This is a genomic window from Stenotrophomonas sp. STEN021, assembly GCF_056760175.1.
The window spans coordinates 1-50,789 of sequence record NZ_JBRREH010000018.1; the positions used below are offsets into that span (position 1 = coordinate 1).

The 50,789-nt window shown below is 62.5% G+C and carries 74 protein-coding genes and 1 pseudogene (1 of these 75 running past the window's edge); 32 read left to right on the forward strand and 43 right to left on the reverse strand.

What is annotated here, in order from left to right:
* Positions 1–148: 148 nt before the first annotated feature.
* Positions 149–1,270: an inorganic phosphate transporter gene (locus tag ACVOL0_RS05645; protein WP_481548256.1), complete on the reverse strand. Its 1,122-nt coding sequence runs from the start codon at positions 1,268–1,270 to the stop codon at positions 149–151.
* Positions 1,271–1,282: 12 nt separating this feature from the next.
* Positions 1,283–1,909 (reverse strand): DUF47 domain-containing protein, encoded by a 627-nt coding sequence (locus ACVOL0_RS05650; RefSeq protein ID WP_057628278.1) that lies wholly within the window; start codon positions 1,907–1,909, stop codon positions 1,283–1,285.
* A 276-nt stretch (positions 1,910–2,185) separates the two neighbouring features.
* Here ACVOL0_RS05650 and ACVOL0_RS05655 point away from each other — a divergent pair, with 276 nt between their 5' ends.
* Positions 2,186–3,529 carry a hemolysin family protein gene (locus ACVOL0_RS05655; protein ID WP_481548257.1) on the forward strand — a complete coding sequence of 448 codons (1,344 nt, stop codon included), beginning with the start codon at positions 2,186–2,188 and terminating at the stop codon, positions 3,527–3,529.
* The gene (locus ACVOL0_RS05660; protein WP_481548258.1) at positions 3,513–4,187 is read left to right on the forward strand and encodes an exopolysaccharide biosynthesis protein; all 675 of its coding nucleotides are present in this window, start codon (positions 3,513–3,515) and stop codon (positions 4,185–4,187) included. Before ACVOL0_RS05655 ends, ACVOL0_RS05660 begins: the two co-directional genes overlap by 17 nt.
* A 113-nt stretch (positions 4,188–4,300) precedes the next feature.
* Here the strand turns inward: ACVOL0_RS05660 and ACVOL0_RS05665 are convergent, their stop codons facing one another.
* The 3 genes from ACVOL0_RS05665 to ACVOL0_RS05675 all read right to left on the reverse strand — a co-directional run bounded on the left by ACVOL0_RS05665 (position 4,301) and on the right by ACVOL0_RS05675 (position 6,671).
* Positions 4,301–5,296, reverse strand: a complete 996-nt coding sequence (locus ACVOL0_RS05665) for an LLM class flavin-dependent oxidoreductase (protein WP_481548259.1) — start codon at positions 5,294–5,296, stop codon at positions 4,301–4,303.
* A 111-nt stretch (positions 5,297–5,407) separates the two neighbouring features.
* Complete coding sequence (locus ACVOL0_RS05670) at positions 5,408–6,163, reverse strand: sulfurtransferase (RefSeq protein WP_481548330.1); 756 nt, start codon at positions 6,161–6,163, stop codon at positions 5,408–5,410.
* Between the two features lie 142 nt (positions 6,164–6,305).
* Positions 6,306–6,671 carry a DUF6164 family protein gene (locus tag ACVOL0_RS05675; RefSeq protein WP_481548260.1) on the reverse strand — a complete coding sequence of 122 codons (366 nt, stop codon included), beginning with the start codon at positions 6,669–6,671 and terminating at the stop codon, positions 6,306–6,308.
* 61 nt (positions 6,672–6,732) lie between these two features.
* On the opposite strand from ACVOL0_RS05675, the gene ACVOL0_RS05680 reads away from it, so the two are divergent.
* Together ACVOL0_RS05680 and ACVOL0_RS05685 are read left to right on the forward strand one after the other, a co-directional pair.
* Complete coding sequence (locus ACVOL0_RS05680) at positions 6,733–7,164, forward strand: FKBP-type peptidyl-prolyl cis-trans isomerase (protein WP_481548261.1); 432 nt, start codon at positions 6,733–6,735, stop codon at positions 7,162–7,164.
* On the forward strand, positions 7,148–8,377 hold the full coding sequence (locus tag ACVOL0_RS05685) for a TIGR03862 family flavoprotein (protein WP_481548262.1): 1,230 nt from the start codon (positions 7,148–7,150) through the stop codon (positions 8,375–8,377). Before ACVOL0_RS05680 ends, ACVOL0_RS05685 begins: the two co-directional genes overlap by 17 nt.
* A gap of 163 nt (positions 8,378–8,540) precedes the next feature.
* Here the strand turns inward: ACVOL0_RS05685 and ACVOL0_RS05690 are convergent, their stop codons facing one another.
* From ACVOL0_RS05690 to ACVOL0_RS05725, 8 genes are all read right to left on the reverse strand, one after another.
* Complete coding sequence (locus ACVOL0_RS05690; RefSeq protein ID WP_481548263.1) at positions 8,541–10,163, reverse strand: FMN-binding glutamate synthase family protein; 1,623 nt, start codon at positions 10,161–10,163, stop codon at positions 8,541–8,543.
* Positions 10,164–10,194: 31 nt separating this feature from the next.
* A complete protein-coding gene (locus ACVOL0_RS05695; RefSeq protein WP_481548264.1) occupies positions 10,195–11,484 on the reverse strand; it encodes a nucleotide sugar dehydrogenase in 1,290 nt (429 codons plus the stop codon).
* 207 nt (positions 11,485–11,691) lie between these two features.
* Complete coding sequence (locus ACVOL0_RS05700; RefSeq protein ID WP_481548265.1) at positions 11,692–12,003, reverse strand: hypothetical protein; 312 nt, start codon at positions 12,001–12,003, stop codon at positions 11,692–11,694.
* 49 nt (positions 12,004–12,052) lie between these two features.
* Positions 12,053–12,805: a LamG-like jellyroll fold domain-containing protein gene (locus tag ACVOL0_RS05705; RefSeq protein WP_481548266.1), complete on the reverse strand. Its 753-nt coding sequence runs from the start codon at positions 12,803–12,805 to the stop codon at positions 12,053–12,055.
* The gene (locus ACVOL0_RS05710) at positions 12,805–13,305 is read right to left on the reverse strand and encodes a hyaluronate lyase N-terminal domain-containing protein (protein ID WP_481548267.1); all 501 of its coding nucleotides are present in this window, start codon (positions 13,303–13,305) and stop codon (positions 12,805–12,807) included. The genes ACVOL0_RS05705 and ACVOL0_RS05710 overlap by 1 nt, the downstream gene beginning before the upstream one ends.
* Positions 13,305–13,808, reverse strand: coding sequence for a hypothetical protein (locus ACVOL0_RS05715; RefSeq protein ID WP_481548268.1), 504 nt, complete (start codon positions 13,806–13,808; stop codon positions 13,305–13,307). The genes ACVOL0_RS05710 and ACVOL0_RS05715 overlap by 1 nt, the downstream gene beginning before the upstream one ends.
* Complete coding sequence (locus ACVOL0_RS05720) at positions 13,808–14,605, reverse strand: hypothetical protein (RefSeq protein WP_481548269.1); 798 nt, start codon at positions 14,603–14,605, stop codon at positions 13,808–13,810. Before ACVOL0_RS05720 ends, ACVOL0_RS05715 begins: the two co-directional genes overlap by 1 nt.
* Positions 14,606–14,669: 64 nt before the next feature.
* Entirely contained in the window at positions 14,670–15,170 is a 501-nt protein-coding gene (locus ACVOL0_RS05725) for a Rha family transcriptional regulator (protein ID WP_481512547.1), read from the reverse strand.
* 247 nt (positions 15,171–15,417) lie between these two features.
* Here ACVOL0_RS05725 and ACVOL0_RS05730 point away from each other — a divergent pair, with 247 nt between their 5' ends.
* Positions 15,418–15,939 (forward strand): hypothetical protein, encoded by a 522-nt coding sequence (locus tag ACVOL0_RS05730; RefSeq protein ID WP_481548270.1) that lies wholly within the window; start codon positions 15,418–15,420, stop codon positions 15,937–15,939.
* A gap of 648 nt (positions 15,940–16,587) precedes the next feature.
* On the opposite strand, the gene ACVOL0_RS05735 is transcribed toward ACVOL0_RS05730, so the two are convergent.
* The 28 genes from ACVOL0_RS05735 to ACVOL0_RS05870 all read right to left on the reverse strand — a co-directional run bounded on the left by ACVOL0_RS05735 (position 16,588) and on the right by ACVOL0_RS05870 (position 37,241).
* Entirely contained in the window at positions 16,588–18,090 is a 1,503-nt protein-coding gene (locus tag ACVOL0_RS05735) for a hypothetical protein (RefSeq protein ID WP_481548271.1), read from the reverse strand.
* A gap of 156 nt (positions 18,091–18,246) precedes the next feature.
* Positions 18,247–19,719 carry a hypothetical protein gene (locus tag ACVOL0_RS05740; RefSeq protein WP_481548272.1) on the reverse strand — a complete coding sequence of 491 codons (1,473 nt, stop codon included), beginning with the start codon at positions 19,717–19,719 and terminating at the stop codon, positions 18,247–18,249.
* Positions 19,716–20,321 (reverse strand): hypothetical protein, encoded by a 606-nt coding sequence (locus ACVOL0_RS05745; RefSeq protein WP_481548273.1) that lies wholly within the window; start codon positions 20,319–20,321, stop codon positions 19,716–19,718. Before ACVOL0_RS05745 ends, ACVOL0_RS05740 begins: the two co-directional genes overlap by 4 nt.
* The gene (locus ACVOL0_RS05750) at positions 20,309–20,767 is read right to left on the reverse strand and encodes a hypothetical protein (protein ID WP_481548274.1); all 459 of its coding nucleotides are present in this window, start codon (positions 20,765–20,767) and stop codon (positions 20,309–20,311) included. Before ACVOL0_RS05750 ends, ACVOL0_RS05745 begins: the two co-directional genes overlap by 13 nt.
* A gap of 17 nt (positions 20,768–20,784) precedes the next feature.
* A complete protein-coding gene (locus tag ACVOL0_RS05755; RefSeq protein WP_481548275.1) occupies positions 20,785–21,003 on the reverse strand; it encodes a hypothetical protein in 219 nt (72 codons plus the stop codon).
* Positions 20,996–22,942, reverse strand: coding sequence for a packaged DNA stabilization protein (locus tag ACVOL0_RS05760; RefSeq protein WP_481548276.1), 1,947 nt, complete (start codon positions 22,940–22,942; stop codon positions 20,996–20,998). Before ACVOL0_RS05760 ends, ACVOL0_RS05755 begins: the two co-directional genes overlap by 8 nt.
* Entirely contained in the window at positions 22,924–23,373 is a 450-nt protein-coding gene (locus ACVOL0_RS05765) for a packaged DNA stabilization gp4 family protein (RefSeq protein WP_481548277.1), read from the reverse strand. Before ACVOL0_RS05765 ends, ACVOL0_RS05760 begins: the two co-directional genes overlap by 19 nt.
* Positions 23,370–23,618 (reverse strand): hypothetical protein, encoded by a 249-nt coding sequence (locus ACVOL0_RS05770; RefSeq protein WP_481548278.1) that lies wholly within the window; start codon positions 23,616–23,618, stop codon positions 23,370–23,372. Before ACVOL0_RS05770 ends, ACVOL0_RS05765 begins: the two co-directional genes overlap by 4 nt.
* A gap of 49 nt (positions 23,619–23,667) precedes the next feature.
* A complete protein-coding gene (locus ACVOL0_RS05775; protein ID WP_481548279.1) occupies positions 23,668–24,858 on the reverse strand; it encodes a P22 phage major capsid protein family protein in 1,191 nt (396 codons plus the stop codon).
* 19 nt (positions 24,859–24,877) lie between these two features.
* A complete protein-coding gene (locus ACVOL0_RS05780) occupies positions 24,878–25,720 on the reverse strand; it encodes a hypothetical protein (protein ID WP_481548280.1) in 843 nt (280 codons plus the stop codon).
* Between the two features lie 31 nt (positions 25,721–25,751).
* On the reverse strand, positions 25,752–27,710 hold the full coding sequence (locus ACVOL0_RS05785) for a portal protein (RefSeq protein WP_481548281.1): 1,959 nt from the start codon (positions 27,708–27,710) through the stop codon (positions 25,752–25,754).
* On the reverse strand, positions 27,710–29,017 hold the full coding sequence (locus tag ACVOL0_RS05790) for a phage terminase large subunit (protein ID WP_481548282.1): 1,308 nt from the start codon (positions 29,015–29,017) through the stop codon (positions 27,710–27,712). The genes ACVOL0_RS05785 and ACVOL0_RS05790 overlap by 1 nt, the downstream gene beginning before the upstream one ends.
* Positions 28,989–29,459 (reverse strand): terminase small subunit-like protein, encoded by a 471-nt coding sequence (locus ACVOL0_RS05795; RefSeq protein WP_481548283.1) that lies wholly within the window; start codon positions 29,457–29,459, stop codon positions 28,989–28,991. Before ACVOL0_RS05795 ends, ACVOL0_RS05790 begins: the two co-directional genes overlap by 29 nt.
* Complete coding sequence (locus ACVOL0_RS05800) at positions 29,459–29,923, reverse strand: lysis system i-spanin subunit Rz (protein WP_481548284.1); 465 nt, start codon at positions 29,921–29,923, stop codon at positions 29,459–29,461. Before ACVOL0_RS05800 ends, ACVOL0_RS05795 begins: the two co-directional genes overlap by 1 nt.
* A complete protein-coding gene (locus ACVOL0_RS05805) occupies positions 29,920–30,207 on the reverse strand; it encodes a hypothetical protein (protein WP_481548285.1) in 288 nt (95 codons plus the stop codon). The genes ACVOL0_RS05800 and ACVOL0_RS05805 overlap by 4 nt, the downstream gene beginning before the upstream one ends.
* Positions 30,207–30,836, reverse strand: coding sequence for a glycoside hydrolase family 19 protein (locus ACVOL0_RS05810; RefSeq protein ID WP_481548286.1), 630 nt, complete (start codon positions 30,834–30,836; stop codon positions 30,207–30,209). The genes ACVOL0_RS05805 and ACVOL0_RS05810 overlap by 1 nt, the downstream gene beginning before the upstream one ends.
* 96 nt (positions 30,837–30,932) lie before the next feature.
* Positions 30,933–31,472: a hypothetical protein gene (locus ACVOL0_RS05815; protein WP_481548287.1), complete on the reverse strand. Its 540-nt coding sequence runs from the start codon at positions 31,470–31,472 to the stop codon at positions 30,933–30,935.
* Entirely contained in the window at positions 31,462–31,668 is a 207-nt protein-coding gene (locus tag ACVOL0_RS05820) for a hypothetical protein (RefSeq protein ID WP_481548288.1), read from the reverse strand. The genes ACVOL0_RS05815 and ACVOL0_RS05820 overlap by 11 nt, the downstream gene beginning before the upstream one ends.
* On the reverse strand, positions 31,665–32,126 hold the full coding sequence (locus ACVOL0_RS05825; RefSeq protein WP_481548289.1) for a RusA family crossover junction endodeoxyribonuclease: 462 nt from the start codon (positions 32,124–32,126) through the stop codon (positions 31,665–31,667). The genes ACVOL0_RS05820 and ACVOL0_RS05825 overlap by 4 nt, the downstream gene beginning before the upstream one ends.
* Positions 32,123–32,596: a hypothetical protein gene (locus ACVOL0_RS05830; RefSeq protein ID WP_481512526.1), complete on the reverse strand. Its 474-nt coding sequence runs from the start codon at positions 32,594–32,596 to the stop codon at positions 32,123–32,125. The genes ACVOL0_RS05825 and ACVOL0_RS05830 overlap by 4 nt, the downstream gene beginning before the upstream one ends.
* Positions 32,593–33,354, reverse strand: coding sequence for a hypothetical protein (locus ACVOL0_RS05835; RefSeq protein ID WP_481548290.1), 762 nt, complete (start codon positions 33,352–33,354; stop codon positions 32,593–32,595). The genes ACVOL0_RS05830 and ACVOL0_RS05835 overlap by 4 nt, the downstream gene beginning before the upstream one ends.
* Positions 33,351–33,650 carry a hypothetical protein gene (locus tag ACVOL0_RS05840; protein WP_481548291.1) on the reverse strand — a complete coding sequence of 100 codons (300 nt, stop codon included), beginning with the start codon at positions 33,648–33,650 and terminating at the stop codon, positions 33,351–33,353. The genes ACVOL0_RS05835 and ACVOL0_RS05840 overlap by 4 nt, the downstream gene beginning before the upstream one ends.
* A complete protein-coding gene (locus tag ACVOL0_RS05845; RefSeq protein ID WP_481548292.1) occupies positions 33,650–34,039 on the reverse strand; it encodes a DUF551 domain-containing protein in 390 nt (129 codons plus the stop codon). Before ACVOL0_RS05845 ends, ACVOL0_RS05840 begins: the two co-directional genes overlap by 1 nt.
* Positions 34,039–34,503 carry a recombination protein NinB gene (locus ACVOL0_RS05850; protein ID WP_481548293.1) on the reverse strand — a complete coding sequence of 155 codons (465 nt, stop codon included), beginning with the start codon at positions 34,501–34,503 and terminating at the stop codon, positions 34,039–34,041. The genes ACVOL0_RS05845 and ACVOL0_RS05850 overlap by 1 nt, the downstream gene beginning before the upstream one ends.
* Positions 34,500–35,924 carry a replicative DNA helicase gene (locus tag ACVOL0_RS05855; protein ID WP_481548294.1) on the reverse strand — a complete coding sequence of 475 codons (1,425 nt, stop codon included), beginning with the start codon at positions 35,922–35,924 and terminating at the stop codon, positions 34,500–34,502. Before ACVOL0_RS05855 ends, ACVOL0_RS05850 begins: the two co-directional genes overlap by 4 nt.
* The gene (locus ACVOL0_RS05860) at positions 35,924–36,634 is read right to left on the reverse strand and encodes a helix-turn-helix domain-containing protein (RefSeq protein WP_481548295.1); all 711 of its coding nucleotides are present in this window, start codon (positions 36,632–36,634) and stop codon (positions 35,924–35,926) included. The genes ACVOL0_RS05855 and ACVOL0_RS05860 overlap by 1 nt, the downstream gene beginning before the upstream one ends.
* On the reverse strand, positions 36,631–36,834 hold the full coding sequence (locus tag ACVOL0_RS05865) for a hypothetical protein (RefSeq protein ID WP_481548296.1): 204 nt from the start codon (positions 36,832–36,834) through the stop codon (positions 36,631–36,633). The genes ACVOL0_RS05860 and ACVOL0_RS05865 overlap by 4 nt, the downstream gene beginning before the upstream one ends.
* On the reverse strand, positions 36,831–37,241 hold the full coding sequence (locus ACVOL0_RS05870; protein WP_481548297.1) for a phage regulatory CII family protein: 411 nt from the start codon (positions 37,239–37,241) through the stop codon (positions 36,831–36,833). Before ACVOL0_RS05870 ends, ACVOL0_RS05865 begins: the two co-directional genes overlap by 4 nt.
* 289 nt (positions 37,242–37,530) lie before the next feature.
* On the opposite strand from ACVOL0_RS05870, the gene ACVOL0_RS05875 reads away from it, so the two are divergent.
* Positions 37,531–37,671 (forward strand): hypothetical protein, encoded by a 141-nt coding sequence (locus ACVOL0_RS05875; RefSeq protein ID WP_481548298.1) that lies wholly within the window; start codon positions 37,531–37,533, stop codon positions 37,669–37,671.
* Between the two features lie 6 nt (positions 37,672–37,677).
* Here ACVOL0_RS05875 and ACVOL0_RS05880 read toward each other — a convergent pair whose 3' ends face one another.
* Positions 37,678–37,932 (reverse strand): hypothetical protein, encoded by a 255-nt coding sequence (locus tag ACVOL0_RS05880; protein WP_481548299.1) that lies wholly within the window; start codon positions 37,930–37,932, stop codon positions 37,678–37,680.
* Between the two features lie 47 nt (positions 37,933–37,979).
* Here ACVOL0_RS05880 and ACVOL0_RS05885 point away from each other — a divergent pair, with 47 nt between their 5' ends.
* Positions 37,980–38,294 carry a hypothetical protein gene (locus tag ACVOL0_RS05885; protein ID WP_481548300.1) on the forward strand — a complete coding sequence of 105 codons (315 nt, stop codon included), beginning with the start codon at positions 37,980–37,982 and terminating at the stop codon, positions 38,292–38,294.
* Here ACVOL0_RS05885 and ACVOL0_RS05890 read toward each other — a convergent pair.
* On the reverse strand, positions 38,291–38,497 hold the full coding sequence (locus ACVOL0_RS05890; RefSeq protein ID WP_481548301.1) for a hypothetical protein: 207 nt from the start codon (positions 38,495–38,497) through the stop codon (positions 38,291–38,293). The two genes, ACVOL0_RS05885 and ACVOL0_RS05890, sit on opposite strands and share 4 nt — an antisense overlap.
* A 121-nt stretch (positions 38,498–38,618) precedes the next feature.
* Between ACVOL0_RS05890 and ACVOL0_RS05895 the strand changes: the two genes are divergently transcribed.
* From ACVOL0_RS05895 to ACVOL0_RS06015, 25 genes and pseudogenes are all read left to right on the forward strand, one after another.
* Positions 38,619–39,260 carry a S24 family peptidase gene (locus tag ACVOL0_RS05895; protein WP_481548302.1) on the forward strand — a complete coding sequence of 214 codons (642 nt, stop codon included), beginning with the start codon at positions 38,619–38,621 and terminating at the stop codon, positions 39,258–39,260.
* 21 nt (positions 39,261–39,281) lie between these two features.
* A complete protein-coding gene (locus tag ACVOL0_RS05900) occupies positions 39,282–40,328 on the forward strand; it encodes a hypothetical protein (RefSeq protein ID WP_481548303.1) in 1,047 nt (348 codons plus the stop codon).
* 335 nt (positions 40,329–40,663) lie between these two features.
* A complete protein-coding gene (locus tag ACVOL0_RS05905; protein ID WP_481548304.1) occupies positions 40,664–40,954 on the forward strand; it encodes a hypothetical protein in 291 nt (96 codons plus the stop codon).
* A 187-nt stretch (positions 40,955–41,141) separates the two neighbouring features.
* Positions 41,142–41,489 carry a hypothetical protein gene (locus ACVOL0_RS05910; RefSeq protein ID WP_481548305.1) on the forward strand — a complete coding sequence of 116 codons (348 nt, stop codon included), beginning with the start codon at positions 41,142–41,144 and terminating at the stop codon, positions 41,487–41,489.
* On the forward strand, positions 41,486–41,785 hold the full coding sequence (locus ACVOL0_RS05915; protein WP_481548306.1) for a hypothetical protein: 300 nt from the start codon (positions 41,486–41,488) through the stop codon (positions 41,783–41,785). The genes ACVOL0_RS05910 and ACVOL0_RS05915 overlap by 4 nt, the downstream gene beginning before the upstream one ends.
* Entirely contained in the window at positions 41,782–42,108 is a 327-nt protein-coding gene (locus ACVOL0_RS05920) for a hypothetical protein (protein ID WP_481548307.1), read from the forward strand. The genes ACVOL0_RS05915 and ACVOL0_RS05920 overlap by 4 nt, the downstream gene beginning before the upstream one ends.
* On the forward strand, positions 42,105–42,395 hold the full coding sequence (locus tag ACVOL0_RS05925; RefSeq protein WP_481548308.1) for a hypothetical protein: 291 nt from the start codon (positions 42,105–42,107) through the stop codon (positions 42,393–42,395). Before ACVOL0_RS05920 ends, ACVOL0_RS05925 begins: the two co-directional genes overlap by 4 nt.
* Positions 42,396–42,516: 121 nt before the next feature.
* The gene (locus tag ACVOL0_RS05930) at positions 42,517–42,804 is read left to right on the forward strand and encodes a hypothetical protein (RefSeq protein ID WP_481548309.1); all 288 of its coding nucleotides are present in this window, start codon (positions 42,517–42,519) and stop codon (positions 42,802–42,804) included.
* Positions 42,801–42,923, forward strand: coding sequence for a hypothetical protein (locus ACVOL0_RS05935; RefSeq protein ID WP_481548310.1), 123 nt, complete (start codon positions 42,801–42,803; stop codon positions 42,921–42,923). The genes ACVOL0_RS05930 and ACVOL0_RS05935 overlap by 4 nt, the downstream gene beginning before the upstream one ends.
* 139 nt (positions 42,924–43,062) lie before the next feature.
* Positions 43,063–43,299: a hypothetical protein gene (locus ACVOL0_RS05940; RefSeq protein ID WP_481548311.1), complete on the forward strand. Its 237-nt coding sequence runs from the start codon at positions 43,063–43,065 to the stop codon at positions 43,297–43,299.
* 34 nt (positions 43,300–43,333) lie between these two features.
* Positions 43,334–44,041, forward strand: a complete 708-nt coding sequence (locus ACVOL0_RS05945) for a pentapeptide repeat-containing protein (RefSeq protein WP_481548312.1) — start codon at positions 43,334–43,336, stop codon at positions 44,039–44,041.
* A gap of 39 nt (positions 44,042–44,080) precedes the next feature.
* Positions 44,081–44,602 carry a hypothetical protein gene (locus ACVOL0_RS05950; protein WP_481548313.1) on the forward strand — a complete coding sequence of 174 codons (522 nt, stop codon included), beginning with the start codon at positions 44,081–44,083 and terminating at the stop codon, positions 44,600–44,602.
* A gap of 115 nt (positions 44,603–44,717) precedes the next feature.
* Positions 44,718–45,455, forward strand: coding sequence for a Gabija anti-defense Gad2 family protein (locus tag ACVOL0_RS05955; protein ID WP_481548314.1), 738 nt, complete (start codon positions 44,718–44,720; stop codon positions 45,453–45,455).
* A gap of 104 nt (positions 45,456–45,559) precedes the next feature.
* Entirely contained in the window at positions 45,560–46,318 is a 759-nt protein-coding gene (locus ACVOL0_RS05960; RefSeq protein ID WP_481548315.1) for an ERF family protein, read from the forward strand.
* A gap of 2 nt (positions 46,319–46,320) precedes the next feature.
* On the forward strand, positions 46,321–46,932 hold the full coding sequence (locus ACVOL0_RS05965; protein WP_481548316.1) for a lambda exonuclease family protein: 612 nt from the start codon (positions 46,321–46,323) through the stop codon (positions 46,930–46,932).
* Positions 46,929–47,276, forward strand: coding sequence for a hypothetical protein (locus ACVOL0_RS05970; RefSeq protein WP_481548331.1), 348 nt, complete (start codon positions 46,929–46,931; stop codon positions 47,274–47,276). The genes ACVOL0_RS05965 and ACVOL0_RS05970 overlap by 4 nt, the downstream gene beginning before the upstream one ends.
* A complete protein-coding gene (locus ACVOL0_RS05975; RefSeq protein WP_481548317.1) occupies positions 47,276–47,536 on the forward strand; it encodes a hypothetical protein in 261 nt (86 codons plus the stop codon). Before ACVOL0_RS05970 ends, ACVOL0_RS05975 begins: the two co-directional genes overlap by 1 nt.
* Positions 47,533–48,420, forward strand: a complete 888-nt coding sequence (locus ACVOL0_RS05980; protein WP_481548318.1) for a hypothetical protein — start codon at positions 47,533–47,535, stop codon at positions 48,418–48,420. The genes ACVOL0_RS05975 and ACVOL0_RS05980 overlap by 4 nt, the downstream gene beginning before the upstream one ends.
* 35 nt (positions 48,421–48,455) lie before the next feature.
* Positions 48,456–48,665, forward strand: coding sequence for a hypothetical protein (locus tag ACVOL0_RS05985; protein ID WP_481548319.1), 210 nt, complete (start codon positions 48,456–48,458; stop codon positions 48,663–48,665).
* Entirely contained in the window at positions 48,655–49,371 is a 717-nt protein-coding gene (locus ACVOL0_RS05990; RefSeq protein ID WP_481548320.1) for a DNA-methyltransferase, read from the forward strand. Before ACVOL0_RS05985 ends, ACVOL0_RS05990 begins: the two co-directional genes overlap by 11 nt.
* Positions 49,368–49,829, forward strand: coding sequence for a hypothetical protein (locus tag ACVOL0_RS05995; protein ID WP_481548321.1), 462 nt, complete (start codon positions 49,368–49,370; stop codon positions 49,827–49,829). Before ACVOL0_RS05990 ends, ACVOL0_RS05995 begins: the two co-directional genes overlap by 4 nt.
* A 213-nt stretch (positions 49,830–50,042) precedes the next feature.
* Positions 50,043–50,240 carry a hypothetical protein gene (locus ACVOL0_RS06000; RefSeq protein ID WP_481548322.1) on the forward strand — a complete coding sequence of 66 codons (198 nt, stop codon included), beginning with the start codon at positions 50,043–50,045 and terminating at the stop codon, positions 50,238–50,240.
* Positions 50,237–50,425 carry a hypothetical protein gene (locus ACVOL0_RS06005; protein WP_481548323.1) on the forward strand — a complete coding sequence of 63 codons (189 nt, stop codon included), beginning with the start codon at positions 50,237–50,239 and terminating at the stop codon, positions 50,423–50,425. The genes ACVOL0_RS06000 and ACVOL0_RS06005 overlap by 4 nt, the downstream gene beginning before the upstream one ends.
* A pseudogene (locus ACVOL0_RS06010) lies at positions 50,412–50,576 on the forward strand (helix-turn-helix domain-containing protein); the annotation flags it as partial. The gene ACVOL0_RS06005 and the pseudogene ACVOL0_RS06010, both read left to right, overlap by 14 nt.
* A 23-nt stretch (positions 50,577–50,599) precedes the next feature.
* On the forward strand, positions 50,600–50,789 hold the beginning of the coding sequence (locus tag ACVOL0_RS06015) for a tyrosine-type recombinase/integrase (protein WP_481548324.1). Its footprint extends 740 nt past the window's final position; the window shows 190 of its 930 coding nt (coding positions 1–190); it begins with the start codon at positions 50,600–50,602; its stop codon lies beyond the right edge, outside the window.

Sequence of the window (50,789 nt, forward strand, 5' to 3'; positions counted from 1 at the left end):
AAGCCGGTGCTGCTGGCGGGTCAGGGATCTTTGCCATCTGAAGATGTGCTTGCTTCGCGGCTTACGCCGCTCCTACAAGCAGCCGCGCCCCAACAAGAAACCCGCCATCACTGGCGGGTTTTTGTTTGCAGACCGCAAACCGGCTACCTCAGTTCCAACCCGCCATTTCGAACAGACGCAGGATCAGATAAGCACAGCCGCCTGCCGCCGGGATCGTCAGGATCCAGGCCCACAGGATGCGCTCGATCACACCCAGGCGCAGCGAGCGCGGGTTCTTGGCAAAGCCAACACCCATGATCGCGGTGGAGATGCTGTGGGTGGTCGAGACCGGCATGCCGAAGTGCGCAGCCAGGGTCAGGATGGTGGCCGAACTGGTCTCCGCGGCGAAGCCATGGATCGGGTGCAGCTTGACCATCTTGTGACCCAGGGTCTTGATGATCTTCCAGCCGCCGGAAGCGGTACCGGCAGCCATCACCACCGCACAGGTCAGCACGATCCACATGGCAATGCCGTTACCGGCGTTGGCATTGGGATGCATGAAGGCCAGCCACGACGGCAGGTCGTTCAATGCACCGGTTGCCTCGGCGCCAACCAGGGTCATCGCGATGATGCCCATGGTCTTCTGCGCATCGTTGTGGCCGTGGGCAAAGCCCATGTAAGCAGCCGACACGATCTGCGCCTTGCCGAAGAAGGCATTGACCCAACGCGGACGCGCCATGCGGCCAAGCACGCCACCCACGCGGGCCATGCCGGCAATGATCGCCCACAACAGGCACATCACCACGACACCGAGCAGGAAGCCGGCGATCGGCGAGGTGATCATCGGCACGAACACCTTCCACAACAGGCCCTTGTTCTGTGCCCAGTTGCCAACGTTCTGCGACCAGATCAGCGCATCCCAGTTGTTATGCGCGGCGGCCAGACCAGCACCACACAGACCACCGATCAGTGCGTGCGAGGAGGAAGAAGGCAGGCCCTTCCACCAGGTGATCAGGTTCCAGACGATGCCGCCAAGCAGCGCGCATAGGATCACCTGCGGGGTCACATCGACCACATCGGTGTTGAGCAGGCCATTGGCGATGGTCAGCGCGACGGCGGTGCCGGTGAGCGCGCCGATCAAATTCATGAAAGCGGCAAGCATCACCGCCCAACCGGGCGACAGGACTTTGGTTGCCACCACGGTGGCAATTGAATTGGCGGTGTCGTGGAAGCCGTTGATGAACTCGAAGACGAGCGCGGCCAGAATCACCACCAGGACGAGGGTCAGCATCGAGCGTCCCCGTCAGCTGTTCTTGAGCACGATCTGGTAGGCCACCACGCCGGCTTCGCGGCAACGGTCGATGGCCTTTTCCAGGATCTCGAAGAATTCCTTGAGCAGGAACATCTGCAGATTGTCCAGGCGACCGGAGTAGATGTCGCGGTACAGCTCCAGCATCAGACGGTCGGCCTCGTTCTCCAACGAGCGCAGCTTCTCGTTGAGCGCGGTCATGCGATCCAGGTTCATGTGGCGCAGATCGTTGACCATCTCCACGACGACACCTGCGGCCTGCTCCAGCATCGCTGCGCGCGGGGCGAAGTCGATCTGGTCCAGATGCTGGACGGCCAGCGAGTAGCGGTCAGCAAACTTCTCGATCTGCTTGGGAATCTTGTACAGCGCCGAACCCAGCGCTTCGATGTCCTCGCGCTCGATCGGGGTCATGAAACTGTCAACCAGCGCCTGGCTGATCTTGTCCGAGGCGGCGCGTTCGCGCAGACGGGCGAGCTTGAATGCATCCAGCGCCGGCTGACGATCGGCCTCGCGCATCATGCTGTGCAGTGCCTTGGCACCGTCATAGGCGGCCTGCGCGGCCTCGTCGAGGTAGGTATAGAACTGCTTGCCGGAGCCAAAGATGGTCTGCAACGAAAACATGGGGAGCCTATTCGCCGTCGCGGGAGGGACGGCATCAGGGGCGAATTATGACGGCTAGATGGCATTCAGGGTATTCCCGGCGAGTTTTTTAAGCCTGAAATGTGAACGGGCGGCCATGCCTGAGCCCCGGCGGTTTGCTAATATCGCCCAGCGCCCTCGCGGTGCACCCTATGGAAGACGACCCCTATCCCCCGCCACAGCGCCGGATCCCGCTCCTGAGCGCCCGCCGCAGCCGCAAGCACCCGCCCTCCCTGTCACCAACCCGGGGAGAGACCCGTGTTTGAATTTTTTATCGTCCTGGCCCTGATTCTGCTGAACGGGTTCTTTGCCATGTCCGAAATGTCGGTCATGACTTCGCGCAAGAGCCGCCTCAAGCAGCTGGCTGGCTCCAGCAAGCGCGCCGCGCGCGCCCTGGCCCTGTCCGAGAAACCCGAGAACTTCCTGTCCACGGTGCAGATCGGCATCACCCTGATCGGCATCCTGACCGGTGTTTATGGCGGCGATGCCATTGGTGGCGCAATCGCCCAGCACCTGCAGGCCATGTTCCCGGCACTGTCGGCGAATTTCTCGCTGTTTGGCGCCACCCAGCCCTGGTCGGAGTTCATCGGCAAGACGCTGGCGGTTGCACTGATCACCTATCTGACGCTGATCTTCGGCGAACTGGTACCCAAGCGCGTCGCATTGACCCGTTCTGAAGACATCGCCGGCATTGTCGCAGTGCCGATGAGCTGGCTGGCACGCATTGCCGCGCCCGGCGTCTGGCTGCTGTCACACTCCACCCGGCTGGTGCTGCGCCTGCTCGGCCTGGGCAAGACCGAGTCGGCCTCGGTCAGTGAAGAGGAAATCCGCATGCTGGTGGCCGAAAGCCACGAACAGGGGGTGATCGACAGCCACGAGCGCGACATGATGAACCGCGTCATGCGCCTGGGCGACCGCACCGCCGACAGCCTGATGACGCCACGCAACCGCATCGCCTGGCTGGACACCAACGCCGAGCCGGAAAAGAACCTGTCCGCCATGCGCGATCATTCGTTCTCGCGCTACCCGGTGTATCGCGGCAACGACCAGGACATCGCCGGCATTCTTGAGGTCAAGAGCCTGGTCACCCGCCTCAGCGGCGGCAGCCACAACCTGTTCGAGAACCTGCGCGAGACCCTGTACGTCTCCGAATCCACCCACGCAATGAAGCTGCTGGAGATCTTCCGCGAGGAGCACCAGTCGATGGCACTGGTGGTCGACGAGTACGGCGAGATCCAGGGTCTGGTGACCATCTCCGACCTGATGGGCGCGGTGGTCGGCCGCCTGCAGGCCACCGAGAACACCGATGACGATGCCCTGGTTGTCACCCGTGAAGACGGCTCGCTGCTGGTTGACGGCTCGCTGCCGGTGGATGACCTGCAGGAGCTGATGAACGGCGCCGAGCTGCCGGATGCCGAGGAAGGCGATTACTACACCATTGCAGGCATGTGCATGCACTACTTCGGCCGCATACCGCACGCCGGCGAGTATTTCGACTGGGCCGGCTGGCGCATCGAGATCGTCGACCTGGACGGCGCCCGCATCGACAAGCTGCTGTTGCGCCGGCTGCCGGAAGAAGACGCTGATGACACCACCGGTTGATCCGGACGGCACCGCACCGGACCCTACCAGGACGGAAACCGGCGGCTATCGCAACGAAGGCATCCGCACTCTGCTGGCGATGTTTGAACGCGGCGACCCGGATGAACACCTGCCGCTGGGCAAGGTGTTGCAAGGCTTGGAACAGAGCGCCTTCGGCGTATTCCTGTTCATCGCCATCCTGCCGGCCTTCATCCCGATCCCAGGCATAGGCGGCGCGGTCAGCAGTCCGCTGGTGTTCCTGATCGGCAGCCAGTTGCTGTTCGGCATGTCGCGGCCGTGGCTGCCAGGCTTCATCGCCAGACGCGGCCCCAAGCGCAGCACCGTGCACAAGTTCCTCAGCAAGATCAGCAGGCCGCTGCAGCGCCTGGACCGGATGCTGAAACCACGGCTGAGCGCGCTGATCGTGCCATTGCCGGCACGCATGCTGAGCGGCGTCCTGTTATTGCTGGTCGGCCTGTTGCTGTCGCTGCCGATTCCATTCACCAACTACCTGTTCGGCTTCCAGCTGCTGTTGTTTGCACTGGCACTGCTCGAGCGCGATGGCGCACTGATGCTGTTCAACTGGCTAGGCGCGATTGCCGCCGGCCTGTTCTTCGGCTTCGGCTCCGGCCAGCTGATCAGCGAAAGCATCGCACTGTTCGAGCGCATGACCAGCTGACGGCAGGCGGCCACGGTAGTGCCGAGCCATCCTCGGCACGGGGCGTTACCAGCAAAAAAGCACCCCTCCCCAGCCCTCCCCTTCGCTACACGAAAGGGAGGGAGCAAAACGGCTTACGCCGCTGCCACCCGCTGCCAGGCCTGCATCGCCAGATCGAACGATCGCAAGCGCGCCGCAGGGTCATAGATGTTGGCGGCCAACATCATTTCATCCGGACGATGGCGCTCAACGAAGGCCGCCAAGCCATCAGCCACCTGCGCCGCATCACCGACGATACTGCACGCCAAAGCACGCTCGACACCCGCCTTTTCATGCGGCGCCCAAAACGCCTCGATGTCATCCACCGGCGGCGGGATACGCCCCGGCGTACCGCGTCGCAGATTGACGAAGGTCTGCTGCAGGCTGGTGAACAAGCGCTTCGATTCGGCCTCCGAGTCGCTGGCCACCACGTTCAACGCCAGAATCGCGTAAGGCGCCTGCAGGTGCTCGGAAGGACGGAAGTCGCGGCGATACAGTGCCAGTGCCTCATCCATCGCATCCGGGGCGAAGTGCGAGGCGAATGCAAATGGCAGCCCCATCTGCGCGGCCAGACGCGCACTGAACAGGCTCGAACCCAACAACCAGACCGGCACCGGAATGCCGCCACCCGGCACGGCCTGGACCGACTGACCGGGCTGTACCGGCGCGAAGTAGTGCAGCAGTTCGGCGACATCCTGCGGGAACTGATCAGCACTGTCGAAGTAACGGCGCAATGCGCGCGCCGTGGGCTGATCAGTACCGGGCGCACGCCCCAGCCCCAGATCGATGCGATCCGGATACAACGAAGCCAAGGTGCCGAACTGTTCAGCCACCTGCAGCGGCGAATGGTTGGGCAGCATCACCCCACCGGAACCCACACGGATGCGCGAAGTGCCACCGGCCACATGCCCGATCAGCACCGCGGTCGCGGCGCTGGCGATGCCGGGCATGTTGTGATGCTCGGCCAGCCAATAGCGGTGATAGCCCCAGCGATCGGCATGCTGGGCCAGCTCCAGCATATTGGCAAACGCCTGTTGCGGGCTTGAGCCCTCGCAGACCGGGGCCAGGTCAAGGATGGAAAGGGGGATCATTCTGCGGTCTCCGTGGACAATACGAAGGACATGGGGTTCGTCCTCGCATTCTCCATGCAGTCACCACGACTTCCATCGGGACACTGTTTCCCACACCCTGCCGGTGCGGGATCAGGCCTGGGCGTCGTCCTGCCGGTCCACCAGCGGCTGCAACTGAGCATCCAGTGCTACGCGCTCATCAAACACGAAACAGCGGCCGTCATAGCCTTCACCACCGACTTCCTCGAAGTATCCGAGGATGCCGCCTTCCAGCTGCAGCACGTTGTGCATGCCATCGTTCTGCATCCACAGCGCCGCCTTTTCACAGCGGATGCCACCGGTGCAGAAGCTGACCACGGTGGCATCGGCCAGCGCTTCGCGGTGCGGCTCCAGCGCGGCCGGCAGATCGGTGAACTTGGCGATCGGCAAGGTAAGCGCACCTTCGAAGGTGCCGTGAGCGAACTCCTGCCAGTTGCGCGTATCCAGCATCACCACGCGCTTGCCGTCGTCGTCGTGGCCCTGCCGCAACCAACGCTGCACGGTGGCCGGGGCCACGCTGGGCGCGCGCGGGTAATCCAGCGGCTGGCCGTCTTCGCGGCGGAAGCTGATGATTTCCGGCTTGAACTTGGCCTTCAGCCTGGCGAACGGCTGCATCTGGCTGCGGCTGTACTTGATGCGCATGTCAGCGAAGCGCGCATCGGTCTTGAGCTGGCTGTAGAAGCCTTCGATACCTTCACTGCTGCCGGCGAGGAACAGATTGATGCCCTCCTCCGCGATCAGGATGGTGCCGCGCAGCTCCAACGCCTTTGCGCGTTCATGCAAGGTGGCGGTCAAGGCTTCGGCATCAGCCAGCGGGACGAAGAGGTAGGCAGCGGTATTGACGATCATGTGCATAGTTTAAACGACCGGCCCCACGGTCGCTGCAGGAGCGGTGTAAGCCGCGAAACTGGCGATGCCAGAAGGCCCCAAAAGCCAACCCCTCCCCACCCCTCCCCTCCTCCTGCGGAGCAAGGGAGGGAGCTGAGAGCCCTCACCCACGCAGCAGGAAATACGGCAATAGCACCAAAGCCGACACAACCACCATGCCCAGCAGCACCGCCACCACAAACAATGGCCGGCTCCGCAACATCGAACCGAAGGTCTCCGCACTGCCATCACGCAGCGCGGCAGCGCGCTCGTCGCGCACCCGCTGCCCGCGTTCAGCCTGATAGGTCGCCATCAAGTCTTTCGCGCGCGGCAGATCGTCGTTCTCCCGCAGCCAGATGCCACCATTGGAAATGCCCCAGGGGCTGGGCTCGGTGCGATACCAGGCGATGCCGTTGCGGTCGAGCAGTTCGCCGACCTCGGCGCTTTCGTCGTCACCGACATTACGTAGATTGAGCAGCAGTTTGGCCATGCCGCAATGATACCCGGCGTCGATGCGCTACCCTGCACGCCCCCTTTCAACGGAGTGCGCCATGCGCCGTCTGTTCATCCCGCTGCTGCTGTCCCTGTTGGCCGCCGGCTGCACCCCGCCGGGCCCGCCTCCGGGCGGCACCATTGCCAGGTTCGAGCAGATCGACACCGTGCCCGGCACGGGCGCGGAAGCGGTCGCCGGCAGCAAGGTCAGCGTGCATTACACCGGCTGGATCTACGACGAGCGCAAGCCCGACAAGCACGGCGAGAAGTTCGACAGCTCGCTGGATCGCGGCGAGCCGTTCAGCTTCAACCTCGGCGACAAGCAGGTCATCCGCGGCTGGGACGAAGGCGTGGCCGGCATGAAGGTCGGCGGCAAGCGCACCCTGATGATCCCGGCCGAATACGGCTATGGCAACCGTGGCGTCGGCCCGATCCCGGCCGGCTCCTCGCTGGTCTTCGATGTAGAACTGCTCGATGTCAAACCTCGCTGATAAAACCGTTGCCGTCATTGGCGGCGGCCCGGCCGGCCTGTTTGCCGCAGAGCACCTGCGCGCGGCCGGCCTGGCGGTCAACCTGTACGAGGCCAAGGGCTCGCCCGGGCGCAAGTTCCTGATCGCCGGCAAGGGTGGGCTCAACCTCACCCATTCCGACCCGCGCCCACTGTTCGACAGCCGTTACCGCGAACGCCAGGCCGAGGTTGGCAGCTGGCTGGACGGCTTCGATACCGATGCACTGCGCCGCTGGGCACAGGACTTTGGCGTGGAAACCTATGTCGGCAGTTCCGGCCGGGTGTTCCCGGTGGATCGCAAGGCCGCGCCGCTGCTGCGCGGCTGGGTACGCCGACTGAAGGAACAAGGCGTGCGCTTCCACGTGCAGCACCGTTGGCTGGGCTGGAACCCGGACGGCAGCCTGCGCATGGCCACCGCCGATGGCGAGATCAGTGTGCGTGCCGATGCCACGGTGCTGGCACTGGGCGGCGGCAGCTGGCCGGAGCTTGGCTCCGATGGCAGCTGGATGCCGGTATTGCAGGAGCGCGGCGTTGATACCGCGCCGCTGCAATCGGCCAACTGCGGCTTCGACATCGACTGGACTGCCCACTTCCGCGACCGCCACGCCGGTGCACCGCTCAAACCTGTGGTCGCACACTGGACCGATCTGCAAGGGCACGCGCAGTCGCTGCAGGGCGAATGCGTGGTCAGTCAGTACGGTATTGAAGGCAGCCTGATCTACGCACTGGCCGCCGACCTGCGCGAAACCCTCAACTGTGATGGCGCGGCAACGCTGCAACTGGATCTGGCCCCCGGCCGCGACCAAGCACGCCTGTTCGCCGAACTGAGCCGCTCGCGCAAGGGCCGCAGTTTCGGTGAACACCTGCGCCGCGCCGCCGGCCTGGATGCGGCCAAGGCCGGACTGATGTTTGAAGTACTGGGCAAGGATGCAGGCAGCGACCTGGAAGCCGTTGCACGCACGCTCAAGCGCCTGCCACTGCAGTTGCTGCGGCCAAGACCGATGGCCGAAACCATCAGCACGGCTGGCGGCGTGAAGCTCGAAGCGATGGATGAAGGACTGATGCTCACCGCGCAACCGGGCGTGTTCTGTGCCGGCGAAATGCTGGACTGGGAAGCCCCCACCGGCGGTTACCTGCTGACCGCCTGCTATGCCAGCGGCAAGCGTGCAGCGGAAGGTGTGATCCGCTGGCTGTAGTGCCGACCCATGGTCGGCAGGGGCCATACCGATAACGCCGCAGATTGCAGGAGCGGCGCAAGCCGCGAAGCCAAAGATCAATCTGATTGCAAAGAAACCCGCGGCTTCATCGCCGCGGGCTTCTCTGATCACGTCGCTCCCACAAAATCACCAGCAGGCGTGATCAACGCATCTTGCTGGTACGCAACGCCGCAATCCTGGCCGGCGGGTTGAACGAATCACTGCGTGCCTCAGCCCAATACTCGCGGAACACGGTGTGCTCGGGCACCTTGTTCAACAATTCGCCCGGCCCGAGATAGCGGTACAGGCTGGCCAGCGAACGTATCTCCACCGGCGATACGCGGCGCAGGATGTGCTCCGGGCCCAGCTCGGACGTATCGTGCAGACCAGCAGCGCCAAGCAGGTCACGCAGCGCGCGCATGGTGTTCTGGTGGTAATTGAACACGCGTTGGCCCTTGTCGACCGGCTCAAGGTGACGCCAGCGGCTCGGGTCCTGGGTGGCAATGCCGGTCGGGCATTTGTCGTTATGGCAGCTCAACGACTGGATGCAGCCCAGCGCGAACATGTAACCGCGGCCGGCGTTGCACCAGTCGGCGCCCAAGGCGATGGTACGGGCAATATCGAACGCCGTGGTCACCTTGCCTGCCGCACCAAGGCGGATGCGATCACGCAGCCCCAGCCCGACCAGCGTGTTGTGCACCAGAATCAGCGCCTCGTTCATCGGCACACCGACGTGGTCGATGAACTCCGCCGGCGCTGCACCGGTGCCACCTTCGGCGCCGTCAACAACGATGTAGTCCGGCAGCATCCCGGTTTCCAGCATTGCCTTGGCGATGCCGAACCATTCCCACGGATGGCCGATGGCCAACTTGAAACCAACCGGCTTGCCGCCGGACAGCTCGCGCAGGCGCGCAACAAACTGCAGCAGTTCAATCGGCGTGGAGAATGCCGAGTGCTTGGACGGCGATACACAGTCCACGCCCATCGGCACGCCGCGTGTCGCGGAAATTTCAGCACTGACCTTGGCCGCCGGCAACACGCCGCCGTGGCCCGGCTTGGCGCCCTGGGACAGCTTGATCTCGATCATCTTGACCTGATCGGAGCTCGCGTTCTCGACAAAGCGCTCTTCGCTGAAGCGACCGTTCTCGTCACGGCAGCCGAAGTAGCCCGAACCGATTTCCCAGACCAGATCACCGCCGTTCTCGCGGTGATATGGCGAGATCGAGCCTTCCCCGGTGTCGTGGCAGAAGCCACCCAGTTTGGCCCCCTTGTTCAGCGCGCGGATTGCGTTGGCCGACAAGGAACCAAAACTCATCGCCGAGATGTTGAACACGCTGGCCGAGTAAGGCTTGGCGCAATCCGGGCCAATCAACACACGGAAATCATGATGGGCAATGGTGGTGGGCGCCAAGGAATGGTTGATCCACTCGTAGTCCACCGCATACGCGCTGCGCAGCGTACCGAACGGCACCACATCCATCTCATTGCGCGAACGCTGATAGATCAGCTGACGCTGCTGGCGCGAGAACGGCACATCTTCCAGATCGCTCTGCACGAAATACTGACGGATTTCTGGACCGATGGATTCAAAGCCATAGCGGAAATGCGCCAACACAGGATAGTTGCGGCGCAGCACGCTGCGCCGCTGCAACACATCCCAGGTGCCGAGCACCGCCATCAGGCCAAACAGGCCAACGCCCCAGTACCAAGCAGGCCAATGGGTGGCCAGCGCCAGTGATACTGGCAGCAGGATCAGCGCCAGCACATAAACCAGATAACGATGCATTACCGTCCTCAACCTACACGGATGGCGGATTCTACAACCGGTCGTCCACTACTTGCCTCGGCCAGGCCGATTTCACATCGTAGACCACCATGTCCGGCACACCGAGGGCACGGATCTGCGCCGCATCAAAGGCATGGAACTGCTGATGCGCCACCGCCAACACCACCGCATCGTAGACACCCTGCTGTGGCGCCTTCACAAGTTCTACACCGCCCATGTCATGTGCATCACGCGGATCGGCCCAGGGATCAAATGCATCCACCTGCGCACCGGCGGCCACCAGCATCTGCACCAGGTCCAGCCCACGGCTGTTGCGCAGATCCGGGCAATCCTCCTTGAAGGTTACCCCCAGCACCAGCACGCGCGCGTTCTGCAAGGGCTTGTTCTTTTCTTCGAGCAGGCCACGTACACGGGTGACCACATGCGCCACCACACGGTTGTTGACCTGCCGCGCGGTGTGGATCAGATCCGGGTGGTAGCCGACGCTCTCGGATTTATGCAGCAGGTAGTAGGGATCAACGCCTATGCAGTGCCCGCCAACCATACCAGGCCGGAACGGCAGGAAATTCCATTTGGTACCCGCCGCTTCCAGCACATCCAGCGTGTCGATGCCCAGCTTGTCGAAGATCAGTGCCAGTTCGTTGACCAGGGCGATGTTCACATCGCGCTGGATGTTCTCCACCACCTTGGCCGCCTCGGCCACGCGCAGCGACGACGCTGGCCAGGTGCCGGCAGTGATGATGCGCCGGTACAAGGCATCAACCACTACGGCGGCCTCGGGCGTGGAGCCTGAGGTGATTTTCTTGATGTCCGGCAAACGGCGCTGGCGATCGCCTGGGTTGATCCGCTCCGGGCTGTAGCCGCAATAGAAATCCTGGTTGAAACGCAGCCCGGAGCCCTGCTCCAGCAGCGGTACGCAGACCTCTTCAGTAGTACCCGGATATACGGTGGACTCGTAGATCACCAGATCACCACGCTTGAGTACCGCAGCGATCAGCGCACTGGCACTGCGCAGCGGCGCAAGATCAGGCTGCTCATACGCATCGATCGGCGTGGGCACGGTGACGATGAAAACATTGCGCCCGGCCAGCTCCGCCTTGTCCGCGCTGTAGCGCGCATGTACCGCCGCGCCCAGCTCAGCGTCGTCCAGCTCCAGCGTATGGTCGTGCCCGGCCTGCAGCTCTGCAACACGGGCGGTATCGATGTCATACCCCAGCGTATCGAGCGTCTTGCCGAACTCGACGGCCAAGGGCAGGCCAACATAGCCCAGCCCGATGATGGCAATCTGCGGCGCTGCCGCGGCGGTGATCTCGGCGCTCATGCCATCCCCTGGGGTTACGAACTGGTGCCCGGAGCCGGAATCGAACCGGCATGGAGTTGCCCCCGGCGGATTTTAAGTCACACCGGCCACCCTAACTGATTGATTCAATTGGGACGCAAGTCGACTAAACCGGGCCATTTTCCCACATCGACTGCACAAAAGCTGCACAGCAATTTGCAGCGACCCTCGACCACAGAAGTGCCGAGCTTACCTCGGCACCCTCACCTCGGCCGCCGGCCGCTTGCTGATCAGTGCCTGCAGCACCATCTTCTCCCGCGATCGACGGCGCGGCTTCACCGGCCGGCTGGGCAGATCGTTGCCCCGTGCCGCGATCCATCGCTCCACCCACATCTTGCCCTGGCGGTAAGAGCCGGCCGTGAACCAGAAGGACCGGCCTTGCCAGTTGAGGGTTCCGGCCACCCTCCCCGCCTCCAGCTTCAAGACCGCCACGGTCCCGTAGTTGAAACACAGGTAGCAGGTGTCAGGGTTGTCGAGCCAGCGATATGGGGTTGGGAGCATGCCCCAGCATCGCGCCGGGCCGTCTCAGGGGCTGGGATCGGGCCGCGAGCTACCCCGTGGTGAGGGCGATGCAGTTTGAGTCCGTAAGGGGGGTTGTCCACAGGGTGCTCTCATCCATAAACCCTGGAACGGAATAGTAGTTGACCGTCGATCCAAACCGCCCTCCGCCCAGACCAAGGCCATCCGACAAATAGGAAAAGCCCGGGATGCTTGAGCTTGACGCCACCAGCGCCCCATCTACAAACAAGTCGATCAGTCCACCGGCCGCCTTGCGCATGACAATGGCGAGCGTCACCCCATAGCTGAATGTTGGCGTCGCAGTCATGCCGATTTCCCCAGTACCTGACGCCATCACGCGAAATCTGAACTTTCCGCCCCCAACGTCCAATGCGTCCAGCTCGGGGACGCCCCCGCCAATTCCTGTCAGCTGACAAACTATTGCCGCCGTCGCAGACGGCGCACTAGATACTTTGAGTAGAGTGAAGAACGTCCACCCTGCAGCATCTGAGAGTGGAATATTGGGCATCACGACTAGCGACGACGCCCCCATATCGAACGACTGTGCGGTTCCCGTAGCCAGGCCTCCAGCACTGACCAGGTCCGTGTTCTTAAGGGCCAGGGCGGATCCCGGGACCGCCGAGTAAAGCGAGCCCGCACTTCCGCCAGCAGCACTGTTTGCCACGGCGCTCGACAGGGCGTTGTCGTCAAAACGAGCCCACATGGCGGGGTTCAAACTTGCGATCAAGCCAACCAGCCCTGACGGCGGAGCTCCCGCGCCAGCGAGCATCAGTCGGCGCAACATTACGCACTCTCCTGCATGGCGTATCGCCACGTCGTGCCGTTATCGAAGGTCTTGGCCGACAGGATCGTGACAGTGTTCGCTGCTGCTGAAATAGCGGTGTCAGAGCCACCCAGCGCCTTGAAGGAAGCTGGCAGCGCCAGCGTCCGGCTGCCAGTGGCGTCCTGTGTGATCTGCAGTTCGAACTCGCTGATCTTCCCTGCCCCGGCAAGATTCGATACCGCAAGCGTGGCGTTAGCGGTGAGGGCCAAGGTGAAGTTCTTGGCCAGGCCAGCCCCGCAATCCACGGTTGCCGTACCACTGACGATAGAGACCGGAGCCACTGGATCAGCGCTGCCGCCCGTCGCGTTCGTGTAGGCAAGCGAGTTCCAGGCTGTCACGCCGTCACCAATCTTGCTGCGACGGCTGTCGGTTTCCCAACCAACCTCCCTCGCAGCCAACACAGGGTTTGCGGCTGTCCATGCCGCCGCGGTATCGCCACGCTGTTGAATCTGGACAGCCATCAGGCGCCCCCTCCATTGATTGCGGTGGTGCCGCCGTAGACTGAGTTGGCCCGGCCGCCGTCGAGATTGTTGACGCCGAGCTCGATTGCCTTGGGCTCCCACTGGGTGCCGCCCCACTGGAGCGCATTGCCGAGCACGGGACCGTCTGACGACACATCCGCGAGATCGGCAAGGACGGCCGGCGAGGTTCCAGCAACGAGCCCGTGCGACTCGCGCGCAATCTTGAGCAATTCGCCGCCACCTGCATCCGGCAAGGTGTCGAGTGATACCTGCACCAGGCCGCTTGCCAACGTTCCCTGCGAGACAATCGGAAGAATGCCCCTGACCTCGCCTCGAGCTCCACTGCCTGACAGCTCGGCAAGCTCCTTCTGGATCTCCGCCAGCTGCTTCGCGAGCCCGTCAACGTTGAAGGTAGTCGGTATCTGGTTGAGGTAGTTCCACCACTCGCGATTGATGAGCAATGCGCCAGCGATGGGTGCTGTCGGCTTCGGGATGAGTGTCATCAGGAAGCCGCCACTGGACCTTGCGCAATCCACTGGAACACCACCGGACTGACGATATTCTGCTGCGAGGTGTTGCCCTCGGCGACGTCAAAACCAACGGTGAAGCCGGCGGCGGTCGGCGGAGCGGTGAGATACGAAACAACCGGGCCACCGGGTTGAGTGCCAGGCGTGGTGGTGATTGCCACGTTCGGCACCGTGCCAGTCTTGAACGGCTTGGCGAAAGTGACGGCCAGCGTAGTCTGGTTGAGGCCTGATGCCGGAGCCGTGCCGGAGCCCTTGAGGATCTGCCAATCGGTGTCGCCACCGGTCTTCATCACAGCCCGGTCAAGGCCATCGACCTGGGCAGCAGGCGGCGCTTCCGGCGGGGCCTTCCAGATCAGGTTGGACCCATCAGTGCCCAGGATGTAGTCAGCCGAGCCCGATGGGTCCGGAACCTGCAAGATGGCCTGCATCAGCCAGTTGCTGCCATCGCTGGTCAGGAATTTGCCCGCCTCCATCGGAGGCAGCGCGGCACCTGAGCCCTGCCCACTGTCCACGTCTCGGGTCCAGACCACCACGCCGCCGCCATCCCGCAGCGTCACGGTGTAGCCGCCATCGAGCCAGATATTGGTGTCAGTCCGGCCGGCCGAATCGAGCAGAATCGGGTTGGAGTTGGGGGTGGTCTGGTCAGGGTCGGACCAGGTGCCCTTGGGCGCGGTCGTCCCGAGATCGCAGAAGGTCAGCGAGCCCTCGGCGCAGGGCTTGAGGCCCAGTAGATCCATCAGGACCGGGGCGGGATTGTAGAACCTGTAGCTCATGGGGACTCCAGAAATGACAAAGCCCGCATGAGCGGGCCGTTGGGGTGTCGGGTTGCAGGCTGGATCAGCCGGCGAGCAGCTGCGGAGCGAACTCTTGCTCAAGTTGCAGGCGGCGCTGGCGCAAGTTCGGCAACGCCTGCTTGCGTTCCAGCATCAGATGCGAACCGAAGGAGGCGCGGCTCAACGAGTCGGCATCAGCAAGCTGCAGCGCCTGCAATTCCTGCCAGACGGTCAGCTCTTGGGCAACACCGGCGCGGCGAGCCTCTCCGAACGCATGCACCAGGCTTGCCTTCAAGTCGACCACCTTGTCCAGGTTTCGGGAAAGCGAAAGCAGGAAGTAGCACTGATCCTCGTTCAGTAGCGCATATGTTTCCTTCTGTCCTGTTCGGCTACCACCAACAGGTGTGATTTCAAATCGCACCTTTCCAAACTGTTCGAACTTGTCGCCATAGCGGGTGATCAGGCGGTAGGTGCTGCGGTGCCCTGTACCGAGCTGGCCGGCAATATCCCGGCTATCCGCGCGCGGCTCTCGGTCTATTGCGGTCAATTGGATGATATTGGTCATTCATCTGTCCTCTTCTGTCTGAAATAGGACACGGCAAAGCCGGCGGACAGATACGCCAGCCGTTCGGGGATCAGCCTATGCCGTGGTTAAAAAGTAGGCCCCGCAGGTTTGAGCCTGAAGGGCCTTGGGATTGAGTCAACAGAGGTGCCTGCCGAAGCCCTCTCCGTTGAATGAGGGCCGGGATGCGCTACGGAGCCACAGGCAACCCCGCCAGCCGCCTGTTATCCTGCGGCATCAAGGAGGGGGTATGTCGGACTGGTTGGATCGGAAGGCAGAAGAGGAACGTGCGCGGCGCCTTTATGGAAAGGAGCCCGGCAAGATCACGCACATCCAGGCTGCAGGGGAATTCATCGGATGGGCTGTTGTCGGGATCGTTCGGTGGACCCTTGGCCTTCTGGCTATCTCGATCCTTCTCGCTCTATGTCTGTGGGGTCTGATCGTCATCGGGAATGACAAATACATCCTCGATTGCCCTGGGGTGGTTGAAACTCGGGATCGCTCCTTCATTCGAAACGACTCATTGCACCTTGATGTCACCGAATTTGGCGGAGTAACCCGGCTATGGGCCAAGGAGGACGGAACTGCCATGTCGGCTACGGCCAGTGGTTTTTTCAACTTCCTTATGCTGAAAAAGATAGGGTCAACGCTATCCCTATCTGGCACCAGTAACGAGCCCGGCCACTACACACCCCTCACCCGCATCGTTGAGTTGAGGTTGGTCGAGGGCGAGTGGTTCAGGGGCCAATGCACAGAAAGGATGTCGCGCTGATGACCGACTACGAATCCCTAGCTCACCTCTCACGCTCGCGCCGTTTGGTGATCTGGTTCTTCTGTCTCGCCATCTCCACGCCATGCTTCGCCCAACAACCTCCCGGGTCGAAGATTCTTTACCGGTGCAAGGGCGCAGATGGCGTTACAAACTACACATCGCAAGCTTCAGTTGGATGCGTCGTCGTTAGTTTTTACCGACCAGCTCAAGCCCAGCCAAATCGACCCTCCATGCGGACCAGTTACACCTGCACATCCGACTGTAGCGGTCATCGCGCGGGTTACGAGTGGGCGCGCAATCGGGGGATCTCCGATCCATCCCAATGCACCGGGAACTCTCAATCATTCATTGAGGGATGCCGTGCGTTCACTGAAGGCCATCCAGGGTTCTGATCATGACCAAACCAAAATTCGACCTATCCCGCTAGATGCCCCATAAGCACAACAAGGAGAAGTGATGCACTGGACAACAGCCCTTGCCCTTGTGACCGCCCCCACCCTGGCGTGGCTACTAAAACCCCTTATCAAGAAGATCGGCGACTACGACGACCGACGCATCGCTGAGTATGAAGAGAAGCGCGACCGCAGGCTGGCAGAGAAAGCGTCCCGCAAGGCAGCTAAGCAAGCAGCTAAAGGACCGCGTTACACCTCAGCGACTGTTGTCCAGCCGCTTGCGCTTCCCGACCTCCGGAGTGACCAGGGAAGCGGAAGTGATAGCACCGGGCCTAGCGAGCGTAGCTAGCCCGTTGGTGGCGGCCACCCGGGTCTGCTGATTCCCCATAAGGCTGGCGAGTAAGTTGCTGTTTGCGGCTCTGCCTGCCGTTGCTCCAATCAACGTGCGGAGTCCTAGCACGGGATATAAAAAAGGGTTCGCCAGCTGCGCAGCCAAGCTATTTTCAAAAGTCCCAGAACTGCCAGGAGCCTTCATCGCTTGCCCGACCCGCGCCAACTCACTGAGGTTCCCTCCTCGGCCTGACGCCATCGCGGATTTCCCAGCCTTGTCAGCCGTTACGCGCCCCATAAGTAGAGCAGGCGAAAGCGCGCCATCAGCACTCTTTGCTACCAACGGCTCCACGGTCTTCAGCGCACGGTACTGACTCCTCGCAGTACGCCATGCCTCACGCATGGCCGGAGTAATGGACTCATCCATCGCTTCTCTGATGGCATCGCGGACTTCGGCGACGAACGCAGATTTCTCACCCCCGTTTGCCATGATCTTGCCAAGCTGACTGTCCAGTGACTTATAGGCTGGCCCTGGCAGCTTCCCATCCACGGACTGCCTCAGCACGCGGTCAATCGCGCTACCAACCGCCCTGACAGTCCCCTCATCTGCGAATGCTGCTGCCTCTTGCTGGATAGAACCCAGTCGGTCCATAAGACCATCAGTCACATTTAAGGTGGAGCGCGCCGACAGTTGGTCGAACTCCGTCCCGATTCGGGACTTCGCCCTAGCGAATATTTCGGGGGTGATCTTCGGGGCGTTCTCGCCAAACTCTCTAGATACGGCAGTGTTGAATTGATCTACCTGTCGCTCCCAAGCCTGTCGGCCACCAGACAGGGGCATGCTTTGCAGTAAGTTTTGAGCGCGACGCATGAACTGGCTGTTGGTCAGCTGCGCCGGGGTTAGCTCAACTCCGAACTTCTTTGCGGAGTTGTAGATCGACGCGACCCCCTCCGACACAGGCCTCGCAAGTGCACGAAGACCGGTAGCTACGCCCTCGCCTGCTGCGCCTAGAGCGCCTCCGACGCCGGCATTCACAAGCCGCTGCTGCGCGGAATCCGCCTCCTTGATTCCGCCTACTGCCGCGCCGAGCCCGGCACCAGCAGCCAGGCGCTGAGCGACGCGCGGGAGCGCGGCAATCTTGGAACTGGGAACAGCTATCGCAGCCAGCTCGGGGACGTGTCGACCCGCTGCGGTCGCCAAATCCCCCTCAGCAACCTTGTCGAAGGTCTGGTATGGAATCTTGGCCTGATCGTCACGCAGCTGGTCAGCAGTGCCAGTCAGCTGTGCAATGCCTCGGATGTTGCTGTCCACGAACCGGCCAGTACCCAAGGCTGCACGCAGGGCGGGAGAGCGCGACTGATAGTCCGCCCTCAACTCTTCCACGTTGTTACCCTGCAGTGGCTTCGGGCCGCTGGCGAGGTCGATCACACTGTCGAACCACCCTCGCTCTCGCGTGGGCGCTGCTCCCTGAGATGGGGAGGGGGCTGCAGGCTGCGCTACAGCCTCCCCGACCAACTCCCCGCCACCGAAGCGCGGCTTACGCACCGGCTCATCCACCGGAATTCCATCGAAGCGAGCCATTGATTACCTCTTGCGGTAGGTACGACCGTCGTCCGGGTCGATGTAGAGCGCGCCAGTGGGGAGCGCGTTGAAGTCAGCTTCCGAGTTCGGACGAGCAACCTGCGGGGATGATCCGGTACTAGCCGTCCCTGTAACGCCGCGGAAGTCCGCCAACCCTGTGGCCCGCGTTGGGTCGTAGCCGTACTGATCGGCAATGCCCTGATACTCCCGTGCCGCTGCGGTCACTCGACCCTGTGCAGCCGAGGCAAGACCTCTGGCCTGCGCCAGGAAGTCAGCGCGTTGGTTTGGATTGAGGCGCTCACCCTTCAGTGCGCGGTTCCACATGTTCTGGACACGATCCGGAACGCCTGCAGCATTCTGAGCATTGGCGAACTCCTGCTCCCGGACTACCGACCCCGGGTCTAGCATCTTCATGAACGCAAAGATCATGGAAAGATCGCCAGCCGCACTGGGGTCAGATGCAGCGCCCTGCACGTTCTGGAACATCGACAGGACGCTACGGTCATCCTTCAACTTGGCCGCCAGCTCCTTGCGCATCCCCATTTCGCCTTGCGCCTGATCGGCAGCGGTTGGGTTTGCTTTCCGATCTGCAGGCCCGCCAGGGATCGGCACCAATGAACCATCACTCCAACTGTACCCACTCGGAGCATCACGCTCTTTCGGAGGCGTGTATCCAGGGCGAGATGCGCCAAACTGCTGCGGCGTTACGTCCACTGAGGGCAGCGTGACATTGCTCAACGCCCCGCCACTAGCCATATCTGCCATTGCGGATGCACGGTCAGCGGCGGGCATGTCCGGATCAAAGTTGAATGGCGTGCCATCCGGGCCAGTGCCTCTGGTTACATTGACCGGAGTCCCATCCTCATAACTCTGGCCGCCGCCTACTTGAGGGAGCGGGCTCAGCTGCCGGGTGCGCGGATCCCACACCATCTGCATTTTCCCGCCCATGCCATCTGGGACATCGACAAGGTTCCCGTTCGCAGGAGCAAAGGGAACTTCAGCAACCACGTTGCCGGATGCGTCGAATCGCTTGGAGCCGGGGCCGAGGGTGAACTGCTGGGGATCGCCGCCCGCCGCCCCCGGACCAGCAAGCGATACCTTGGCCTTCAGCTGCTCCCAGCCCTCGTCCATGTCCGGCGTCCAGTCCGTAGGAGCCGGCTTGCCAGTCAGCTGCTGGATGAAGGGTCCACCCTGCTGCAAGGCCGCTCGCACCGCAGCAGCGTTGCCGGTCGCCCTCGTGCCATCCACGTACTTGATGAATCCCTGCAGCTTGCGCAGTTGGGCATCACCCGCGTCCTGATAGCCCTGCGCTGCCTTGGGGTCGATAGCCACAGCCTGCGAATAGGCGTTCGGATCGCCAGCCATGATCTGCGGGGCCAGCTCTGAAAGCCGCGACTTGTTTGCCTGCTCGGTGCGGTACTCGCGGTTGGCGATGCCTGCGCGCTGCCCTTCAAGGAAGCCTGCCAGAATGTTCATTTGCGCCCCCAATTGTTGCCGTAGCCGTAGCCGTTTGCACCCGCTACGCCGGTCAGGGCATTACCCCATGCGTCGGCTTTGGCCCCATATGCGGAGGCGCGGGAATTGGCAGCGCCGATCAGGTTGTTGCTCACGTTGTTGGCATAGTTCTGCCCAAGGCTGGCGAGGCCACTTGCCGCCGTCTGGCCGACACCGGCCAAGCTCGCCTGCTGGTTCCACCAGTTGTTGTATTCCTGCGAAGCGAGGCCATTTGCATACTTCATGCGGTCGGCGTCAGCACCGCCGGAGTACAGTCCACCGCGCGCCGCAGCACTACGGTCCAGCCCCTGCATCTGCTGGGCGACGCTGAACTGGTAGCCGGGCGACTGGGTGAAGCTCTCAAAGTTGCCATTGCTGGCACTCTCCAGCCGGGCCAGCGCGTTTCCGCCAGCCTGCAGCCACGGCTGCTGATCGGCGCGGCTCAGATCGTACTGGCGGCGCTGTTCTTCCGTCGCGGCGTCATATCCCTTCTGGGAAGCGCTTGCAGCCTTGCCTGCCGCTCTGTTGTCCATTACGCCCTTGATCAGGGTCGCCCCGCCAACACCGACTGCTACCCAAGACATGTGCGTTCCTCCTGTAGTGCGTGCGGGGCTTCCGGCACGATGAATTTGGCCTCGATTGAGGCAAGGTCTTTCAGCTTCGTGGGATGGACGTTCAACCAGCGAACGTCGGTGTGGGCGAATCCCACCTTCTTGGTTCCGGGCGCGGAGACGAACACTGCGGGGGCTTGAATCCGCTTCAGCCCCTCGGGCGTCGTGACAGTAATGTCGCCCTGAACAAGCACATTCAGCGTGCTGTGGCGGTGGATCTTCCCGGTGATCAGCGACCCAGCGGGCACGAACAGCTCGCGCCCGTACACGCCATCCGCAAAGTGATGCTCCAGCGTCATGCCGACTGGCTCGCCATGCTCAAGCATCAAGCGCTCAAGCTCGCGTAGCTGGTCGTGCGTCGGCATTGCGGGCGCGCACGGCTCCGCATGGCCCGCCAGGATTTCTGGCAATCCCTTCATTTGATCTATCAGCATCGTCAGCCCCTCGGCTCTATGCGCAGGCTCGCGCCCAGTAGATCCCGCTTTACCGGGCTGGATATCTGTATCTGGAACACCAAGCGATAGCCTTCGCCAAGCCGAGTAACGCGCACGCGGCGCTGATACTCACCGATTGCCCCTAGAGAGCGCTTCTTCCAGTTCGACCAGTTGCGCCCGCCGTCTTTGCTGTAGCGAACGAGGACGTGGTGATCAGTCACTGTCGGAATCCTTCGCGATTCGGCAAGCCATGTAGGAATAGACGCCCATATCCTCTCCAAGCACGGCGATTGTGTTCTGGCCTACCACCAGGTGCGAGGAGCTGATTTGCACCTCGTGGTTGAAGACTGGACCGCTCGGCGTAGTGCTTGATCCGGTCCTCTCCATCACTTGAGTGCCATTGACCCAAACCGTCGCGAAGTTATCCACGAACACGTAGAACAAGAGGTCGACCAAGTCGGTCATGGTGAACTCGGCACGCAACCAAAGGCGGGTGTTCTCGTCCCAGTTCGTGTTCTTGATCGGCGGCCACCCCACTGACTCGGCGTACGGGTGGCCCGGCAGATTCGCGAAAGGCGTCTCCCCTACCAGCCACCCGCTGTCATCGAGATCTGCGCCGCTATAGTCAGTTGTGTCGGATGACGGCAGCTGCAGGTATTTCCATTCGCTCACCTGCCCTATCACTTCGCCGTAGTCCACGAAGATTGAGTCGGCCAGATCAGCGTATAGCCCATTTGCGTCCGTCACTCGTACTACGAAGGAATAGCTGCCCACTTTTGTGGGCTGCCCTGACAGAACCCCATCGCGTGAAAGCGCGAGGCCGGGCGGGATTGATCCAGACCTTAAGCTGGTCGACCAAGTTGTTCCGCTCGATACCACGTATTGGTACGACGCATACGGTGGGGATTCGCCACCAATGATCGCGTCAGGAGCATCGCCACTGATCGAAGGGCCATCAGGCTGGCCGGGGAAAGTCACGGCAGCACTCGGTTCGCGTCCAACATCGAACAGCAACTCCATCTCGGGGATGCCGATGCGGTTGCCGCTGTCGCTGACCTCGGCGGAGGTGTAGGTGGCAATAAGCTCGTCGTCGCCCTCCAGCACGTAGTCCCAGTCCAGAAGCCACAACCGCCCGTCCTGGAAGTCGCCGCCAACCCACTTCCGCCCCCACGACGTGACGGTATTCAGCCGCCAGCGCTTGAGTCCGAACGACTGCCGACGGTGCCACAGGCCAACCACCACGTCGTAGCCGTAGGTTTCGCCATCGGGGAAGGTGATGTAGTAGACCTTGTGGCCTTCGTCCTCCCAGGTGAACGCGAAGGCGTTCTTCCAGTCGGATTTGGCGATGGCCTTTTCAATGGCCCGAGTACTGATCGGAGCAGCTCGCAGTCCGTCCAGCCGATAGATCACCCCGTCGTTGCCCAGCCACATGACTGAGTTGTCGAGGTTCTGGATGGTCTGCAGCGAAGCGCAGCCGACATCGATGGTCGTCCCGGTGGACTGGAACGTCCCTGTAGCCTGGCCGGTGTTCCGGTAGAACTCGGTCGTGCGCTCGCCGAACAGCAGGACATCGCCCTGGCTGACGGCCACGCCAACGATCCGATCAGGCTGGCTCTCTGCCTCGCCACGGTCCAGCGTGTTGTAGCTCAGGCCGTCGGCAAGATCAGAGGGCAGCCAGTACCGACCGAAAGGCTCGATCCAGAACAGGTAGCCATTGATGAAGACGACATCGACCGCGCCCGGGAAGCCGTCATCTGTGATGCGCGTGAACGCCTGCGTCACGGTGCTGTAGATATAGCCCGACTGGCCATTTGCGATGGCGATCTGGTTGCCGTTCTTGATCTGGTTGTGCGCCATGCGCACGCGGCCAACGCCGGGAACCGTGCCGCGCGGGATGCCGATACCTTTTGCACTTACCTCGTACAGCGTCTGCCCAGAGACAACGAACAGACGGCCCTCGGCGTTGTGCGCGCCCCGAATCGGACCCGGACCAATACGCTGATACGGCTTCAGTCCCGGTGGCGTGCGCAGCTTGAACTGCGTCTTCGTCCCCGGCTGATCAGCGACCACCGGCAGGAAGTTGCACACGTCCTGCACAGACCACGCCGGAGAGTCGTCGCGGTTGAAGCCTGCCAGCAGGTTTACGGAGGTGAGGGGCATTGGCACTCTCCGTCGCACTTGAAGCAGCGGCCACGCCAGCGCTGACCGGTTCCGACCGGCAGATCGCAGTAGCTGACCCGAGGATGCTTCTCTCCCTCGACCTTGCGGGCGATGTAGGCCGATATGGTGGCCATGCCGGTGCGCGCCATGGCCACCACGTCCGGGTCCAGCGCAGCACCGTAGTGCGGGCGCAGGCGCACTGCCAGGTTGTATGTCAGCGCCTCGTCCGCCCAAACCGGTGAAGCGACCACGTCATCTGGCGAGGAAACCGGAACCCAGCCAAGCTCCCAGCCGTCGATTGCCCACGCCGCCATCATCGCATTGAGCGCGCGGACGCCATCAGCGAAGTCCTCGGCCTCGGGCGCCTCGTTGGCGTCTACGACGCGCAACAGGCCTAGCGCGCCACGGATGATGATGGCGGTGGCAGTCATTCCGGCTTGCCTTCCAGGGCGGTGCGCAGGCGTTCGATGCCCCAGGTCTTCTTGTACTCGATGCCGGCCGCGTCCAGCTGAGCGAACAGCTCGGCTTTCTCGTCACCAGACGGCTTGCCTTCCAGGGCGGTGCCGACCGGCAGGAAGCCTTTCTCCTTGGCTGCGTCCTGCTCAGCCTGATCGGCCACGATGCGGTGCTCGGCGCCATGCTCGCCGCCGAGGTAAATCATCTTCGGGAATTCCATGAGCCCTCCTTTGGGCAGAGGGGCCGAGCGAACCCGGCCCCTCGATTGGTTACTCGGTGACGCGGCAGGCGTGGAGGCCACGAACCGCAGCGAAGCCGTAGAGCACGTCGATGCGGGTGTTTTCCAGGTCGTTGATGAAGTCGCCACCGGTCATCACGCGCACGCTCAGACCGTTCGGCAGGCGGGCGGTATAGCCCTCGCAGCCGGCGATGACGCCCAGCGGTGCCGCCGCCACTGTGAACGCGTCCTTGTGGAACATCAGGGACTGGCGGTATCCGGTACTGGCCGCGCCAGCCAACGTCAGGGCTGCACTGTTGGCCGGCGAGGCGGTGACGTTCTTGCCCGGGCCGGTCGGGATGATTGCCGGGTAGATCGTCAGCGTGGTGCTGGCAGCATCAGCCAGCACGGTGAACTGCTGCAGCTTGCCGCTGTTCTCGCCAGTCAGCGGGTGCACGGCGAACACGCCTGCGATGGTGAACACCTGGCCTGCCTTGAAGCCGGTGGTCGTGGCCGCGATAGCCAGCACATTGCCAGTCTGGTTCGCGCCAGCCACGGTCACCGTTGCAGCAGCTCCGTTGGTGATCACCGGGACGCTCTGGTGCTCGTAGAAATCCGCACCCATGGCGCGGCCCAGCGAGCCTTCGATGAACGCCTTGCTGTTGGTCGCCTGCGGGTTGAACAGCTTGCGGGCCTCGTCCGTCAGGTTGACGTTGATTTCCGAGCTGATCAGCTGGTTCCGATCACCGGACGGGGCGAGGAAACGCTGCAGGACAGCGCGGGCCTCGGCAAACGTCTTCATGGTGCTGATGGCGCTGCCCGGGGTGCCGACCAGGTTGGGGGTGGCAATCACTGCGCGGCGGATCAGGTCGGCTTCCACCACCGAGGACAGGGTGCGGATCTGCGGCCGCAGGATTCGCTCCTTGAAGTCGGTCAGGTCGAGCTTCTTCTCCTTGGAACCGAACTTGATGCCGATGTGCTTCTGGGTGTCGAGCTTGATCGGCACCTTGTCCTGGATCACATCGGTTGCAGCGCCGCCGCCAGCAAACACCACACCATCGAACACGACGCCCGCGCGCGGGACTTCGATATCGACGCTGTCGCCCTTCTTGTAGCCGTTGACGGCCTCGCCGAATTCTTCCTGCCGGCCCTTGTTGACGTTCGCGAGGAAGGGGGCCTCCTCTTCCAGCATCTTGGCCGCCTCGCGGGCGATCATCTTGTGAGTCAGAATTACATTTGGCATTTGGTATTACCTCGATTTTTCAGCTGCGGCGCTGCTGCTGTTCGCGATCACGTTCGCGCTTGAACCACTCGTCATCGGTCAGCTTCTCGGCCGGTACTTCGGCCACAGCTCGACCTTGGACGCGCGGCGCAGGTGCCGGGGCCTGAGTGATGGGTTTGATGGATGCTTGTGCGAGTGCAGGTACTTCCGGCGTGGCCGGCGCACCCTCTGGCGCTTCACTCATGCGCGACGCATAGCGTTCGACTGCGCGTGCCATCAACTCGGGGCGCATGGCCGCGAGGTTGAACAACTCGTCCTCGTTGGAGGCGAGCTGGTAGGCGATCTCGGCACCCTTGGGGTGCTGCATGATCGCGGCCTGAAGCTCTTGCGGCAGCAGTTCGGGAGGGATAGCGCTCACAACCTCGAAGAAGTCCTCGTGGTCGTTCGCAAATTCAGCGGCGCGCTGTTGGTACGCCGCGACAACCTCATGCTGCTTCTGGGCTTCAGCCCTCTTTGATTCGGTTTCCTGCTCGGTGGCTCGTTCCTGCTCGCGATCCCACTTCGATACGGCCCGAGCATATGCATGCGGGTCGAAGTCGAAGTCTTCGGGCTTTGGTTCCTTCGGCGCCGGCTCCTTGAAGCGGCTTTTCAGCTGCTCCAGTTCCGCGCGCAAGGTATCAACCTCGCCGGCCCGCTTCTGCAGGCCCTGAATGTAGTCGCGCGTTCGGTTGCGCTTCTTCCCCTCGTCACCGGCCGGCGCTGCAGAGGTAGCAGGCTGGGCCGGCTGCACATCCGTCACGTCATCAACGTAGGCGGGCTTCGGGTTCTGCTGCGGCGAAGCTTCGCCGCCACCCTGTTCAGGGGTGTTCGTTTCGTCAGTCATCACAACCTCTGTGGATCGGCCAGCCGGGCCGTTACGGTTGGGGCAAGCCCATGGGGAGCGGATCACCGCCCAAAGAAAAACCGCCTTGCGGCGGCTGTTCGGAAATCATCATCGGGTCAGGCATTGGCGGGCCTTGCAGCATAGCCACCTTGCCCGCGTTGTCGATTTGGATGGACTCGGTTTCAGCCTGCAGCTTGCCGACGGTCGCCTCGTCCTTCTGCGCTGCGGCCACGTCCTTCGGGTTCGGCTGCTGAGGTTGCGGAGGCTGGTCGCCTTCTTCCGGCTCCATCAGACCTTGCGCCACCATCAGCTTGCGGACCTGCTCGCCCAGCTCTTCAGCACCAGGTCCATCCATCGACTTAACGATATAGCCCGCCAGGATCGGAGCTATCGGCGGGAATGCCGGGCCGATCTGCGCCAGCAGCTGCGACATCATGTCCGCCGTTTCCATCCGTTGCGTTGCATAGCTGGGGCCGACAGTGACTGCAATGTCGTACTTACCCTTGGAAATGTCGTTCAGCACAACCGGCTGTCCGTTCGGACCAGCCACTTCCTCATACAGCGTCTTCCACTTCTCGCCGCCATCCTCGCCCAGTACGCGAACGACCCGTTTGGTGTCGTAGACCCGAGGAATCATGTCGCACAGGATCACGTAGGTACGACGGATCGAGTAGGCCAGATTGTCGGTGTAATTGAACGTCGCCGTGGCGCCCTGCTGCTTGCGGGCGTTGATTGCCCGGCCGCTCGTCTCATTCGACGTAGCGCCAAGGCTGGCGTTGAACTGGCCGGTGCTGGCCTTGATGTCCTCGTTATCGAGCGAAGCCAGCTGAATCAACGCAGCCGGGATTTCAGCCTGGCCGGCGCGCTGCGGCATCTGCTGCGCATCGTCGTTGACTGGCAAATACGGGTAGTCCTCGCTGTTTGCCTTCTTCCAGAACGATTCCAGACCCTTGATCCACGACAGCTTGACCAAGAACGGGGCCTTCGGAGCCTTCGCCACCGCCTCAATGGCAGCGGTCCGATGGACGTTGTGCAGGCGCTGCTGATCCTTGTTGGACCGGACCATGCCCTTCCACTTGTCCTCACCGTCGATGCAGCGGATGTGGCCCCAGGCCGGGATGATCGGAATGTGCTTGGTGGGCCATTCGTAGTCGTCGGTCAGCCACTCGTAGCCATTGGTCAGGCGGGAGAAGATCTTGTGGCTGTCGACCTCGCGCTGCCGCAGCACCTGACGGCCCTGTGCAGCCAGAAAAGCCTCCCAATCCTCGCCCAGCTCGTCGGCATACAGCACACGACCGTCGTCCAACTGGATCAGCGTGCGCTTGCTGGGGCGCTTCTCGAAGTACTCGCAGACCTTGATCTGGTCCTTCTCGCGGAACTTCTCGCAGTCCTTGTCCGACTCCCAACTTGCTATGTCTGCATTCGGGTACTGGCGCTCAAATGATGCTTTACTAATTAGATCTTCAACGAAGCAGTACCCGGCATCGGACCGGTCCAGCTCAATCGACGCCGGATCCCACTTCACAGAGAACGGGTTGCGGATCGGTTTGACAAAGATATCCAGCTCAAAATCATCCTGACTGCGGTAGTCAGTGACGATGCGCCAGTGCCCCAGCCCGCCCTCAACCGCGCACTCATAGGCGATGTCGTAAGCCTGATCTGCATTGCTGCGCGCCTCGATGTCGCGGCAAATGCCGTTCATCAGCTCGGCGAGGCCCTTGTCGGACTCTTCCATGCCCCGAACCTTGCCCTGCGGCCGGCCCTGGCGCATCTCGTTGATGACTTGGCGGCAGTGCGTCTCCAGCTTCGGAAACTCATAGGTCGGGCGGTCGCCGCGGCGTGCCTTTAGTTTCTGGTCCCACTGCTCGCCCGGCACATTGACGAAACGGCGGTCTGCCTCGGCCTCTTCATAGGACGTGGACACGGCATCGCAGGCAAGCGCGTACCGGCGGCGCATTTCCGTCAGCTGATTGTCGCGCTCATTTGCCATCAGTAATCCGTCGTGTAGGACAGCAGCGCCGACAGGTCGGGTGCGTCGTGATTGGTGCTCTGGAAGTCCACCGCCATTAGCCCGAAGGCGTCGGCGCCATGGCTCGCCCAGTCGTGGTTCGGGCCGAGGCCGATACCGCGCTTCTCATCCCGCTTCTCGTGATACCAGCCGAGGGCATCGCGGCCAGCCTCGGTGCCATCGGCATCGAAACGAACCGAAGGCATCACGCGCCGGGTCGTCTCGATGCGCGTCATGGCAGCGCCTGCGCCCATGTTTGGGATCACCCGCACATCGAACTCAGCGGCTCGCAGCGCGCTCTCATAGCTGACCGAATAGACCTTGTCGTGGTTGGCGCCGTCGTGCGGCAGAACGCACTGGGCGCGCTCGTAGCCGTTACGCCGCAGCCACTCAATGTGGACCGCAAGCGGCTGGCCAACGGCCTCGTAATACCGCAGCACCCGGATTTCCCGCCCGATGAACTGGACGATCCAGATAGCGCAGGCATCAGCTTTGGCGCCGGTGCCGCCGATGTCCCAGTAAGCCCGGGTTGTCATCAGCGGGTCGGCGGCGAGGAAGCCGATGCGGTTCTCGTCCTTGGCCTTTGCCAGTGCCTCGGCGTAATAGGCGCCACTCAGCGTGGTGACATAGTCGCCATTCCAAATGTGCCCGTACTGATCCGGCTCGATGCGCAGCGTGTCCAGCCGCTCCTGCTCCAGCTCAGCGGTGAACCATGGGTTGTCCTGCCAGTTGGCCCGCACCACCGATGAGCCGGTTGGAACCTCCTTGCCTCGTAGCAGCACGTCCAGCGGGTCAGTCTTGCGGCGCGGGTTCCAGCTGAACCACAGCTCCGAGCCAGTGGCGCGAAGCGTCGGGCGAAGCAGGCTCAGCGAGCGAGCCGTGGCCGTCTGTGCTTCCTCCCACCATGCCCGCTTGTAGCCTTCCAGCGACTTCACCGAATCGGCGGTGTAGTCGTTCATGCCCTTGAAGATGATCAGCCCGTCGCCAGGCGTCTGGATCAGGTCGCGATAGACCTTGAACCCCTGTGCCTGGCCGAGCTTGTAGTGCGACAGCTTGGCTTCCAGAAGCGCCTTGGACGACTGCGCCAGATCCTTCTGCACCTCGCGGATGCAGATCGACCGCAAGCCCTCGCCACCCGAAGCCCCCGGGGTTGCCAGCGAGTCTTCCAGCAGTAGGCCGGCGAAGAAGTGCGACTTGCCAGAGCCTCGCCCACCCCATGCGCCCTTGTAGCGCGCTGGCTGCAGTAGCGGCTCGAATACCTCAGCTGTCTCGATCTGCAGGACGGACAATGCGCCGCTCCACTACCGTGACAGACGATTCGATGGGGCCGCCGCCTGGGCCGCTGACTTCCTGCTGCACCTTGTCGCCGTACTTCTTGGGCCGCAGCTTGCCGGCGTACCACTTGCGGGCATCGATGCGCAGGCGGGAGCGCTCAACCATGTCGCCGGTCGTGCGCTCGACCACCTTGCCCTTCGCGTCCTTCTTGACCTTCTCGCCGATCACCGCCGTATCGGCAATGTCGATGATCTCGTCGGCCAGCGTGTCAGCCTGCTCGTCCCTTGCGTGCGCGTACTGGTCGCGGAAGGTCTCGTTCTCTGCCAGCCAACGGAACACCGTGGAACGGTTCGGCATCTTTGCCGTGGAACATATCGTCCGCAGGCTCTTGCCATTGGCCAGCTGCTCGCAGATATCGTCCGCCAGCTTCTGGCTGTACTTGCTCGGCCGACCCATTACAGCCCCCTGTCAGCCTTGATCACGGCTTGGCAGGCTGCGAGCTGGTCGTCGGCGTCTCGGCCGATTCGAACAATTCGGCCCGCAGCCTCTTCTCTGCTTGCGGCAAGCGCATCACGTTCGACGGTGCTGGCGACGGCCTGGGACAGTAATCGGGTTTCACAGCCGGCCCACTCTTGCCGCAGGCGGACATTGCCATTGCGCAGATCAGCAACAACAGCAGCAGGGACGGCCTCGGCCGCTTCCCGGTCTTCTTCATGCTTAGCTCCGATAGTGGCCAGTGCCTGGCCCTGGGATTGCTCGACGGCCCGAGCGACCTGCACTGCCTCCACCTGCCCGGCCAGCGCTTTGGCCTCCTGCCGGCTCTCGGCCAAGTCGGCGGAGCGGTCACGCCACTCGCGGCCCAGCAGGCAGCCGGCGAGGAACAGGCCAATGCCGGCGAGGATGTGCGCGCGGGTGATCACTGGGGCACCTCGATGTGATGCTTCTTCAGCTCGAACTCCAGCCGCATGATCCTCATGGTCAGCTCGTAGACCTTGGACTCTGCTGACCGACGCTCGCGGCGTTCTTCGTCCAGGCCGGACTCAAGGGCCTGCAGGCGGGTCTCTTGCGCGTTCATTCGATCCGCCTGTTGCTGGACGAGCGCGTTGTAGTTCCGCCCCTCTGTCGACACGAACCGGTCCCACAGGAACTTCCCAAGCAGGGCAATGGCGCCACCAGCCGCCACGTCGGTACCGGTCATATCCATCAAGCGAACACCTTCAGGGCCGCCGCGTACCGAGCATTGCGATCAGCCGCGCCGTTCTGTCCGCCGTTGATGCGGGTGGTGATCTTCCGGAAGTCGCCAACGTCGGCCAGGTCGTTGAGGCCGCGAGCCGCCCAGAACGCCCCGGCGGCGAATGCGCCCCACTTCGGGTCAGCAAGCAGGTCCGGAGACAGTTCGAAGTCCGGCACCTGCCGCCCCATCTCCCGCAACTCGTCGCGGATGGCTGCGTAGTTCGCCCGGCCGGTGTTCTGGATCGGCCCCCGTCCGCGAAACCGCCAGCCGTCGCCGCTGGCCTTGTCTCCATTGCCCATGCGGTTGGCATAGACGTGGTTGGCGATCAGCTCTGGCTTGCGTGCCATGGCCTCTGCCTCAGCACGGGTGACCCTGTTGGGCCACGTCGCCAACAGGCCAGAGGCCGAGTAATTCAGGTTCTCCACCACCCGGGTCAGGCTCGCGGACTCATGCCCAAGTTGGGCCAAGAAGGCTGCAAGGCGCTTAGGGGTGACGATCTCGAAAGCGCTGCAGGCATCCCGCAGCGGCCATTCCCAGCGCGCAGCAGTGGAAGCATGGCAACCCACCGCCAGCTCAATTTGTCGGGCGGTTGGAAGCATTTCGTTCTCCGGAAACGAAGAAGCCCCGGCTTTAGGCCAGGGCTTCGGAGACATTTATTGACAGTCGCAGAATCAGACCATTCGGTGACGTCACTGTCAAGCGGCGGCGGCCTGTGCACCTCGCGCCCATTCAACTCCTTTGGCCAGCTCGTACCGGTATTGCCGCAGCGTCAGCGCCCCGCCGTACTTCTCCGCAACCATCCGCGCCTTGACCGCCTGACTGGCCGACACGGTGTACTCGGTGTGCACGATCAGCCCTCGCAGCGGGTTCTGCCGCATCATCGCCGCAATCGCTGACTCCACCCAGCGCAGGTTGTCGGGAATGCCCACGTCCACCGCGATCTCCGGGTTGTCGTGCGGCTGGTCGGCATTATTGGTCGACCGGATCGGATCCACCGCCCACGTCGGCAGGATGTGCATCGCATCCACCCCGCTGCGCCTGGCCATGAACTGCCGACGGCCGGAGCCGTCCCGCCCAACCAGATGCCGCAGCGCCCGTTCCTTGGTGCCAGGGGCAAAGCCCCTCGCCTTGTCGAGGACGTGCACGCTGCGGTCTGCGTGGGACAGCGCGTAGCGGTTGGCTTGGGCATGCCCCCATGCGCGCAGCGCCAGCACCATTGGATCTTCATTGCGCATCGCGCAGCTCCTCGAACACGTCATCGTCCAGCCGGAACGCCGGCAGCTTGTTGTCTATCGCGCAGGCGCCCTGCCGGTCCGGCTGCTTCTTGCAATGGAACGCCCCGTCCGTCAGCTCCCGAAACTGGCACACCGAGCACCGGCCCAGGCGGCGCACCCGGGCCTTGTAGCGCTTCCACATGCGGTCGGTGCTCAAGCGGCAGCTCCATCCAGCAGCGACGGTGCAGCGGCGATGAACTTGATCTCGACCTCGACCCGCGCGCCCTTCTCGTCCGGTTCCATCCGCTCCTGCAGGATGCGGCGGTGCTTCTTGTCGTCCACCCAGGCCACGCCGTTGAGGGCATCGGAGAGCACCTTCTCGCAGTTGCCCAGATCGATGCACTGGACCGTGTCGTCCCAGGTGTACGGGTCCTTGCGTGCGCGCTTCGCCCAGTCCTGCGGCCGGTGCGGATACAGGCGGATGGTCAGGTGTACCCGCCCGGCGTGCGGCTGACGGATGCCGGCGGCGCGAGCGATGGCTGCCACGGCGGCCTTGTACTGCTTGGCCTCATCGGTCACATAGGTCATGGCCAGCGGCCTCGGCTTCTTGGGGATCACTCGCGTGGCCCAATAGCGATTACTTGAAATCGGGTAAGGCAGCACAAGCATGATCATTTCATACGCTCCTGGTTCATTCGCTGCTCCCGATGTGTTGCCCAACGGCAATTGGACGGCTCGTAATTTCCATTGCCATCGATCCGATCCAACGTCATCCCCTCAGGACGCACGCCCATGTCTTCTAGAAAATTCTCGAATGCTGCCCAGCGTTCACACACCCTCACGCCCTTGCCGCCATAGCGCGCGTACTCATCAGCCTTCGGGTTTGAGCAACGCGCCTTCATCGCGCACCAGCTGTTGTGGGTCTTAGTTCTGCGCATGCCGTGGGTCGGTCGCTTTCCACGTGCGCAGCCACATGAGGTTGTGTGTCCACTTGTGAGACGGAACAGCGCGGCGACGTGCTTTTTCCCGCACTCACACAGGCAGAGCCACTGCGTACGGCCGAACCGATCGTTCTGGCTTCGCTCCAAAACCGTCAGTCGTCCGAACTTGGCGCTGATCGGGTACGGAAGGATCAGGGTGATCATGCCGCCTCCTCAACTGGGCCGATGTACCGCAGCTTTTGCTCCCCGCAGTAGCGACGGAAGGCCTGTTCGTGCAACTCACCGGCTTTCAGTTCAGTGCTGTGACCGACCATCCCGCCCTTCCATGATCCCTTGCGGGACCCAACCTCAGAGCTGAACTCGATCTCCAAGCAGCGCTTTACCTGCGGGGCGACGAAGTGGCGTAGCCAGCGAAACCACTTGATTCCCTTCTGCCACTCCCGTTCCTCTATACGGCAATCAGCCCGAATCACCTCGCCATCGAAGTCAGCGAACTGAAACGATGCCCTCGGAACCGCATCCCGCTCATCGAGCGAGCGTCGAAGATCCTTAGCGAAGTCGATCAGCCATTCCCCCGCCAAACCGTAGCCGCTATGGCGAACATGCTCCCACTGCTTCCAAGGCAGGAAGCAGGAGATCCTCTTCGGATTCTCGGAATTGATGTCGTCACGACCGTAGTGCAAGTTGAGGTGATCGCCAAAGTTCAGCTGAATTCCGAACCTGCGGCGCTCAATCTTCCAGTACCAATCGCGACCAAGGCGCTGCACAGTCGCCGCGTCCCATGAGGGTGCCGGCACCTTGTAGCGGAACGGTTTCACGATCTCCGGCAAAGTAATCCAGATCGACTTTCCAAAGCCGCTGATAATCAGCTTGCAGCCTGGATATTCCTCGTCACTTGTCATAAACACGACGCCAATACTGTGTGCGTCAGAATGGATCTCGATCTTGTTGGCTCTGCTCACTTGTGGGCTCCGCTGTAGGGGATCTGTTCTTGATTGAGCCGGCGCAGGGTCACGTTCAGCGCGGCGAGTTCGTCCATCTTCATGACCGTCCACATGCGCTTCTGGCCGTGCCAGCCGTTGAAGCTGCCCTGGTGGCAGTCCTTGCACAGCGCGACGGTCGTGTAGTGCTGGCCCTGGTTGATGTGGTGGGCGTCACTGGGCGGCGGGGCATCGCATACGCTGCAGGGGAGCCACTTCACGGCCTCCATGTGCGCAGACTCGGCCGGGGTGATGGCCTTGGCGTTCTTGGTGCGCATCACTCCACCTCCGGCGGCGGTGGCATCGGCAGCCAGTGAGTAGGCTGGAACCCATTGGTCCGGTAGCTTTCAGCGCCGAACGTGCGAGGGCAGCTGAACTCCTGAAACTCAACGTCCATAAAGCCGTCGTCGTGCCCCATGTAGTCCGAGCCATCCTCATAACCCTCGAACCATCGGCCGGGGGTGCTGATCGGCATGCGGTCGTCGGCCTCATCGCCGGCGCGACCGAGCAAAATCAACGTCCCGTCCCTCGGCGCAGTAGAGATGGGCTGCCATTGCGGCTTCAGGGCCACAACGATCAGGGCAATCTCTGCCTCCTGGCCCGCGCGAATGGGCAGCAGGCACATTGCCTTCAGCAGCTCTAGCGCGCGCTTCTTGATGACGTCCATCACGCAACCCTCCTGACTTCCTCGGCCATCTGTTGATCGCGCACCGGTGCGACGTCCCGCAGCCTCACATCGTTGTCGATGGCCCACGCCTGGGCAAAGGTGATCAGGTCAGCCATGTCGCCGATGGACATGGTCCGGGTCTGCACGGCCAGGTTCACGACACTGGCGCCGTCCAGCGATGGGACAAGGTCACCCTGCTGCCGGTTCTCGCTGCGCGCCCATGCGTCGACCAGCAGACGCTTCCAGCCCTCTTTGTCGATCCAGCGCCCGGCCCACTGCCGCTGACGTGCGATGTCCTCGCAGATCGCGTGCAGCATGGCGTTCTGCTCCAGGCTGCGGGTGGACTTGCATTCCTTGACGTCGACGCGGACCGCCTTGCCGGCATCGATGAACTGGCAGGCGAAGCGCCACACCTCGATCATGCGTTCGCGTGCGTTGCTGGTGTTGAGGATGAAGGGGGTCATTGGTCGTCACCCGCCCTTGCCGATGCTGCGGTGGTGTGGACGGGAACGCTGCGCGCGCGGCGCGGTGCCGGCGGCTGGTCCAGGTGCTCAGGCTGCAGCTCTGGATCAAGGAAGCGCATGGTCTTGCCGTCGAAACCGAGGCCGAAACCGCCGCAAGGCCCGTGCCGATTCTTCTCGACGTTGAGCTCAGCCTTGGTTGGATCGCCGTTTTCGCGGTCGTAGACGCAATGGCGGTACAGGAACGCGATGATGTCCGCTTCTCGCGTGGCCTCGTCACTGTTTGCGATGTCACCCAAGTTCGGCCGCTTACTGCCGTTGCGGGTGTCCACGTCAGCCTTGACCTGCGCCAGCACCACGACAGGAATATCCAGATCCCGCGCCAGCGTCTTCAGGGTGCGGGCCACCTCGCCCACTTCCTCGGCCCGGCTGTTTGACCGCGGCACGCGGATGCGCTGCAGGTAGTCCACCCACGCAATGCGGATGCCGTGCTCCTGCTTCCAACGGCGGATAGTGCGGACAACCTCATCCAACGTCGGTGCACTGCGGTCGTAGATGAAAACACTGCGGCCGATGAGCTTACGCATGCCGGCGCTGAGCTGCGGCCATTCCTCGGCGGTGAAGTCGCCACTGCGCAGCTTCTCGGCAGCCACACCTGATTCGCCCGAGATACCGCGCGACGCCAACTGCCTGGCCGACTGCTCGCCAGATATGATTCCCACCGGGATGCCGATGCCGCCCTGGTGGAAGGCGCAGTTCACCAGCAAGGCGGTCTTGCCCATCGAGGGGCGAGCGCCGATGAAGATCAGATCGCCCCCATGGGAGCCACCCAGCCGCTTGTCCAGCCGGGTGAAGCCATACGGCACACCACGCACCTCGCCCTTGTGCGCATAGGCGTCCTCGGCATCGCGCCAAGCCTCACCGAGCGCTTGCTCCAGCGTGTGCTCGTAGCCCATGCGGGTCTTGGTCAGCTGCATCAGCTCGCGGATGGCGTCATCCAGAATCGTTACGGATTCCTCGCCTTCCGGGTTCATGCACTTGCCGATCAGGGTGTCGCTGATGTCGATAGCGCGCCGCATGGCCGCCCGTTCGCGGATCAGCGCGGCGTGCTCGGAAACGCTGGCAACGGTGTAGCCGTTGGACTGCAGCTCGATCAGGTAAGCGCCGTCCATGCGGTTGCCAAGCCCTTGCGCCACCAACCACTCGCCGAGGTAAATGGAATCGCACGGCTTGCCGCTGGCTTCGAGCTTCAGCATCTCGCCCCACAGCACCGCATGGTCGCGGCGGAAAAAGTCGCCCGGCTCCAGGTTTGCGCGTCCAATGGCCTCGGGGTAGTTCATGCAGCCGCCGAGCACGTACTGCTCAGACTCGATGGCTGTCGGCAGGGAGCGGTCGCGCTGGAAATGTTCGCGTGGCACGGCCATCAGAGCATCTCCCGGCCATCGTGAGCCGAGTCGGACAGCGACTGCTGGGAGCTACGCTGCCCGCCCTCGCGTGCAAGCCAGTCAGCGCGAATCGCTGCCCAGCCACGTTCGCAGCACAGGCGGATCGCGGATTCCAGCGACAACCCAGCTTTGCCCGCCTCGCGTTCCAGGCCTGCAACCGCTGTTCCCGTCAGCGGGAGTTTCTTTTCCTTCCGGACTGCCACGAAGTCGGAAACCAGGTCAGCAGGCAGACCCGGAAGCAATTTGATGGCCTCCTCCACTGCCGCACTATGACGGTTGCTTCTGACGGTTCTTGATGGTTTATGACGGTTAGTGTCCGCCTGGCGGACTGGTATGGTTCGCGAGGCGGACTGGTTGGTTCGCGAGGCGGACTGGTTTGAGTCCGGGAGGCGGACTGGTTCGGCAGGTGGACTGGTTCGGGAGGCGAACTGGTTTACCGCATTCAGATCGACCGTGTAGGACGTGTGCCGACCATTGCTCCGGTCCGCAACAACCAGGCCCTCATCCTCCAGCCAGCGGATGGCGGCGATCACTGCCGTCCTGCCAAAACAGGTGCGCTCACAGATTTTCGTCAGCGACGGCCAGGCCACGCCCTGATCGTTGGCGTTGTCGGCCAGCGATACCAGTACTGCCTTGGGCGTTGGAGGCATCTGCAGCGGCCAGCAGAGGGACATGACCATCGTGCTCATTGGTCACCCCCAAAAATTCGCTGGTGAAGTTCAGCCTCCAAGAGCGCGACCTGCTCGGGCGACCTGGCCAGTGCGGCTGCCTTGTATTCGTCATACAACCGGCGTGTTTCCGCCTTATCGCCAGCGGCCTGCGCCTCTCGTACAAGCTGCGCCAGCACCGCTATCCGCTCTTCACGCAATTCATCGCTACGGTTGCTCATGCCGCAGTCCTCCCCGTCAGTGCTTCGGACAGGATCTTGCTGCGGGTGCGCTCAGCCTCCAGCTGCTCGGTCAGCTCCCGCACCTTGCGCTCGGTCTCCGACTCCAGCGGGCGAACGCTGGCTGGGTCCAGGCCCATCTGAATCAGGAGCCAGGACAGCGGTGCAGAATTGCCGCAACGGAGCATCAGGCGCACCAGCTGCTCGCCGCTGGGCGAGTTGGTGCCGGTCTTGCAACGGGACCACACGGCGTCCTGCATGCCGATCTCGGCCGCGATGGCCTTGTCCTGCAGGCCGCTCTTGCTGGCGCAGTACGTCAGCACCGCGCCCCAGTTTTGCTGGCGTGCCACGTCGGCCAGGTCAACGCTGGTCGGGTGTCCACGCATGGGTAGATCAAGCTGGGTTGTCATGATTGATTCGCTTTGATCAACGCCCGGAGGGCGAAATAAAGGCTCAGCCCCGAAGGACCGAGCCAGTGGATTCAGGAAGAACGAACGCGCCGAACGTCGTGACGCTTCAGCGGATGTGCGGCCGGATCTACGTGATCAGCCGCCGTGGTGATCGGGTGAAAGCGCGACTTGTAGAGCCGCGAAAACGGGAGCGCCCCACCCTGCCCGGCGTCGTTGTGCCGTTCCCGGGGCGCTGAAATGGATATGATCGGCAGCGCGGAATTCACCGCGAAGTTCAAGGAATGTCGTAATGGCAAAGAACGAAAAGACCAGTCCCACCGTCGCATCGAAGGCGTCGGCGATCCTGAGCAACCCGAAAAGCACGCCGGCACAGAAATCGGTGGCAGGCTCAGCCCTGACGCAAGCGCCGAACAAGCCGAAGAAGAAGTAAGCCGCCTCACAGCAATTCCCTCAGCGACAAGAGGGCACGCCGAGGAATGGTTATCTCCCCGGCCCGCTGGGGGTCGGCTTCCGGCCCCCAGCTCCCTGCAATCGTCACCACATCCGTGGACACGGCCATGAGCAGCCCTGCCGATTTGCAGCGCAGCACGTCCGTCTCCGGTTCGCCACGAATCCAGCCGTGCGGCATCGTGGAGTCTTCCCACTCAGCCAAAACGATCTTCCCGACAAGGCGAGCATGCTTGCCGGCCATCTCAGGCCGCCTCCCCTTCGGGGGCTGGGGTCGAGTACGATTTGCCAATGAATTCAGAGCAAATGACATTGCTGCTGGTAAAGCGCCTCTCGGTGCTTGTGGACTGGCTGATCATTTGGAATCTCCACGCAGCCCTTTTGGGGCTTGCTCTGTGGTGGTGGCAGGTATCACCCCAAGACGCCGCAGGTGCGCTTCGACAACTTGCTCAATCTCAGAGCGCCGCTCTTCTTGGGCTTGCTGGGATATCTGGCGCAACAGTTCTTGGAATTTGGCTTCGTGGCTGCTTTCTGCTGACCAGAAAATTGACCACGCGCTTCGTATGGCAGCCCATACACGCACTGGTAGCGCGCGGCGGCGATTAAGCGGCATCTGCAGCCTCCTTCGCGGGGGCTGGGGTAAAAAGGTCGGGCCGCATGGCCTGAAGCTGCCACTGGCGAGCCTCCGGAATTGCTTTGTCTGCGGGCCACTGCCCAACCGCCCAGCGCCCAATCCCAAGCAGCGCAGCCAGTCCGGCATCCGTTTCAATCTTGAGGGCGGCTTTCACCGCAGCTTTGGTCATGTCCATGACCGCTGAGTCTAGTTATCTAGACTTTACTGTCAAGCGCTCTAGCCTGAATTCAGCCTATTTTTCTAGTTCTATGGACACTATGGCTGAACGCGTTAAGCGCGCCCTCGAACTTCGAGGAATGACCCCTTCCGACCTGATCGCCAAAAAGGTGCTCAGCAAGGCCGGCGTGTACTTCATCCTCGACGGCACCACAAAGGCCGACAAGATCCGCGCCACCACCATCGACAAGCTGAGTCGAGTCCTTGGAGTCAGCGGGGAATGGATTCAGTACGGCAAAGGTCCGATGGAGGTGCAGACCACCCATGCAGCCAATGACGACGACTATACGGACGTGATCGGCTACTCGCAGGCCGTTGGCCTTGGTGCTGCTGGATCGGAGGCTGTGGACTACGCCGAGACGCACAGCCTGAAGTTCAAGAAGTCCAGCCTACGCAGGCGCGGCATCTTGAACCGGCCGTTGGCCGTCTACTACGGCAAGGGCGACAGCATGGAGCCGGCCATCGAGGATGGCGACGCCATCCTGTTCGATACCAGCGACACACGCGTCGCAGACGGCGTGCTTTACGTCATCCAGGTGGATGGCATGGCCAACCCCGAGTACTACGTGAAGCGGGCCATGGTGCTTGATACAGGCGTGTACTTCGCCAGCGACAACCCAGCTGGCGACCACAACTGGAAGAAGCCGAAGGCTATGGACTCGAAGAAGCACCCGATCACGGTCGTTGGCCGTGTCCACTGGATAGGTGGTTGGGCTGATTAAACGGATTTACAGGGGGAATTAATGACAACGAACGTTGTAGTTGCCACTTATCACGGCGTGGTGCTCGGTTGCGATTCGCTTTCCAGTGCCGTTGAGCGGGCCTATTTCCCATTCCGAACACCAGACGCACTGGCACGCGATGCTGACGGAAACATGATGTTTGACGGAAGTGGGCGCCCACTACTTGTCTACTCGGATGAGAATTTTGTACTCACCCCCACCAACGTGATGGGCGGCGTCCAGAAGATGTTTGTCCTGTTCGAAGCTGGCGCGGAAGACGATATTGAATGCTCCGTGGCAGCTACAACTTCAGGACTGGGAACGCTAAACGGCGTGGTGATTGCCGAGATTGCTGCTAAATTCCGGCGGCACGCCAAAGCTTCTGGTAAGGCCTACGAAAACGCATTAGAGGTCATCGAAGACTTTGTGGCCTACGTGCGCCCACTCTGGGAGCTTGCAGTCGGTTTCTCGGAAGTTGATGAGCCGATGCGACGGTTCTTTAGCGATCTTCAGTTTCTTGTTTCTGGCTACGGCCCCAAGGACGAATATACGAAGGTTTTCCGGGTAAGCATCGCAAACGAGTTCATGTTCGAGCAGTTTCCAGGTTCGCCCCATTGCGGCGCATCATGGGCGGGGCAAGCGGACGCCATTGCGAGCCTGGTCAATGGCATTAGCCCAAACGCGGAAGGCGCCCTTAGCAGGGAAATCGCTACGGCATTGGAGCATCAAAGGGAGGCGGTGGTGCTTCAGGTGCTGGATCGCTTACGCCAACAGGGCGTGGATATTCCAGAGCCATTCGAAGCGCAAATCACCACGGAGGCCCCGACTGAGCTGCCCTGGCTTAGAGGTGCCCCTCCAATGGACTGGGCAAACCTCCCCGTTCAGTCGGCAGTGGATCTTGTATCAACACTGGTTAACGCTGAATCTGCTATACAGAAGTTCGCCATAGGGATTCCGACGGTTGGCGGCCGTACAAGAATTGGCCTCATGCGGCGTGGCATGCCTTTTGCTTTCTTGAATGAACCAGAAATCATCCACCACCATGTGGGATACAACCATGACGCGTAACCACCTCAACTGCCAAAGTGCGCCCTATGTAGCAGGTGTGCCGCACCGCATCATGGCACCCGAGGCCAATGGACAGGCTGGGAAGACCACGGTAGCGCAGCCTCCAAAGACCGTCTCTTTTCATCTACGCGTGAGCAATGGGAGCGTCACCCTGACCAAGGTGCCTCAGAAGAATCGCTGATCCTGATCAAGCGCACCTGACTAGCTGGCAACCAAGCCCCGCTCGAGCGGGGTTTTTCGTAGGGAAATCCCTACGCCGCGCAGCGGGGTGCGGCGATGGCTCCGGAGCCGGTGCGGCAGGACGATAGGGCATCCCATATCGTCGGCGGTGTCCTGTGACCTACTCTGCCATGCGCACAAAGTTCGATGCCCTGGCGCTCGATATCTTCGAGAACGGCCCAACCATGCTGCACGCTGAGCTGATCGCGCGCGTCCAAGAGCTATCCGGCCTTGCTCTGCAAACGATTGCTGCAGCCAAGGATCTTGAGGATTCGCAGAGTATCGCCAGCTCGATCTGCAGGGTCCTGCATCGCGCCTACAGCCTGGCCAGCGCCGCCGAGCAGGCAAGCCACCTGCGGCAGCGGTTCCCGCACAGCAAAATGTCGGAGCTGAGCGCCGGCTTCTGAGTCCAGTTCAGTCCGATCTCCTGACCCGCCGCCCGGCGGGTTTTTGTTGGGCGGGGTTGGGGCCTGAATCAAAACTAGACCGTTCAGAAAGAAATTGCCCGGCTTTTGTCTAGAGTGCTTGACTTGATAGTCTAGTTCGCTAGACTTACCCCGTCGGCCCACCCGGGCCATCCACGGGGCAAGGCTCATGGCTTTCCAGCTCTCCAGCGACCGCCAGCACTCAGCGGCTCGCCAGTACGACCACCAGGAAGACCCGGCGATCACCCGCCGCGAGGCTGCAGAAGCCGTCCAGACCGCCAAGGCTCCGCTGCTCGCCAGCCCTGCCCTGTTCTCGGAGCTGCTGGGCGACCTAACCACCTCTGATCACGAAGCCATGGCCGCCGCGCTGGATTCCGGCGACGCCATCGAGTTCGCCCGGCTGTTCACTGAGGCCCGCGAGAACTTCGCTGATGCGCTGATCGACAACCGCCTTGATGACCAGCCGTGGCTGTCGCGCGGTGCTGCTGCCGAGCAGCTGACGAGGATCTACGCATGAGCGCCAACAAGCACACGCCGATGGTTGTTGCTGCCGCTCGTGCGCTTTGCCGCCGAGACTCCGACCTCTGCAACGTGGACTTCGACGACAACTGGAAGCTCTACGGTGATGGCTTCTTGATGGACGCGCAGGTGGCGCTTGAATCTGTCGCCGCGCCGGAGCTGCTGGAGGCGCTGATCAGACTTGAAGCTGAGCTGGTTGAGGACAAGTACAGCGAAGAGTACGAGCCTTCTCCGTTCGAGAACTTGGCAGTCGCCCGCGCCGCCATCGCCAAAGCAACAGGGGGTGCGGCATGAGCGGGGTGAATGTGCTGGCGGTGATGGAATCCCATACCAGCGGAGCGTGGCATCACGAGCTTGAAACTCGCGGCTACCAATCGGCGGGGCTAGGCAAGATCACAACTGACGGCGAACAAGCCCGCGCAGCCGTCGCCGAGCTGATTGAGGCGCTCACGTCCGCTGTCGCCGTGATCGAAGACTACTTGGACTACGAGCACAACGGCGACCCATGGGTTGAGGATGCCCGGTTGATGGGGGAGATGGACATTAACGACTACAAGCGCGACGGCAGGCTTGATGCGGCCCGAACCGCCCTCTCCCGCGTGCGAGGTGCCGCATGAGCAGCAAACCGCATGTTTGCCCTGTTTGTGGCGATAAGCCGAAGCCTATGCGCCGCTGGCATGACAAGGAAAATCGCTCCTTCAACCATCTCAAGTGGCAGGTTGAGTGCAAGCGAGGTTGCGTTAGATCCATGGGCGGCTACAGGGCTGAGGCAGTGGCCCTCTACAACGCAGGCGTGGCGGACAAGCGTAATTCGCTCTCCGCGACCACTGAAGTGCCAAAGCCACGAATGACGCTCAAGCGATTCCTGAGGCTGATCTGGAATGGCGAAAGAGGCACCGCATGAAACCGCACCCGACCGAAACGCCGCGCTACTCGGAATGGATGACAGCCGGGTGGGTAATCGTCGCAGCAGCAATCGTTCTCTACGCGCCGCTGCGTCTTCTGCAACTTGCTGGGGGTTTGTGATGAACAAGGACAACGCTAAGGACTACCTGCCGCTGGTGCAGGCGCTGGCCGAGGGGAAGGTGATTCAGTCCTGCAACGGTGTTGGTGACTGGCGGGACATTAATGGCCGTGTAGATTTCCTGATGCCGCCTGCGAACTACCGCATCAAGCCCGAGCCGAAAGAGATTTGGGCTAACAGATACCCCGGTTGGCGTGAGGGTCCGGCGGAGTATTCATCAAGAAGTGAGGCGAAGCTTCGTGCGGGGAATGGGGCCGTGCAGGTCTGCTACCGCGAGGTCATCGAATGACCCCCAGCATCCCAACCGACGCCGACATAGCAGCAGTGGTGTTCCCGCCGATCAAGGCACCGGACCCGCTGGACTCGATCGAAGCATCCGAAGGCGTGTGCGCGCAGGAGGATGAGTAATGCAGCCGGAGAACAGGGCTTTCGTAATCGTCATTCTGGCGCTTCTCGGAGTCATCACTTCGCTGATCTGCGGATGGCCTGCGGCTCTCGCCGCTGTTGGCGGAATCGTTGCGGTAGCGCTTGCCAAAGGAGAGGGCGAATGATCCGCCTGCTCGTCTACACGACGGCGCTGTTCTTCTTCGCCGACATGCTCCGCAAGGCAGTGAAGGTGCGCGCCGACTCGCTGCTGCTCCCCATCGCCGCCGTGGTGCTGGTGTTCCTGGTGCTGGTCATCAAGCACACCCGCCGGCAGCTGCGCCGCCTTCGCCGCAAGAACGTCGACTTCGTCCGACCGCTCGGTGGCTTCCCGCCGCAGAGCAAGCGCGACATCCGCTGATTTTCCGCAGTACCCCGACCATCAAGGAATGACCGTGAAGATAGAGATCAAGAATCGCTGGACGGGCAACGTCCAGTACAGCTGCGAACTGTCGGCCGAAGTTGCTGGCCAGTCTTATGGCTTGCAGCTTGGGTTTGCCGTGAAGTCGGCAGTGGCTGGCGGTGCCGTCCTGCGCGGTGCCGTCCTGAGCGATGCCGACCTGCGCGATGCCGACCTGCGCGGTGCCGACCTGCGCGATGCCGTCCTGCGCGGTGCCGACCTGCGCGATGCCGTCCTGCGCGGTGCCGACCTGCGCGATGCCGTCCTGCGCGGTGCCGACCTGCGCGGTGCCGACCTGCGCGGTGCCGACCTGCGCGGTGCCGTCCTGCGCGGTGCCGACCTGAGCGATGCCGTCCTGAGCGATGCCGTCCTGAGCGATGCCGACGGCACTGCCTGCCCCGTCGTCATCCCGAACATTCATCAGGTTGTCTACGCCGCTGTTTCCGAACCCATGGCACTGGATATGGGTAGCTGGCACAGCTGCGACACCACGCATTGTCGCGCCGGCTGGGTCACACACCTGGCTGGCGCTGGCGGCCGCGCCCTGGAATATGCATTCGGCACCTCCGCTGCCGCAGCCCTGATCTACATGGCCAGTGATCCGAAGCTGGAGCGCATCCCGGACTTCTACTGCGGCAACAGCGAGGCGCTGGAAGACATGCGTCGTCTCGCCGAGGCAGAAGCGGCTGTAGCCCAAGAGTGATTTCCCGCCGGCGCGGCCGGCCTTACCGAGGCAGTACCCATGCTCCAGACCGACAAGGCCATCGCAAAGATTGCCTCCTTCAACCCTCGCGCTGAGAAGCACGGCGAGGACAACAAGCTGGCCGCCGATATCAAGGTGCGGATGAGCATCGGCAACAGCGTGCTGGACCAGTTCCACCCGGACCTGCGCGCAGCGCTGTACCGCAAGGCAGGGCCCGGCGAGCAGCAGGACCTGATCGATGGCGAGAACGGTCTGGTGGCGGTGAAGTTCCCGCGCATGGGCGCCCTTCGCTGGGATGAGGAATTCCCCGGCTACGAAGTGGCCATCCATAGCCTGCTCGGCCTGGTCGAGCCGCAGGAGCTGGTCGACGTGACCCTGAAGAAGTTCGCGTTTGAGCCCATCGAGGGCGGCAGCGTGGCGCTGACCTTCAGCATCGTGTTCCACCCCGACAAGTCCGAAGCCGGCGCCCTGTGCGCGCTGATCCAGGAAGAAGTCGAGCTGACCCTGACGCCGCCCAAAGCGCAGGCCCAGCAGCAGGAAGACCTGGCCGACGCGGCCTGATCCCCGAATCCGCCCGCCCATCCCCTCGGGCGGTACCGCGGCAACTGGCCTCCCCTCCAGTTCCGCACCCGCGCCGGCCGGGCAATGCCGGCACCTCATTCCCAAGGACAGACTCATGACCGCCCATGCTCCCGAACTGAAAAAGCTGCTGACTGCGGCCTCGCATTTCACCCCCGAAGGCGCCTTCATCGCCGGCGGCGCGCTCACCAGCGTATTCACCGGCCAGGCAATCAACGATGTCGATCTCTACTTCAAGACGCGGGAAGCATTCATCGAGGCTGTGCGGGCTGCCTACGACGATGGCCTATGGTGTGTTGCCGCTACCGATCGCGCGATCACCTTCACCCGCGGTAACGATGTAGTCCAGCTGATGCACTTCGATTTCTTCGAATCTGCGGAAGCGGTGTTTGATTCCTTCGATTTCACCGTTTGCATGGCGGCCTACGACATCGATACCGAAGCCTTCGCGTTCCACCCGGAGTTCTTCAAGCACGCCAGCCAGCGGCACCTCAGTTTCCACAGCGGTACCCGCTATCCCTTCGGCTCGCTGCTGCGGACGATCAAGTATCGCGAGCGCGGCTACAAGTTCGGCAAAGGTGACCTTCTGCGAATTGCCTTGTGCTGCCACCAGGTGCCGCTGGAATCGTGGGATGACCTTGCTGCAGCCATCGGCGGTCAGTACGGCGAGCGTGTCGCCCTCGACACCGATCAGCCCTTCTCGATCGCTGCTGCAATCGACCTTCTCGTCAACACCGAAGTGACCGTCCCCACTGCTCCCGAAGAAATGCCGGGCAGCGCGGATGAGTTGCTGGTGAAGGTTGGCGTGCTGCCGGGCAACGCGCTCGCGGCCTGACCCAGATAGCACCCCGCACGTAGGGCGCGATCGAGCCTCGTGTGGCCCCGGCGAAAACGGGGCACCTATTCCCACCGCGCCGGCACCGCCGGCAGGAGCTATCCGTGAACGCAGTAGCCACCACCCCGCAACAGGCAGCCGCCCAACAGCTGGCGCCGGTCACCGACGTTACCGCACCGGCATCGATGCTGGCCGTGATCGAGCGCGTGGCCACCGATCCGAACGCCGACATCGACAAGATGGAACGGCTGCTGCAGATGCACGAACGCATGCTGGACCGCGAAGCCGCTTCGGCCTATACCGCAGCGCTGGCCAGCATGCAGCCGCGCTTGCCGTCCATCAAGGAGCGCGGCGCGATCAAGGACCGCTCCGGCAACGTGCAGAGCACCTATGCGCTGTGGGAGGACATCAACGCCGCGATCAAGCCCGTGCTGCAGGAGTTCGGCTTCGCGCTTTCGTTCCGCACCTCTACCGGCCAGGGCATGGTCAAGGTCGTGGGTGTTCTGGCCCACAAGGGCGGCCACAGCGAGCAGACGGAAATCGAATTGCCCGCCGACACCAGCGGTTCGAAGAACGGCGTGCAGTCGGTCGGCTCCAGCGTCAGCTACGGCAAGCGTTACGCCGCCGGTGCGCTGCTGAACCTGACCACCCACGGCGAGGATGACGACGGCCTGCTGGGGGGTCAGAAGCTGGACGACAAGGCCGTGAACTGGATCGACGTGGCCAACGAGTTGGAGCATCCGGAGCAGTACCAGGCCAAGCGCGCCGAGCTGCTGAAGGACTACGGCGGCGCGGCCAATCTGCCCACCGACGTGCGCAACGCCTTCAACCGGGCCAAGGCCCGCGTCACGCCGAGGGATTGACCGTGCGCATCCTCGACATCGAGCAAGGCTCGCCAGAGTGGTACGCCGCGCGCCTGGGCATCCCGACCGCGAGCGAGTTCGGCAGCATCATCACCCCAAAAAAGGGCGAGTACGCAGCAGCGGCAGATACGTACATCAATCAGCTGATCGATGAGCTGATCCGCCCGCAGGCTGCAGAATCGTTCGGCGGCAACCGGCACACCCTGCGGGGCAAGGAGCTGGAGCCGGATGCTCGCGAGTACTACGCCTTCGAACAAGACGTGGTGCCGCAGCAGATCGGCTTCATCCTCAACGATGCCGGCACGCTCGGCTGCAGCCCGGACAGCCTGATCGGCGTCGACGGCGGCCTGGAGATCAAATGCCCTGACGGCCCCACGCACGTGAAATGGGTTCGCGCCGGCGGCATCCCCGACGAGCACAAGCCGCAGGTGCACGGCAGCCTGATCATCACCGGCCGTGCCTGGTGGGACTTTCTTTCGTACTGCCCCGGCTACGAGCCGCTGCTGGTGCGCGTCACGCCCGATGGCTTTACCGAGAAGTTGCAGGGCCACCTCGACCGGTTTGTGCGCGAGTACCACGCAGCGCGGGCCAAGTTTCTGCCGGAGGCCGCATGAGCGAGAAGAAGTTCATTGATGGCCTGATCGTCAAAGCGCCGCGCGACGGTGCGCCGGAATACCTGATTTGCAAGCTGTCGATCAAGCGCGAGGAACTGATCGCGTGGCTGCAGCAGCAGGACGGCGACTGGATCAACGCCGACGTGAAGATTTCACAGGGCGGAAAGTTCTACGCGCAGGTGGACGACTGGAAGCCGGACAGTCAGCGAGGCGGTGGCCACGGTGGTCGACGCGGCGGCCAGGAACAGCGCCAGCGCCAGGCACCACCGGCTCAGCAAGCGCCGCCGCCGATGGATGACTTCGCAGACGACGACATCCCTTTCATTCGCTGGGGTAACCGCTGATGAGCCGCAACCGATTCACCCGCCGCGCGCCAAAGCGCAATCAGGGCTTGAGCTGGGGCCGGTTTCCGACCGACGACGGCTCGGCCGTCGTCTACCGCATCTTCCGCCGCGATCACACCAGCCGGCTGCACTTCGTTGAGCACAAGTTCTTTGTTGAAACCAACCCGTCCGACATCGCCCGCACCCTGCGCCAGGCCAAGCGCCAGCTGCGCGACCGCGTGGACGAGATCGACCTGGAAGCTATGGAGGAAGCAGCATGAGCAACTACACCGCAGCAGACATGAGGACCGCAGCGGCAAGCGGGCATCGCGACGGCTATCAGGCTGGGTACGCGGATGCGGTGAAGGCGGTTGAGGTTGGCAAGCCCGCCGCAGCGCAGGAGGCGGTGGCGTATCTCGACATCGGTGCCGGCGGTTATCTTGACCTCGGCAGCAACCTTCCCGAAGTGCAGCTTTTGGCGTTGCCGAAGGGCCGCCACGCGCTGGGGATCATTGGCACCTATGGCATTGACGGCTATGCACCCGCCCCCGTCGCCGCAGCGCCGGTTGTGGACGTGGCAATCCTGCGCGCACTGGCTGATCGCTTGGCGACTGACCGCAGCTACACCGGTAGCCCCGTCGATGACATTCGTGCGCTGATCGAGCAGCCGACGATTAGCACCCCCGCATCGTCGGCTAATAGCGCCGTCCTGACGAACCCGTACACCGGCCAGCCGCGCGACTACCGCGACGTGGAATCCGATCCTGCCGGAACGCTGATCGTTGAGCCGGGTAAGCCGCTGGAAGCAGCAAGCACCCCCGCAGCGCCGGGGATCGACCTTGCGCAGTTCCGCGAGGCTGTCGAGTTTCAGCGCAATCACTATTCGGCATTTGCTGGCTACACCAATCATCCCAAGTACGCGCGCATTGTCGCCAAGTGCGACCGCCTGCTCGCCCTGATCGACGCCAGCCCCAAGGGCGGCAGCACTGATGCAAAGGATGCTGCGCGCTATCGACACTTGCGGAAATTGACGCCTTATCGATTCAAGAAAATGCAAGACGCAGCAGCAACGGACGCTGGAGATGTTGTGTACTTCCACGCCGACAGGTTCGATGCAGCACTGGATTCGGACATGCAGGCCACCAGCGCCGAGGTGGGGTCGTGAGTCGGCCGCTGATTCAGGGGTGGAGTGCGCCCCCTATGGCAGAGCAGTTCCCTGATCTTCCAAAGGCAGTAACTACTCGTCTGGACGCAATCAATATCGCCATCGTGGAAATGTACGTGGATGACCTTCTGACCGATGCCCAAGTCCGCGCGATCCGAGGGAAGAAGTTCCCGGCCCTAGTTGAGCGCGAGCTTCTGAAGGTGAAGCCCACCAGCCACGGCGCGGAGGTGTCTGATGCGCGTTGAGACCATCGGCAACGCCACGCTGTATCTCGGCGACTGCCGGGAAATACTTCCGACGCTGCCGAAAGTGGACGCGTTAATTACCGATCCTCCCTACGCGATTAGGAACAACTTCGGGGCGCAGAACAAGCTAGACGGAAAGCGGACTCTCCAGTTCTCGTGGGATGGTGCGGGAACCCGTGATGAGACCATTGAGGCCATTGCAGTGGCCGGTGAGCTTGCACAGGCTTTCTTTGTTTTTTGTGGGGCTTCTCAGGTTAGCTTCTTTGAACTTGCACTTGAGGGCCGGTTCACTGTGAAGCCTGCCGTGTGGATAAAGGCTTGCCATCCCCCAGCGATGCCGGGGAACTGGTGGCCCAGCGGTTTTGAGTTTGCTCTATATGGCTACCGTGCAGGCGCTCCATTTAGCGACAGCGACCCAAAGCGCAGGAATGTCTTCTACTCAGATACCTACTGTGCAGGCATTCGCGCAGACGAGAAGGTAGATCACCCAACGCAAAAATGGCTGCCACTTATGGCTGAGATAGTGGCAGCTATTGTTCCTACGGGCGGCGTCTGCCTTGATGCTTTCATGGGCTCTGGTAGCACAGGCGTTGCGTGCATGGACCTTGGCAGGGGATTTATCGGCATCGAGCGCGAACCGAAATATTTCGACATTGCCTGCCGCCGCATCGAGGACGCGCAGAGACAGGGGAGACTGATCGCATGACTGATGACCAGCAGCGCGCCAGGGAGTTGCTGGCGATGTGTTTGGACGAATGGGGCTTCCCGACCGAGGCTAGCAACGTCCGTGATGGGGAGGACCTGGAAAGCTACGAGTGCGATCTAAGGTTGCTGCAGCAACTGCGCGTATTTGGGTTGCTGCGATACCCGAACGAGACCGCCGCCCTGCGCGCCGCGCCGGAGTGGCAGCCAATCGAGACTGCGCCGGAGGGCAGGCTGGTGGTCGTCGGCTGGTTGGACGCGGAAGACTCGCACTACCCAGAGAACTACGAGTTCGACTATCTGGAGGCTGGGCTCTGGGCGAAGCACGAGGATTGCATTGAGCATGCTCACGCAGTCGCGCCGTCCGGCAGCCAGATGCCGAAGGAACAGCCGCCGTACCAATGGTGGCTCGATCTGCCTGCGTTCCCCGCCGCCCGCCCGCAGGGGGTGAAGGATGCATAAGACCTGCACCAAATGCGTCCGCTCCCTGCCGCTGCAGCAGTTCAACCGCGCGGGGAAGCAAGGGCGGTCCAGCGTGTGCGTGCCGTGCACCAACGACATGCGCCGGTTGCGTGTGCCGCTGCCCGACCAGGCGCCTGACATCGAGCAGGTCCGCATCAACAACGCCGCTGCCTTGTGGTTCGGGCCTGTGCGGCCGCAGCCGAGGTATGCGGTATGAGCACCACGGAAGCAATCGACCACATCGCCATCGGCCACGACCTCGCGCGCAAGACCGGCGTGAACCTGGACAAGGCCCGGCCGAAGACCCGCCGCATGTGGGAGGCGCGCGGCTTGGCTGTAATCGCCCTCGCCCGCGGCGATCTGGACGAGGCCACCAAGATCATGGCGCCGTTCGTGAGGAAGCGCCGATGAGCGCCCCGCAGCTATTCCCCAAGCCGGCCAAGCGCATGAAGCAGCCGCCCAAGGACTTCCTGCGCGAGCAGCTTGCCGCGGCCGCAAACGAGATCATCCGGCTCCGCGCCCAGGAGCTAGCCAACGAAGACCGTATCAAGAGCGCCCGCGCGGCGCTGGAAGGAGAAGCCCATGAGCACGGCTGAGAGGTTGCTGACGCTGTCCCAGGCGGCGGAGAGCTCGGGAGTGTCGACCAAGACGCTCAGACGAGCCATCGATGCCGGCGAGCTGGACGCCTCCCGACTGGGGACCAGCGCAAAATCTGATCGTATTCACCCCATCGACCTGAAAATCTGGTGGGCAAAAAGGAAGCTAAGTACATGCCAGTCACCAAGCGTGCCAACGGCCACTATCAAGTCACCGTCTGCTACGGCGGACGAACGTATCGCAAGACTTCTCGGCACTGGAGCCACGCGGACGCGAAAGCCTACGAGCGAAAGTGGCTCGCCTCCGTCAAAGACGTTGCGGCTGGTCGTGAGCCGGAGCGCCTGATCGCCGATGCGCTGGAGA

Bases quoted from the DNA above. Each gene is read 5' to 3' on its own strand.
- ACVOL0_RS05850 (WP_481548293.1), bottom strand. From the start codon at position 34,503: ATGACCCCCTTCATCCTCAACACCAGCAACGCACGCGAACGCATGATC.
- ACVOL0_RS05985 (WP_481548319.1), top strand. From the start codon at position 48,456: ATGGCAGAGCAGTTCCCTGATCTTCCAAAGGCAGTAACTACTCGTCTG.
- ACVOL0_RS05955 (WP_481548314.1), top strand. From the start codon at position 44,718: ATGACCGCCCATGCTCCCGAACTGAAAAAGCTGCTGACTGCGGCCTCG.
- ACVOL0_RS05645 (WP_481548256.1), bottom strand. From the start codon at position 1,270: ATGCTGACCCTCGTCCTGGTGGTGATTCTGGCCGCGCTCGTCTTCGAG.
- ACVOL0_RS05885 (WP_481548300.1), top strand. From the start codon at position 37,980: ATGAATTCAGAGCAAATGACATTGCTGCTGGTAAAGCGCCTCTCGGTG.
- ACVOL0_RS05660 (WP_481548258.1), top strand. From the start codon at position 3,513: ATGACACCACCGGTTGATCCGGACGGCACCGCACCGGACCCTACCAGG.
- ACVOL0_RS05910 (WP_481548305.1), top strand. From the start codon at position 41,142: ATGGCTTTCCAGCTCTCCAGCGACCGCCAGCACTCAGCGGCTCGCCAG.
- ACVOL0_RS05870 (WP_481548297.1), bottom strand. From the start codon at position 37,241: ATGACAACCCAGCTTGATCTACCCATGCGTGGACACCCGACCAGCGTT.
- ACVOL0_RS05730 (WP_481548270.1), top strand. From the start codon at position 15,418: ATGTCGGACTGGTTGGATCGGAAGGCAGAAGAGGAACGTGCGCGGCGC.
- ACVOL0_RS05785 (WP_481548281.1), bottom strand. From the start codon at position 27,710: ATGGCAAATGAGCGCGACAATCAGCTGACGGAAATGCGCCGCCGGTAC.
- ACVOL0_RS05695 (WP_481548264.1), bottom strand. From the start codon at position 11,484: ATGAGCGCCGAGATCACCGCCGCGGCAGCGCCGCAGATTGCCATCATC.
- ACVOL0_RS05700 (WP_481548265.1), bottom strand. From the start codon at position 12,003: ATGCTCCCAACCCCATATCGCTGGCTCGACAACCCTGACACCTGCTAC.
- ACVOL0_RS05940 (WP_481548311.1), top strand. From the start codon at position 43,063: ATGATCCGCCTGCTCGTCTACACGACGGCGCTGTTCTTCTTCGCCGAC.
- ACVOL0_RS05670 (WP_481548330.1), bottom strand. From the start codon at position 6,163: ATGATCGTCAATACCGCTGCCTACCTCTTCGTCCCGCTGGCTGATGCC.
- ACVOL0_RS05900 (WP_481548303.1), top strand. From the start codon at position 39,282: ATGACAACGAACGTTGTAGTTGCCACTTATCACGGCGTGGTGCTCGGT.
- ACVOL0_RS05710 (WP_481548267.1), bottom strand. From the start codon at position 13,305: ATGGCTGTCCAGATTCAACAGCGTGGCGATACCGCGGCGGCATGGACA.
- ACVOL0_RS05830 (WP_481512526.1), bottom strand. From the start codon at position 32,596: ATGATCACCCTGATCCTTCCGTACCCGATCAGCGCCAAGTTCGGACGA.
- ACVOL0_RS05750 (WP_481548274.1), bottom strand. From the start codon at position 20,767: ATGAAGGGATTGCCAGAAATCCTGGCGGGCCATGCGGAGCCGTGCGCG.
- ACVOL0_RS05865 (WP_481548296.1), bottom strand. From the start codon at position 36,834: ATGAGCAACCGTAGCGATGAATTGCGTGAAGAGCGGATAGCGGTGCTG.
- ACVOL0_RS05815 (WP_481548287.1), bottom strand. From the start codon at position 31,472: ATGCGCAATGAAGATCCAATGGTGCTGGCGCTGCGCGCATGGGGGCAT.
- ACVOL0_RS05860 (WP_481548295.1), bottom strand. From the start codon at position 36,634: ATGAGCACGATGGTCATGTCCCTCTGCTGGCCGCTGCAGATGCCTCCA.
- ACVOL0_RS05880 (WP_481548299.1), bottom strand. From the start codon at position 37,932: ATGGCCGGCAAGCATGCTCGCCTTGTCGGGAAGATCGTTTTGGCTGAG.
- ACVOL0_RS05720 (WP_481548269.1), bottom strand. From the start codon at position 14,605: ATGAGCTACAGGTTCTACAATCCCGCCCCGGTCCTGATGGATCTACTG.
- ACVOL0_RS05930 (WP_481548309.1), top strand. From the start codon at position 42,517: ATGAACAAGGACAACGCTAAGGACTACCTGCCGCTGGTGCAGGCGCTG.
- ACVOL0_RS05950 (WP_481548313.1), top strand. From the start codon at position 44,081: ATGCTCCAGACCGACAAGGCCATCGCAAAGATTGCCTCCTTCAACCCT.
- ACVOL0_RS05780 (WP_481548280.1), bottom strand. From the start codon at position 25,720: ATGACTGACGAAACGAACACCCCTGAACAGGGTGGCGGCGAAGCTTCG.
- ACVOL0_RS05825 (WP_481548289.1), bottom strand. From the start codon at position 32,126: ATGATCATGCTTGTGCTGCCTTACCCGATTTCAAGTAATCGCTATTGG.
- ACVOL0_RS05890 (WP_481548301.1), bottom strand. From the start codon at position 38,497: ATGGACATGACCAAAGCTGCGGTGAAAGCCGCCCTCAAGATTGAAACG.
- ACVOL0_RS05840 (WP_481548291.1), bottom strand. From the start codon at position 33,650: ATGCGCACCAAGAACGCCAAGGCCATCACCCCGGCCGAGTCTGCGCAC.
- ACVOL0_RS05765 (WP_481548277.1), bottom strand. From the start codon at position 23,373: ATGACTGCCACCGCCATCATCATCCGTGGCGCGCTAGGCCTGTTGCGC.
- ACVOL0_RS05925 (WP_481548308.1), top strand. From the start codon at position 42,105: ATGAGCAGCAAACCGCATGTTTGCCCTGTTTGTGGCGATAAGCCGAAG.
- ACVOL0_RS05715 (WP_481548268.1), bottom strand. From the start codon at position 13,808: ATGACACTCATCCCGAAGCCGACAGCACCCATCGCTGGCGCATTGCTC.
- ACVOL0_RS05665 (WP_481548259.1), bottom strand. From the start codon at position 5,296: ATGATCCCCCTTTCCATCCTTGACCTGGCCCCGGTCTGCGAGGGCTCA.
- ACVOL0_RS05970 (WP_481548331.1), top strand. From the start codon at position 46,929: ATGAGCGAGAAGAAGTTCATTGATGGCCTGATCGTCAAAGCGCCGCGC.
- ACVOL0_RS05690 (WP_481548263.1), bottom strand. From the start codon at position 10,163: ATGCATCGTTATCTGGTTTATGTGCTGGCGCTGATCCTGCTGCCAGTA.
- ACVOL0_RS05920 (WP_481548307.1), top strand. From the start codon at position 41,782: ATGAGCGGGGTGAATGTGCTGGCGGTGATGGAATCCCATACCAGCGGA.
- ACVOL0_RS05915 (WP_481548306.1), top strand. From the start codon at position 41,486: ATGAGCGCCAACAAGCACACGCCGATGGTTGTTGCTGCCGCTCGTGCG.
- ACVOL0_RS05680 (WP_481548261.1), top strand. From the start codon at position 6,733: ATGCGCCGTCTGTTCATCCCGCTGCTGCTGTCCCTGTTGGCCGCCGGC.
- ACVOL0_RS05650 (WP_057628278.1), bottom strand. From the start codon at position 1,909: ATGTTTTCGTTGCAGACCATCTTTGGCTCCGGCAAGCAGTTCTATACC.
- ACVOL0_RS05975 (WP_481548317.1), top strand. From the start codon at position 47,276: ATGAGCCGCAACCGATTCACCCGCCGCGCGCCAAAGCGCAATCAGGGC.
- ACVOL0_RS05805 (WP_481548285.1), bottom strand. From the start codon at position 30,207: ATGGATATGACCGGTACCGACGTGGCGGCTGGTGGCGCCATTGCCCTG.
- ACVOL0_RS05795 (WP_481548283.1), bottom strand. From the start codon at position 29,459: ATGGGTCGGCCGAGCAAGTACAGCCAGAAGCTGGCGGACGATATCTGC.
- ACVOL0_RS05685 (WP_481548262.1), top strand. From the start codon at position 7,148: ATGTCAAACCTCGCTGATAAAACCGTTGCCGTCATTGGCGGCGGCCCG.
- ACVOL0_RS05725 (WP_481512547.1), bottom strand. From the start codon at position 15,170: ATGACCAATATCATCCAATTGACCGCAATAGACCGAGAGCCGCGCGCG.
- ACVOL0_RS06000 (WP_481548322.1), top strand. From the start codon at position 50,043: ATGAGCACCACGGAAGCAATCGACCACATCGCCATCGGCCACGACCTC.
- ACVOL0_RS05935 (WP_481548310.1), top strand. From the start codon at position 42,801: ATGACCCCCAGCATCCCAACCGACGCCGACATAGCAGCAGTGGTGTTC.
- ACVOL0_RS05775 (WP_481548279.1), bottom strand. From the start codon at position 24,858: ATGCCAAATGTAATTCTGACTCACAAGATGATCGCCCGCGAGGCGGCC.
- ACVOL0_RS05980 (WP_481548318.1), top strand. From the start codon at position 47,533: ATGAGCAACTACACCGCAGCAGACATGAGGACCGCAGCGGCAAGCGGG.
- ACVOL0_RS05705 (WP_481548266.1), bottom strand. From the start codon at position 12,805: ATGTTGCGCCGACTGATGCTCGCTGGCGCGGGAGCTCCGCCGTCAGGG.
- ACVOL0_RS05875 (WP_481548298.1), top strand. From the start codon at position 37,531: ATGGCAAAGAACGAAAAGACCAGTCCCACCGTCGCATCGAAGGCGTCG.
- ACVOL0_RS05990 (WP_481548320.1), top strand. From the start codon at position 48,655: ATGCGCGTTGAGACCATCGGCAACGCCACGCTGTATCTCGGCGACTGC.
- ACVOL0_RS05995 (WP_481548321.1), top strand. From the start codon at position 49,368: ATGACTGATGACCAGCAGCGCGCCAGGGAGTTGCTGGCGATGTGTTTG.
- ACVOL0_RS05810 (WP_481548286.1), bottom strand. From the start codon at position 30,836: ATGCTTCCAACCGCCCGACAAATTGAGCTGGCGGTGGGTTGCCATGCT.
- ACVOL0_RS05855 (WP_481548294.1), bottom strand. From the start codon at position 35,924: ATGGCCGTGCCACGCGAACATTTCCAGCGCGACCGCTCCCTGCCGACA.
- ACVOL0_RS05745 (WP_481548273.1), bottom strand. From the start codon at position 20,321: ATGTCTTGGGTAGCAGTCGGTGTTGGCGGGGCGACCCTGATCAAGGGC.
- ACVOL0_RS06005 (WP_481548323.1), top strand. From the start codon at position 50,237: ATGAGCGCCCCGCAGCTATTCCCCAAGCCGGCCAAGCGCATGAAGCAG.
- ACVOL0_RS05845 (WP_481548292.1), bottom strand. From the start codon at position 34,039: ATGGACGTCATCAAGAAGCGCGCGCTAGAGCTGCTGAAGGCAATGTGC.
- ACVOL0_RS05740 (WP_481548272.1), bottom strand. From the start codon at position 19,719: ATGAACATTCTGGCAGGCTTCCTTGAAGGGCAGCGCGCAGGCATCGCC.
- ACVOL0_RS05770 (WP_481548278.1), bottom strand. From the start codon at position 23,618: ATGGAATTCCCGAAGATGATTTACCTCGGCGGCGAGCATGGCGCCGAG.
- ACVOL0_RS05895 (WP_481548302.1), top strand. From the start codon at position 38,619: ATGACCCCTTCCGACCTGATCGCCAAAAAGGTGCTCAGCAAGGCCGGC.
- ACVOL0_RS05675 (WP_481548260.1), bottom strand. From the start codon at position 6,671: ATGGCCAAACTGCTGCTCAATCTACGTAATGTCGGTGACGACGAAAGC.
- ACVOL0_RS05760 (WP_481548276.1), bottom strand. From the start codon at position 22,942: ATGCCCCTCACCTCCGTAAACCTGCTGGCAGGCTTCAACCGCGACGAC.